This is a genomic window from Nocardia sp. NPDC050408 (genome assembly GCF_044458905.1).
Lineage (GTDB): Bacteria > Actinomycetota > Actinomycetes > Mycobacteriales > Mycobacteriaceae > Nocardia.
In genome coordinates, this window is record NZ_JBITIL010000001.1 from 778,844 (window position 1) to 833,752 (window position 54,909).

The following is a 54,909-nucleotide window of genomic DNA, read 5'->3' on the forward strand; positions in this document are numbered from 1 at the left end:
GCGCCCCCTGGGGGCCGGGCGCCCGCGCGTTCGAGCCGCGCGCTGGCGCCGCTGGCGCTTCGACGGCTCGGACGCGAGACGGGCCGCGAACTCCTCGCTCGTAAGACTCGCTCCGTTGTGGTTGGGGATGGCGGGACGTTCGGCACCTGATACACGCGTCCCCGAAGGTCAAGTGCCCCGTCTGCGGGCGCATGCGCTACGACGGCTCGGACGCGAGACGGGCCGCGAACTCCTCGCTCGTAAGACTCGCTCCGTTGTGGTTGGGGATGGCAGGGGCGTTCGGTACCTCGTGCACGCGTCCCGGAAGGTCAAGTGTCGCGCCTGCGGGTGCGTGCGCTGCGACGGCTCGGACGCGAGACGGGCCGCGAACTCCTCGCTCGTAAGACTCGCTCCGTTGTGGTCGTGTCGGCGATGCGAGTTGGGGCCGAAAAGTGAACCTGCGGTGGGTGGATGGGGACATGTCCTATATCGGGTATGAGGAATTCGGTCGGCGCTTTCTGGAATACGCGGCCTCGGAGCAGCGCATCTCGGGTGCATTCGACCAGTTGACCGGTGCCGCCTTCGATTTCGGCCCGATCGGTGTCGGGCCGGCCAAGTTGGCGAAGGTCGCCGCGCAGGTGCAACTCGGGGAGCCGAAGCTGCAACGGTTCGTCGACGAGGTCATCGCCTTCGAACTGGTCATCCCGCTCGAGGTCGATCTGCTGCTCGATCTCGCCGTCGACCGGCATCGCTTCCACATCGACGGCAATATCCACCTGCACTTGACCGTGCGCACCGCCGAGCCGCTGCGCGTCATCATCGATATCGCCGAACCGCGTCCGAGCGATGTCCGCATCAATGTGGCCACCGCCACCAAACGCGGACAGCTGCTGCGCATCCTGGCCAGCGTCGATCACGAGATCCGGCGCTTCGTGGCGCGCTATCTCGCCACCGAAATCCGCAAACCGCATATCGCCGCGGTGCGCGATATCGATGTCGCCGCCCGGCTGGATGCGGCCTGGAAGCTGTGACCGTTTCGAGCTGACCGTTTCGAGCGACCTGCAAGCAGTCGCTACCGGCCTGCAAGCAGTCGCTACGGCTAAAGCTTGCGCAACCGCAGCCGGTTGATGCTGTGGTCGGCGTCCTTGCGCAGCACCAGCGTCGCGCGCGGACGGGTGGGCAGAATGTTGTCCACCAGATTGGGCCGGTTGGTGGAGTTCCAGATCTCCTTCGCGGCGGCCGTCGCCTGGTCGTCGGTGAAGCCCGCGTAATGGTGGAAATGCGCGTTCGGATCGGCGAAGGCTGTCTCGCGCAGTGTGAGAAACCGTTGCACGTACCAGTTCTCGATGTCCTCGATGCGCGCGTCGACGTAGATCGAGAAGTCGAACAGATCCGAGACCATCAACCGCGGACCGGTCTGCAGCACATTGAGACCCTCCACGATGAGAATGTCGGGTTGAGTCACGCAGTGGAACTTGCCCGGCACGATGTCATAGGAGATATGTGAATACATCGGCGCACATACTTCGGCCGCACCGGATTTCACCTCGGTGACGAAGCGTAGAAGTTTGCGGCGGTCATAACTTTCCGGAAAACCCTTGCGGTGCATGATGCCGCGCCGGGTCAGTTCCGCGGTGGGATATAGGAATCCGTCGGTTGTGACCAAATCCACACGCGGATGGTGATCCCACCGCGCGAGCAGGGCCTGTAGTACGCGAGCGGTGGTTGATTTTCCGACCGCGACACTGCCCGCGACACCGATCACGAATGGCACCTGCTGATCGGGATGGGTCTCCCCGAGAAAGGTGGCAGTCGCGGCGAACAGCCGCTGACGTGCGGCGACCTGCAGGTGGATGAGGCGAGCGAGCGGGAGGTAGACCTCGGCGACCTCTTCCAGATCGATCTGTTCGCCGAGGCCGCGAAGACCGATCAGTTCTTCCTCGGTGAGCACCAAGGGAGTCGATTTACGCAGGGTCCGCCACTGTTTTCGGTCGAATTCCACATAGGGACTCGGCTCGCTCATTCGTGCCACTTACCCGACACTCCGTTCAGACAAACACGCATACGTCGCGCGCCGACTGTATGAGATTCGGTCCAGCTCTCGCATAGCCGAATTCTGCTCTGCGTCAACATCGTGTGAAACGCGGGGTGCCGATACCGGTGGTATCCGGTCGATGACATGGCCCTCAGCGGCTAATGTCGGCGGTCATGGAAGCGCATCCCCTCGTGACCGAGTACCTGCGACTCGGCTTGGCATTCGACCGACTCGAGGAAGGTTTCGTCGACGCCTATACCGGTGATCCGGGGTTGCGTCGCGAGGTGGAGAACGCGCCCGCTCCCGAGCCGCGCGAGTTAGCGCGGCGGGCGGCGGCCTTGCGTGCGGAACTTCCCGCGGCCGGATTGCCGCGGCAGCGGACCGAATTCCTCGATGTGCACCTGCGCGCGTTGGAATGCTCCGGTCGCAAGTTCGCCGGGGACGATATCGGGTTCGTCGACGAGGTGCGCGCGTACTTCGATGTCGATATCGCACCCGGCGACGTCGAGGACTACCGCGACGCGCACCGCCAGATGGACGAGGTGCTGCCCGGTGACGGTCCGCTCGCCGAGCGGGTGACCGCATTCCGCAAGGCCGATGAGGTTCCGCCGGAGCGGTTGAGCGTGTGCGTCGAGGCGTTCTCGAGTGCATTGCGGGAACGGGTGCGCGAGCGTTATCCGCTGCCCGACCACGAGCACGTCACCTATGAGGTGGTGGGGGATAAGCCATGGTCCGGCTTCAATTACTACCTGGGGAACTACCACTCCCGGGTGGCGATCAATTCCGATCTCCAGCAACATATGGCGCATCTGCCCGGTCTCATCGCGCACGAGGCCTATCCGGGGCATCACACCGAGCATTGCCGCAAGGAGGCCGGTCTGGTCGCCAACGGCCAGGCCGAGCAGACGCTGTTCCTGGTGAATACCCCCCAGTGCCTGATGGCGGAGGGGCTGGCGGATCTGGCGCTGCGCTCGATCGTCGGACCTGGTTGGGGGAAGTGGGCGCAGGAAATCTACGCCGATCTGGGGTTGCGTTTCGAAGGTGAACGCGCCGAACAGCTTTCGAACGCCTCGGCGAAATTGCTCGGGGTCAGGCAGGACGCCGCACTGCTGCTGCACGACCGGCGCCGCGACGCCGACGAGGTCGCCGAATTCCTGCGGCGCTGGGGCCTGACCACACAGGAACGCGCCCGCCAATCGCTGCGTTTCCTGTCCTCGCCGCTCTGGCGCGCCTACATCAGCACCTACGTCGAGGGCTACCGCCTGCTCGGCAGCTGGCTGGACAGCGCCGTCGACGCCGATGACCGCGCCGACCGCTTCCGTCGCCTGCTCGACGAACCCCTCACCCCTGGCGCCCTTCGCGCCATGTGATTACTGGTGACTGCGCGGCCGCCTGGTCCGTGATCCATCCGGTGAGCGCGAGACACATCCTCAGGCGGCGGTGAAGGTGACGCGCACCGAGATGGGGTCGGATTCCAGTGCCTTGATCGTCCATGCCGTGGCCGATTCGGCGGCGTGGCTCTTGGCGAAGGTGCGGGCGCGGGCGGTCACATCGTCATCGGGGACGAAGGCCGCGGTCCCGGTGTACCAGCGCTTACCCTGGCGCAGCCGGACCTGCGGATTCGCGGCGATATTGCGGGCCCAGCCCGCGCGATGGCCGTGCTGGGAGATCAGCCATGCGCCCTCGTCATCGATGGAGACGGTGACCGGCACGCGGCGCGGCTGACCGGATTTGGCGCCGATGGTCTCCAGTTCGGCGAGCATCGTGGAGCGGATGCCGATCCGATCCAGCAGTCCGACAGCGGGATTGACGAGATAGTGCCCGATGAACCGTTCTCGACGGAACTTGCGCACGGCTGCTGCTGTGCTGCGTTCAGTCATAGCTGTGCTCCTTTCAGCGGAATATGACGCAGGTCGTGGTGCCGTGCGCGACCAACTTGCCCTGGTCGTCCACGACGCGACCCTCAGCGGTCGCGGTGGTGCGGCCGACGTGGATGGTGGTGCCGGTCGCGATCAGGGGACGGCCGTCGGTGGGTACCGCGCGGATGTAGTTGATCTTCAGTTCCAGCGTGGTGTAGCCGACGCCGGCATCGAGGGTGGTGTGCACCGCACAGCCCATCACCGAATCGAGCAGGGTGGCGCAGATGCCGCCGTGCGTGGTGCCGAGCGGGTTGGCGAAATCGGGCCGGGTCCGCAGCCCGAAGACCGCCTTGCCGAACTCGAGTTCCTGGACCTCCAGGCCGAGCAGGTCGCCGATGAACGGGGGCCGGGAGTCGGTCGTCATCGCGGTGCGCAGTAGTTCGAGTCCCGGCAGCTGCGACAGATCGGTCGGTGCGGTCATAACCGCACCTCGCTGGCGCTCGGCTCCGTCACGACCGCACAGGCGGCTGTGTTGATTCTTCGCTCGCTCATGAACCCCGTCCTTTCGATGAACCGATCGGTCCATATCTGTCATAATTGCAGCATGGACCGATCGGTTCACGCAAGCATGGGCAAGGAGGATGGCGATGACCTTGGGTCCGCGCGACCGGCTTATCGAGGGAGCCATCGAGCTGGTGCGCGAACAGGGCGTGCACGCTGCCGGGCTCGCCACTCTGCTCGAACGCAGCCGTGCCTCCCGCAACTCGCTCTACCAGCACTTTCCATCCGGTAAGAGCGAGCTGGTCGAGGTCGCGACCAGGACGGCGGGTGCGCGTCTCGCCGCGGTAACCGACAAGATCACCGGATCCGGAACCGCTGAGCAATGGATCGCCGCGCTCGTCGGCTGGTGGCGGCACACGCTCGAAAAGTCCGCGTTCACCACGGGCTGTCCGATCGTCGGCGCCGCACTCGCCGAAGCCGAACCGCGGGTGCAGGCCGCCGCGGGCACCGTTTTCTCCGACTGGACCGACCAACTCGCGAACGGCTTGCGCGACAAGGGTTTATCGGCCGAGCAGGCGCGGTCGCTGGCCGGATTCGTCATCAGTGCGCTGGAAGGGGCCATCATCCAATCGCGGGCGCTGAAATCCACCCGGCCGCTCGACGACGCGCAAGTGCACCTCACCGCCTTGTTGCGGTCCGCCGTACCCGGGGCTTGACGGGTCTCGGTCCCCGACCCACCGATAAGATGATTGGACCGCGACTGGCGCACTCGAGGTGGAAGCAACCACCGGGAAGCACCCTCGCCCCGCACCGCGCGCCTGGGTGCCGGGCTCATGGCCTCGGGGTGCGCACTCCGGGGCACCCGGACCACGGAGGTTGCGATGCATACCGAGACACAGAACCCCCTGATCGGCGCGGCGCGGACGGCCAATAGACTCGGCCAGGTGACGCAGACGACCGCCTCTGTCAATACCCAATCCCTCGGTGAGCTCGATCCCGAGCTCGCTGCCGCGATGGCAGGCGAACTCGCCCGCGAACGCGACACCCTCGAGATGATCGCCTCGGAGAACTTCGTGCCGCGCGCGGTGCTGCAGGCGCAGGGCAGCGTGCTCACCAATAAGTACGCCGAGGGCTACCCGGGCCGTCGCTACTACGGTGGCTGCGAGCACGTCGACGTCGTCGAGACCCTCGCCCGCGACCGCGCCAAGGAACTCTTCGGCGCCGAATTCGCCAATGTGCAGCCGCATTCCGGCGCACAGGCCAATGCGGCGGTGCTGATGGCACTGATGGAGCCGGGCGACCGGCTGCTCGGCCTGGACCTCGCGCACGGCGGTCACCTCACCCACGGCATGCGGCTGAACTTCTCCGGCAAGCTCTACGAGGTGCACTCCTACGGGGTCAGCAAGGAAGACCACCGCATCGATATGGAGGAGTTGCGCAAGACCGCGCTCAGCTCGCGCCCGAAGGTGATCGTCGCCGGCTGGTCGGCATACCCGCGGCATCAGGACTTCGCGGCGTTCCGGGAGATCGCCGATGAGGTCGGTGCGAAGCTGTGGGTCGATATGGCGCACTTCGCCGGTCTGGTCGCGGCCGGTCTGCATCCCTCGCCGGTGCCCTACGCCGATGTTGTGTCCTCCACCGTGCACAAGACCCTGGGCGGTCCGCGCTCCGGTCTGATCCTGGCCAAGCAGGAGTACGCCAAGAAGCTCAACAGCTCGGTGTTCCCTGGTCAGCAGGGTGGCCCGCTCATGCATGTGATCGCCGCCAAGGCCGTCGCGTTCAAGATCGCGGCGAGTGCCGAATTCAAGGAGCGCCAGGAGCGCACCCTGTCCGGCGCGAAGATTCTGGCCGAGCGGCTCGGCGGCGCGGATGTCAAGGACAAGGGCATCAGCGTCCTCACCGGCGGCACCGATGTGCACCTGGTGCTCGTCGACCTGCGCAACTCCGAGATCGACGGTCAGCAGGGTGAGGATCTGCTGCACGAAATCGGAATCACGGTGAACCGCAACGCCGTTCCGTTCGACCCGCGCCCGCCGATGGTCACCTCCGGTCTGCGCATCGGCACCGCCGCCCTGGCCACCCGCGGCTTCGGCGATGCCGAATTCACCGAGGTCGCCGACATCATCGCCACCGCACTGGCTGGGGGCTCCGATGTCGACACCTTGCGTGCCCGCGTTACCAAACTGGCCCGGGACCTGCCGCTCTACAACGGCCTCGAGGACTGGCACCTGCTCGGCTGAGCCTGTCTTATTCGCCTGGGAATCCGGCTGCGTATCAACGGTATTTGTTTGGGTGCGGGGGTTCCCAGGCGAATTCTTTCGGGGCACAACCGAAAGCGCTCCTCCTCGGCCGAACGCTATCCTGGTCCTGCTCCGCGGCGGACCCCTCGGGTGAGATCAGTCCGGCGTCACCCGCTTCGACGGCATCGGATGCGCGATGGTTCAGGAGGGGGTAGCGGATTGCCGGGTTCGAGGATGTGGACGGTGGTGTCCGGGGCCAGGCCTGCGGTTTGCTATGCGCGGCCGCTGCCCTCCGCGCACGTATCCGCACGTGCTGTCGCAGGCCGCTCTAGTCCGTGAGTCCGTGACTGTACGCGTTCGGCCCTGCCTCGGCCTGCGAGTACTACTGGTCGACGCGGGCCTTGGCTCGGACGATCGAGTCATCGAGGTAGCGGGTGATGTCGGTGCTGGTGGCGGGGCGGATCATGAGGGCGCGGTTGGCGGGGACTTCGCAGTAGCGGCCGGCATTGGTGTCGATCCAGCGGAGTTTTCCGGTGCGAAGGGGCTCGGCATTGCGGGGGCCGACCAGGACGGTGACGGTGCCGCTGGTCGCGCACGGTTGGCGCCAGAAGCGGCGGTAGCGGTCCTGGACGGCGCGGGAAGGTGAGTTGCCGAAGGGGTCGGGGCGGTCGTCGTTGAGATCGTCGAGGAGATAACTCTTTTCGGCTGCGGTGCCGGGTGGTGGGTCGGGGAGCAGGCGGATCAGTTCGGCGGCTAGTTGGTCGACGCGGACGCGCCGCAGCCGAACCTTGCCGCCATCCGGTGCGGGCGCCTGCTGTGCGATGACGCCCGGTCCGGTGCGGGTGGCGCAGCCGATGGCGCGCAGTTCGATCGCGCCGCGGGAGTTATCGACGCCGAACAGTTCGATACGCCACTCGGGTTTGGCGAGCACACCGATGGCGCGCTGCAGCGAAGCATTGTCGTCATGGGCCAGTTCCGCACGGAATTGGCGCTGGTAGGCACGATATTCGTGGAGTCCGGGAAAGCGGCTGGTGAAGCGAAACGGAAAGGGCATGCGATCCAGGCCGGTGCCGAACCAGGCCGCCGCGAATTGCTCGGCGGACAAGGTCCACTGCGTCATCATTGCGCTCCGAGTACGGGCGGCACGGTCTTCTCCACTTCGCCGATCAACTCCTCGCCGTGCTCCTCGGTGCGCAGGTACTTAGCCGACTTGTGTTCACCGTCCTCACCCCGTCCGGGCCGCGCGCCCGGCGGAAGCATCCCGGAGTATCCGGCGGTACCCGTCGCGCCCACCCGACTCGGCGTATTGGTGGTGGGCTGAGTCGCCGTCGCTCCCGGTGTAGTACCGGGCACCGACTTGCCAGGACTCGGAGTCTCGCCGGTGCCGGGTACACCACCGGGATTGGGTGCACTACCGGGACTAGGCGCACCACCGGGACTCGGGGAAGTACCCGTCGAGGTCGAGGTACCCGGTGTGATCCCAGCGGAGGTGACGGTGCTCGGTGAAATCTGTGTACCGGCCGCCGAGGGGATCGTCGAGGTCGGGGATGTATGCATAGCGGAGGCGGGCATTGTCGACGAGTCACCGTTCTGAGCTGACGAAATAGTTTGTGGGGCAGCAGCTTCAGCCTGACCCGGCCGCTCCGTCTTGCCTGTGTCTCCGCTCCCGTTCGGATCCCCGGCCTTACTGGTGTCCGCTGGCTTACCCGTGTTCCCGGCCCCGCTGGTCTCTTCCGCCTCGGCTGTATCCCCGGCCCCGCTGGTCCCGTCTGCCTTGCCGGTATTTTCGGCCCCGTTGGTGTCCTCCGCCTTGGCTGTATCTCCAGCGATCCCGTCTGCCTTGCCGGAATTCCCACCCTTGCCGGTGCCTTCCGCTGGGCTCGTATCCGCTGCCCACCCGGAATCCCCACCCGGCAAAGCCCCCAGCACCCCTGACACCCCAGAAATCGGATCAACCGGCGCCGGCAACGTAGGAAGCAACGGCGCCGTACATCCATAAGGCCGGATATAAAAGGTACTCATATCATCTCGAGCCTGCTCCTCCTGCGAATTCCGCAGCTCCGGCCCAGAGCTGTCCACCACCGACGGCACCGCCACCTTGAACCGCCCCGCCGCACTCGCCGCCGCCGACAGCGGCGTCGACTGCTGATCCAGCGACTCGCCCAGCTCACCGACCCGCGCGGCATACTCCCGAATGCCGCGCACCGCCCGGTCGGCTGCCGCACCCTCCCAATGTTGGTCCACCGCTTGCTGAATCGCGGTTTCGAACTGCTGTCCAGCCTTGGTCACCGCTGCCGCGATGGCCGCCCAGGCATCGAACGCGCCGTCGAGTCCGCCCGGATTCATCTGGTCGGCCGCCTGTTTGATCTCCGCGTGCGAGAAATTCTGCGCGTTCTCGGGATTGGTGATCGCGCGGCCGTCCATCTGTGCTGTCATGGCCGAGCCAGCCCCTTCCGTCAGTGCCGTCTGACCTTATAGACGCACTCGGCCCCGCCCCGGTTCCATCGAAACACAGCCGATCTCGCCACGCCAGACCATCCGGTCGGCCGCTCAGTGCGCATCCGCGGCGCTGACCAGCGCCGGATAGTCCTTCAGGTCCACGGTCTTGGCATTCTCGGACATCTTTTCCATCATGGCCATCCCCTTCGAACCGAGGAACCAGTTGCGGAACCTGATGCCGCGCGCGGTCTTCGGGCACAGGAACCGACCGGCGTCCGCCGAGTCCGCGAGTTTGGTGTACTTGCGCATGATCTCGTTGTAGCGGCCGTAGGCCACCGTGTGATCGCCCTCGGCGATGGCGAGTTCACCCGCGAGCACGTACGCGCCGACCACTGCCGCGCCGGTGCCGAAGCCCGCCAGTGTATTTCCGTATCCGGCATCGCCGACCAGTGCGATCCGCCCGCAGGCGTAGCTCTTCATCGGCCGCACCATGGCGATCGCATCGAGGTAGAAATCGTCGAATTCCTCCACTTCCGACAGCATCCGCGGCACCTGCCAGCCCATACCGGCGAAGGCGTCCCGCACGATCCGCCGCTGAGCCGCGACATCGTCACGGGCGTAGTCGAGTTCGGGAGCGACGAACATGTACAGCTGCTGTGCCTTCGGCCCGCCGGTGATGACCAGCCGACCCGGAGCGTTGTGGCCGAATGCGGTCGCGCGCTCGGGTTCGCCTTCGGGTCTGGTGGCCCACGGGCTCGCACCCGCGACGCAGTAGTAGTGCCCCTTGTGCTGGACGAAGTCCTTCTCCGGCCCGAATGCCAAACGCCGCACCCGCGAATGGATTCCGTCCGCCCCGAGCACCAGATCGAAGCTGCGCGGCGCGCCCTTCTCGAATTCGACCCACACGCCCGAATCGGTCTCGGTCAGCGCGCTGATCGAATCCCCGAAGACGTATTCGCAGCTCTGATAGGTCTTTTCGTACATGATTCGAGCCAGATCGCCGCGCAGGATCTCCACATCGCCGCCGGTGAAATCACCGGACATGAAGGCCAGCTGCTCGCCGTTGTCGTCGACGAACACGGTGTCGGTGGTGCCGGTCCGGTGTGCGTAGACCTCCTCGAGGATGCCCATCCGTTGCAGCAGATCCCGGTGCGTTTCGCCCTTGAAGTCGACGGCCTGGCCGCCGGGTCGCAGCTGCGGTGCGCGCTCGACCACCGTGACGGCGAATCCGTAGCGGGACAGCCAGTAGGCGAGTGCGGGGCCGGCGATGCTCGCGCCGGAGATGAGAACGGTCTTGCTGCGCATGATGTCTCCTGAGGTCGATATCTGCGTCCGACGGAATCTGTATCCGCTAGACACGAATTAGAGTATGATGGACACAGTTACTTGTCAACACGCAATGCGTAAGGATGTGGAAATGCCTGCACCGACCACCGTCGAATTGCTCTGGGGGACCCAGCAGCGGCCCAAGCGCGGACCCAAGCCCGCGCTGTCACTGGAGGGGATCGTCGCGGAGGCCATCGCTCTCGCCGATGCCGAAGGACTGGCGAACCTGTCTATGCAGCGTCTGGCCGAACGTCTCGGCTTCACCAAGATGTCGCTGTACCGGTATGTACCCGGCAAGGAACAGCTCACCGCGCTGATGGTGGATGCCGCGATGGGGGATCCGCCGGATGTCGTTGCGGCGCAACAGAATTCTAGCGAGGAGCGGTGGCGGGCCGGACTGCGCCGCTGGGCCGAGACGATCTTCGAGCGCTACAGTGCACACCCCTGGTCGATCACTCTGACCATCGGTGTGCGCGCGATCGGCCCCAATGAAATGGGCTGGGTGAACGCCGCGCTGACCGCACTCGACGGCACCGGGTTGACCGGGCCGGAGCGGCTGGACACCATCGTGCTGCTCAATGGGCACGTCCGCGGCCTCGTGCAGCAGGTGACGACCGCGGGTCGGCAGGAGACGGCGCAGCAGATCGCGGGCCAGTTCGCGGAGATAATGGTCGCCGCCGGTGACCGTTTTCCCCTGGTCGCGGCCGCTTTCGCCGAGGAGGCCGCCGCCACCGGCGCATCACCCACGACCGGCGGCCCGGGCGATGCGTTGAGCTTCGGCATCGACCGAATTCTCGATGGTCTGGGTGTCCTCATCGCGGAGCGTGGCCGACCGTAGCGGCACAATCGGGCGCAGCCGGACGAAGTCCGTCATTAGTCTGTTGCGCTTGGGCGAGCGAATGCGAGGCCACCGCTTACGCTCAGGGCATGACCGACGAACTGGAACTGAAACAGGACGCGATCACCACGGTGCGGGAGTTCTTCGCCGCACTCGAGATCGGTGCCGTCGACGAGGCGCTGGACCTCCTGCACCCCGATGTCGTCTGGAAAAACACCTCACTGCCGACGGTCGGCGGGGGCCTCACGCGCAAGATACTGCGCGGACTGAACCGCGACACCATCGGCTTCGCCGCTGAAATGCATCACATCGCCGCCGACGGCGACTTCGTGCTGACCGACCGCACGGACATCCTGCGCGTGGGCCCGCTTCGGATCGCGTTCTGGGTCTGCGGCACCTTCGAACTGCGCGATGGCCGAATCATCCTGTGGGATGACCACTTCAGCTGGGAGAACTTCCTGCGCGGCACTGCCGTCGGACTTGTCCGCGCCGCATTGCCCCGCAGCTGATCCAGCACACTCGGATGCTGCTTCCGACGGTTGTCGAATGGTGGCTCCGGGCCGCCGCGCCAGCCGTCATTCGACTGTCGTCGGCGATTTCGCCGAGAACCGGGTGTGGAGTCAGGTGTGTTTGGTGAGGTAGTCGAGGTAGTAGGGGCGCAGGATCTCGGCGATCTTGCCGTCGCCCGCGTGGATGTAGTCGTCGATCATCGGCAGCACGTACTTGATGTCGGCCTCGCTCTCGCCGAGATCACCCGCGGCGGCTTCGGCGGCCGGAATCGACTTCAGTAGCCGCCACAGATATTTGATGTCGCCGCGCCGCGCCGCGAGCCGGACCGCACGGTCGTGCAGCTCCTTGGACGACAGCTTCTCCAACTCCTCGTTACCGGCCATACCTGCGACTCTATCTCGCACACGAAGCAGGGGTTAACGACAAATTCACGGACACGCCTACCAGTGCCCGAGCGGAGACCGGGCAGTCGGCGGTAGCGTCGTTGGTGCGGGCCGCGTCGTTGTGGCTCGTTCGGGAGGTCCTGAACCGTGACTGAGCTACTCAGTACGAGGGGGCCGGCACCCGGCCCTCGTGGCATCTGACGCAAGTCGGATCCCATCAGGACGGACCGGTCCAGCGAGATCGTTCGTGCGGGTGCCGCGCGAACATAAAGGAGCCCACCGTGACTGCTGCACGCTCCGTTCCCGCTCCCTCGGCGCACTCCAGCTCCGCGAAAGGCGAAGCCGCCGCGAAGGGGGCCCGCCCCTCGCATTCCCAGAATTCCGGTGTGAAATCCTTCGTTATCGACACCTCGGTTCTACTGTCGGACCCCTGGGCTTTCACCAGGTTCGGCGAAAACGATGTCGTATTACCGCTGGTCGTGATCAGCGAACTCGAAGGTAAGCGCCACCATCACGAACTGGGCTGGTTCGCGCGGGAAGCCCTGCGCAACCTCGACGATCTGCGCCTGCAGCACGGCAGGCTGGATCAGCAGGTGCCGATCGGCACCGAGGGCGCAACGCTGCAGGTGGAACTCAACCACACCGACCCCGCGGTACTTCCGGTCGGATTCCGCACCGACACCAATGACTCCCGCATCCTGGCCTGTGCGCTCAACCTGGCGGCCGAGGGCCGTCAAGTGGTGCTGGTGTCCAAGGACATTCCCTTGCGTGTCAAGGCGAGTGCGGTGGGTTTGCACGCCGACGAATACCACGCCCAGGACGTGGTGACCTCCGGCTGGTCCGGAATGGTGGAGGTGGATGTCTCCAAATCGCAGGTCGATCAGCTCTACGCCGAGACTGTGATCGATCTGGACGAGGCGCGGGAACTGCCGTGCCACACCGGAATCCGGTTGCTCGGCGCAAGCTCCAGCGCCCTGGGCCGGGTCACGCCGGACAAGCGGGTGCAGTTGGTGCGTGAACGTGAGGCCTTCGGACTGCACGGCCGCTCGGCCGAACAGCGCATCGCGCTGGATCTGCTGTTGGACGAGAGCGTCGGCATCGTCTCGCTCGGCGGGCGGGCCGGTACCGGCAAGTCGGCGCTGGCCTTGACGGCCGGTCTGGAGGCGGTACTCGAGCGTCGCACACAACGCAAGGTGGTGGTGTTCCGTCCGCTGTACGCGGTCGGTGGGCAGGATCTCGGCTATCTGCCCGGATCGGAGAGCGAGAAGATGGGCCCGTGGGCGCAGGCCGTCTTCGACACGCTCGACGGGTTGGCCAGTCGTGAGGTGATGGAGGAGGTGCTCAGCCGCGACATGTTGGAAGTCTTGCCGCTCACCCACATTCGCGGTCGCTCGCTACACGATTCGTTCGTGATCGTGGACGAGGCGCAGTCGCTCGAGCGCAATGTCCTGCTGACGGTGCTCAGCCGACTGGGCACTGGATCGCGCGTCGTGCTCACCCATGATGTGGCTCAGCGCGACAATCTGCGGGTCGGTCGGCACGACGGTGTCGCCGCGGTGATCGAAAAGCTCAAGGGGCACCCGCTTTTCGCGCACATCACGCTGACCCGTAGCGAACGGTCGCCGATCGCGGCGCTGGTGACCGAGATGTTGGAGGAGTACGGCCCGAGTGCATAGCGGGTAACAGCAACTATCCAGGGTGTGTTTCTCCTCACAATTGGACGGGTAATATCCGCGTGATACCTGTTCAGCGGCGGCCCGGCGAGTCTTGGAAGGATTCGCCGGGCCGTTGCCGGACATCGGCCTAGGCTACGCGCGATGTCACCGCCTCCGCGGTGGCATCGATAGAGCCACCTTTCGAGAGGATGGAAATGCACCACTTCGCTCGACGAACGGCTGGATTCACCGCGGTCTCCGCGGCTGCGGCACTGCTGCTGGCCACCGGCTGCAGCAAAGACGACAACAAGGACAACAACTCCGCCGCGGCCATGACGACCACCTCGGCGGCCGCGCACGGCGAGGGGCATATGTCCGGTGCGGCGGAAGAGACAAAGATCGCCACCCAGGGCGGCGATATCACCGTCTCCGGCATCATCTTCGACAAGTATGTGCAGTCCGGCGGTCCGACCGGCCCGCTCGGCGCGCCGCTGAAGGCACAGGAGGATGCTCCAAACGACGGCAAGTGGCAGGACTTCACCGGCGGCGCGATCGTCTGGAGCAACGACAACGGCGCACACATCGTATGGGGCGAGATCCGCAAGGCGTGGGAGGACAACGGCGGACCCGGCGGCAATATCGGCTACCCGGCGAGTGACGAGAAGGACATCCCCGGCGGCAAGGAGAGCGATTTCGTCGGCGGCACCATCACCTGGGTGGACGGCAATACGACCGTCACACCGAAGTCCTGATCCGCGCCGGCGTCCGGGCGCTCACGTGCCATTATTGGTCAGTGCTCGCGGTTCGCTCGAAAGAGCTGGTGCTTGTACGCTCGGACGCCGGTACCGATTCCCTATTCGTAGATCCCCGCATCGCGGGGCCCAGCCGCTAGGTTGTGCTAGTGCAAACTCTCTTGACCGATCGCGAACTGCTCGCGTCCCTCGCCGATGAGGTGGAGCTGAATCTGCGCCGCCACATCTCCGCCGCCGACGGCTGGCAGCCGCACGACTATGTGCCGTGGGACGACGGCCGAAACTTCGGCTTCCTCGGCGGAATCGATTGGGAGCCGGAGCAATCCGAGTTGAGCGAGACCGCCAAGCTGGCGCTGACGGTCAGCGTGCTCATCGCCGACAACCTGCCCTCCTACCACCGTGAGGTCGGTAAGTACCTGCGCACCGGGTCGTGGTGGCGCTGGGTCGGCCGGTGGACGGCCGAGGAGAACCGGCACGAGATCATGATCCGCAACTACCTCATGGTCACCCGGTCGGTCGACCCGGTGCAGTTGGAGCGGTTGCGGATGGACCACATGACCAAGGGCTTCCGGCGTCCCGCGCTGCACCTGCTCGATGTGCTCGCCACCTGTGCATTCGAAGAGGCGGCCGCCGCCATCCGGCATCGCAACACCGCGGCGCTCGGGGCGAACAAGATGGTCACCGCCATCGCCGAGCGCATCGCGGCCGACGACGAGCTGCAGTCGATCTTCTTCGCCAACTTGGTCAGCGCGGCGTTCGGCGTCGCACCGGATCAGACCATGCGCGCCATTGCCGACAGCGTGACGCGTTTCCAGGTGCCGTCGGTGACGCTGTCCGATGGGCGCAGCAGCGACGATGTGCTCGCCGAAGCGGGCATCTACGACCGTGCCAGGGAGGGTGAATTGGTTTTCGGCCCGCTGCTGGAGCGGTGGCAGTTCTTCACCCGCACCGATATCGGTGAAGACGGTGAGAAGGCGCGCGCGGAACTCGCGCATCTGCGGGCCGGATCGCTGGCCTGATTCTCGCGGTCACGTCCAGAAAATGAGTCGGTCGGCGCACAGTTTTGTGCGTCGGCCGGTTTCTTTGCGCACCGCGTCGCTTTTCTCGCGGCTCTCGGCATCGTTCCGTGACGACCAGCGCGGGCAGCCGCGGTACCTGCGCGTATGCGCGTCACGTTGGATCGGGCGTGAAGTGTCCAACGTGACGCTCGACCGCGTTTTCTGATTCCGACTACTTTGCGTCTTCGACCCTGGCCATCGACAGCACATCCAAGCGGCGATCGAGTTCTTCGAGGGTCAGCTTCTCGTCGAGCAAACCGCGATCGATCACGGCCTGACGGATGGTCTTCTTCTCCTTCAGCGCCTCTTTCGCGACCGCGGCCGCCTCTTCGTATCCGATGGCCGAATTCAGCGGCGTCACGATCGACGGCGACGATTCGGCGAGGGTGCGCAGATGATCCTCGTTGGCGATCAGACCGCGAACGCACTTGTCGGCGAACAGCCGGGACACATTGGCCAGCAGCCGAATCGATTCGAGCAGATTGCGCGCCATCACCGGGATGTAGACGTTCAACTCGAACGCGCCGCTCGCACCGGAGAACGCGACCGCCGCGTCATTGCCGATCACCTGCGCGGCGACCTGCGTAACCGCCTCGGGCAGTACCGGATTCACCTTCCCGGGCATGATCGAACTGCCGGGCTGCAGATCGGGCAGCCGGAGTTCGCCGAGACCGGTCAGCGGCCCCGAACCCATCCAGCGAATGTCGTTGGCGATCTTGGTGAGGCTGACCGCGATGGTGCGCAGTGCGCCGGACGCTTCCACCAGACCGTCGCGGGCGGCCTGCGCCTCGAAGTGATCCTGTGCCTCGGACAGGGCGTCGATATCGGTCGACAGCACCAGTTCGGCAACGACTTTCGCGCCGAAACCCGCGGGCGCGTTGAGGCCCGTGCCGACCGCGGTGCCGCCGATGGGCAGCTCACCGAGCCGGGGCAGCGCCGCCATCATGCGCTCGATACCCGCCGCGACCTGGCGGGTGTAGCCGCCGAACTCCTGGCCGAGGGTCACCGGCACAGCGTCCATGAGATGGGTGCGCCCGGACTTCACCACGGTGCGCCATTCGGTCGACTTGTCCTGCAGCGCCAGCCGCAGGTGGTCCAGCGCCGGGATCAGATCCTTGATCGCGGCCTCGGTGGCGGCGAGATGGGTCGCGGTGGGGAAGGTGTCGTTCGATGACTGCGACATGTTGACGTCGTCGTTCGGATGCACGGTCACGCCGTTGGCCTTCGTGATCGAGGCGATCACCTCGTTGGCGTTCATATTCGAGCTGGTGCCCGAGCCGGTCTGGAAGACGTCGATCGGGAACTGGTCGTCGTGCAGGCCGTCGGCGATCTCATTCGCGGCGGCGATAATGGCATCCGCCTTGGCCGGATCGAGCAGCCCGAGATCCTTGTTCACCTTGGCGCACGCGGCCTTGAGCAGCCCGAGCGCCCGGATCTGCGCCCGCTCCAACCCGCGCCCGCTGATCGGAAAGTTCTCCACGGCCCGCTGGGTCTGCGCCCGCCACAACGCGTGCACGGGAACCCGAACCTCCCCCATGGTGTCGTGTTCGATGCGGTACTGCGTCTCCTCGCTCGTCATATTCCCGACCCTATGCCGCGGACGCACGCCATGGGGCTGCCACGCCTGAGGCGATTCGCACACCAGTCACCGGAATACCGCAATCCCCGCACCCCGGGCGAACCTACATATTTCACGGCCGTTCGTAGAATCCATCGATCCGGCCACAGGCGACTGCCTTTGCGGCGGAGAAGACGTCGCGTGGTTTCGCTTTCGCTGCGGGCTTGCCGCCAACGGTGGTGATCAGCTCGGTCAGGGCGAAGAGTTGGAATGCGTAGCGGTGTGGTCCGTGGCCTTTGATCGGGGCCGGACCTTGGTAGCCGCGGCCGAAGCCGGAGCGCAGGATACTGACGCCCGGTGCGGGATCATCGGCGCGCAGCGCGTCCCGGGGCAGTTCAACGAGCGTCGGTTCCAACAGGGCTACGCAATGCACGAATGGCAATCCTGTTGGTGCGTCCGGATCTTCGATGACCAGCAGCAGTTGGGCCGCACCGTCGGGTGCGGTCCACGCCAGCGCGGGGGATACGTCACGGCCGCCGATCCGCTTGGACGCGTGCACCTCGGGCAGTGGCGACTCATGGGTGAAATCCGGGCTGTTGACCTCGAAGGTCGCCCCCGCCGCGAGGTTCGGCAGATGCCAGGCGAGGCCATGGTCTCCGGCGCGCCGATTCTTCAACAGTTTCCCGAGGATCGCCATCGGAACTCCTTGGTCTGTAGGGGATTCCGGAGCTTACCGATGTCATCGCGGATCGCGCACAGCGCGGAAAATGTGTCGAGCCCGATCCGAATCGGACCGGGCTCGACACATTCGAGAAGATCAGGGCATCGGCGGCACCGCATCTTCGTCGCCGACGAAATCGACCGAGGAGTATTCGCGGAGCTTGGTGAGCCGGTGGTAGGCGTCGATCATGCGGACGGTGCCGGACTTGGAGCGCATGACAATGGACTCGGTGGAGGCGCCGCCGGGGAAGTAGCGGACGCCGCGTAGTAGGTCGCCGTCGGTGACGCCGGTGGCGCAGAAGAAGACATTGTCGCCCGCGACCAGGTCATTGGTGGTGAGGATGCGGCCGAGGTCGTGGCCGGCGTCGATCGCCTTCTGCCGCTCCTCGTCGTCCTTCGGGGCGAGCATGCCCTGGAGCTCGCCACCCATACAGCGCATGGCCGCGGCGGCGATGATGCCCTCGGGGGTGCCGCCGATGCCGACCAGGATGTCGGTGCCGGAGTCGGGGCGAGCGCAGGCGATGGCACCGGCGACGTCACCGTCGGAGATCAAGCGGATGCGGGCGCCCGCGTCGCGGACCTCCTGGATCAGTTCCGCATGGCGCGGGCGGTCCAGGATGCAGACGGTGAGATCGGACTTCGACAGGCTCTTGGCCTTGGCCACCCGGCTGATGTTCTCGCCGATCGGGGCGGAGATATCGATCACGCCCGCCGCATCGGGACCGACCGCGATCTTGTGCATATAGAAAACCGCGGACGGGTCGAACATCGCGCCGCGCTCGGCGACCGCGAGCACCGCGATGGCGCCCGGCGAACCCTTCGACATCAGGGTGGTGCCGTCGATCGGGTCGACTGCGAAGTCGACTTCGGGACCGGTGCCGTCGCCGACCAGCTCACCGTTGTAGAGCATGGGCGCTTCATCCTTCTCGCCCTCACCGATGACCACGATGCCGCGCATGGAAACGGAGCTGACCAGCTGCCGCATGGCGTCGACGGCCGCACCGTCGCCGCCTTCCTTATCACCACGGCCGACCCAGCGGCCCGCGGCCATCGCACCGGCCTCGGTGACCCGGACCAGTTCGAGCGCGAGGTTGCGGTCCGGTGCCTCGCGGCGGCTGGGTGCGGGCGAAGATGCCGTCATTACGGTGTGCCTCCTACGGTCGTTGCTACCGCTGATTCTCTCAGAAGCGTGACCGTTCCCGATCAGGTACTACCCGTAGCGATTGCTTGCAGGTCGCTCGAAAAGGTCGGCTCCAGATCTCCGACCACCTCTACGGGAGCGGACCCGAACGGATGTGGATACTGGGAGCGTGTCGTACCAAAAACCGCGAATCCTGCACGACTACCGGGATCTGTTCTGGTCACTGATCCCGTTGGTGCTGATCGCCGTGGTCTTCGCCGGGCTCGCCAGCCAGTGCAGCTTCGCGGCGAAGGGGCCGACGCAGGGCCATATTCCGAACTTCGACGTGACGGCCGCGCTGGCTAACGATGCGAAGACGATGTCCTTCCCGATCCGCAATCCGAGCCTGCCCGAACACTGGACCCCGAACTCCGGCAGCCGCGACACGATCACCAGCACCGGCGGCGGGCCGGTCAGCACTGTTGGTTTCATCACACCGCAGGGCACCTACCTGCGGATGAGCCAGAGCAGCGCGACCGAGGAGGCGCTATCGCGCTTCGTACTCGGCTCCCGCTACGGCACCGGTACCGAGCAGGTCGGCGACCAGAAATGGGTCGTCTACGCCGAGCAGGGTTCCGAGACGGCGTGGATCGCCGACTTCGGCCAGTCCCGAGTGCTGATCACCGGCGCGGCCAATCACGCCGGGTTCACCACGCTGGCGGCCGCCATCGGCGCCGCCCAGCCGCTGGCGCGGTAGTCGGAGCGGCGCTAGGCACCGAGCTGTGTGATGCGAGAGTTCGCGCATGGGGATTGCGGTCATGAGTCCCACCGTGAGCGAATTTGTGCCACGAGAGGAAGTGGCTGCCTGTGCTGCCTGCTCAGCGGTGGCTGACTACGTTGACGATGGTGCCGCTGGGGTCGCGGACGAAAAAGCGGCGCACACCCCACTGTTCGTCGCGGAGGGGATAGACGATTTCGGCGCGCGCGGCGACCACGTCCGCGTATACAGCGTCGACATCCTCGACCTCGACGCTCATATCCGGTTGCGGCTGCTCGGCTTCCGGGCCGACCAGCAGGACCTGCGCGGTCGGGTTGGTCGGGGATGCCATCGTCACCACCCAGCCGAGGTCCATGGCCTCTTCGAAGCCGAGCCGCCGGTAGAACTCGCGGCTGGCCGCCATGTCCTCGGTGCGGATATCTGGGGTCGCGCGGCGGATGGTCATTCGTCGCCTTCGAGGTCGGTGCGCGAGAGCGCGTTCTCGACCCGCTGCCGCGCACCTGCCAAATGTTGCTCGCAGCGGGTGGCCAGCGCTTCGCCGCGCTCCCACAGTGCGAGGGATTCGTCCAGGTCGAGGCCGCCCTGTTCGAGCATTTTGACGACGTTGACCAGTTCGTCGCGGGCACGCTCGTAGCCGAAGGTGGAGATCTCGGCCAGTTCGTCGTCCTTGCCGGGATCGGCCAAGGTCAGTTCCTCCCTGTATCGGTCTTGCCCAATGCTCGGGTACCGAGCGCGGCGGCGGTAATGGCACCGTCGGCGACCCGGATCCGCAGCTGACTACCTGCGGGTGCGTCCTCGATCGAGCGGACCACATGCCGCTCCTTACCGCTGACGCGCTGCACGACAGCGTAGCCACGGGCCAGCGTCGCGGCCGGGCCCACCGCGGTGAGTTTCTCGCGCAGGTGCCGGGTTGCGGTGGTTTCGGTGCTGATCAGATGTTCGGCGGTGCGGCGGGCGGCGGTGCGCAGGCGTTCGATCTCGTCGTAGCGGCGGTCGAGTTCGCGCAGCGGATCGGCCAGTACCGGCCGGGAACGCAGCTGGGCCAATGCCCTGGTCTCGCGGTCTACCCAGCCGCGCAGTGCGGCGGCGGCGCGGTCGCGCATATCGCGGACTCCGGCCAGCTCGGCGGCCGCGTCGGGGACGATGCGTTTGGCGGCGTCGGTGGGCGTGGCAGCGCGCAGGTCGGCGACCAGATCGCACAGCGGGTTATCGGGTTCGTGCCCGATCGCGCTGACGATCGGTGTGGTCGCCGCGACGATCGCGCGGCACAGCGTCTCATCGGAGAACGGCAGCAGATCCTCAACGCTGCCACCACCGCGTGCCAGCACGATGACCTCGACGGCCGGATCGCGATCGAGTCCGGCCAGCGCCTGCACCATCTGCGGCACCGCGGTCGCCCCCTGCACCGCCGTATTTCGGATCTCGAAACGGACTGCGGGCCAACGGTTTCGGGCAACGGTCAGTACATCGCGCTCGGCGGCGCTGGCTCGACCGGTGATCAGGCCGATTGTCTTGGGCAGGAACGGGATCGGCCGCTTCAGCCGGGGATCGAAGAGTCCCTCCGCGGCGAGCAATGCCTTCAACCGTTCGATGCGGGCCAGTAGTTCCCCGATACCGACCGGGCGAATCTCCATGGCGCGCAACGAAATCGTGCCGCGACCGGTGAAGAACGCCAGCTTGCCGTAGGCCACAACCCGACTGCCCTCTTGCAGCGGGACCTCGGAGCGGCGGATGAGATCCGGATGACAGGTCACCGACAGCGACATATCGGCGGCGGTATCACGCAACACCAGGAATGCGGTGCTGGTGCCGGGACGCAGATTGATCTGGGTGATCTGGCCCTCCACCCAGATGCTGCCCAGCCGATCGATCCACTGTGCGACCTTGATGGCGACCGAACGCACCGGCCACGGGTGTTCGGCGGAGTTGGCGGGAGCCGCTCGGTCGGGTTGGCCGGCGGATTCCCGGCCAACCGTCGACGAAGACGCGGCTGGTTCGGGCGCACCCGCCTCCCGGCCACCGACCCCCGTCGAATCGCTCCGCGATGCTGGACTCATTGAGCCCGCACGGTGGCGATCCGGTTCGTCAGCATGGTCACGAACGGCGCCCTGGCACGCGTCTGCTGTTCGTACTCGAGCAGCGCGTTCAGATCCTCGACGGTCAGCATGCGCAGGCGTGCGCGCAGTTGGGCCAGAGTCATATTGGCGTAGTCGTAGCGGGTGGCCACCTCGGGCTCGACGATCTCGGGCTCGGGCTCGGGTGCCTCGGAAACCTCGGGCTCCGGCTGGGGTTCGGGCGCCTCGGAAACCTCGGTTTCCGGCACGGCGATGGTCTGTACCGGAGCGGCATGACCATTGGTCTCACCGACGCGGGCGGCATCGGCGGCGAAGTCGGTCGGTTCGTCCTCGGCGTAAAGGTCGAAACGGCTGGTGCGGGCGGGAGCGGTGAACTCCGGCTCGCTGTCCTCGTCGAAGGTGGCCCAGTCGGGCTGCTCGACCGGGGTGTTCGTGAGACGGTCGAATACGCCGTCGCCCTTGAGGGCGAGGCTGGTCACGAACTGCTGGACGTGCATGGTGGTCTGCAGCATCTGGCTGATCGCGGTGATCGGGAAATTCATTGCGGCAGTTGGTAGCCGACGGGTTTCTTCGATGGCGTATGCGGCGGCGCCGGCGGCGACCCGGGCCAGGAACGGTGGTCGAAACATGCTCCTAGCCTGCCCGATACGGGATGTTCTGCAAAGCACTAGTGTCACAGACACATTGTTCTGCACCATTAGGCCGCAATTTCGCGCGGTATGAGTGTGTCGAGAACGACCTGACCGGGCGGCCCGCCATCCATCGGCCGCACGTAAGCTGAGGGGCATGTCTTCGGCCATCCCTTTGAACGTCGGAATCGCCCGCTCGGCCGGTTCCGGATCCGTCGATGCCGATGGTGGTAAGCGCGTGCTGCTAGCCGAACCACGCGGCTACTGCGCGGGTGTTGACCGTGCGGTCGAGACGGTGGAGAAGGCGCTCGAGAAGCACGGCGCGCCGATCTACGTGCGCAAGGAGATCGTGCACAACCGCCACGTGGTGGATACGCTGCGTGAGCAGGGTGTGATCTTCGTCGACGAGACCGACCAGGTGCCCGAGGGTGCGCTGGTCGTGTTCTCCGCGCACGGTGTCTCACCCGCGGTGCACGAGTCGGCGGCGTCGCGCAATCTGCGCACGATCGATGCGACCTGCCCGCTGGTGACCAAGGTGCATCAGGAGGCCAAGCGCTTCGCCCGCGACGACTACGACATTCTGCTGATCGGTCACGAGGGGCACGAGGAGGTCGAGGGCACCGCCGGGGAGGCACCCGAGCACGTGCAGCTCGTCGACGGTCCGGATGCGGTCGACCGGGTCACCGTGCGCGACGAGTCCAAGGTGATCTGGCTCTCCCAGACCACGCTCAGCGTCGACGAGACCATGGAGACGGTGCAGCGGCTGCGGCAGCGTTTCCCGACACTGCAGGATCCGCCGAGCGATGACATCTGCTACGCCACCTCGAACCGCCAGGTGGCGGTGAAGGCGATGGCACCCGAGTGCGATCTGGTGATCGTGGTCGGCTCGCGTAACTCGTCCAACTCGGTGCGGCTGGTCGAGGTTGCACTCGGTGCGGGCGCCAAGGCTGCCTACCTGGTCGACTTCGCCCGCGAGGTGGACCTGGCGTGGCTGGACGGGGTGCGCACGATCGGCGTCACCTCCGGTGCTTCGGTGCCCGACATCCTGGTGCGCGGTGTGCTGGATCTGCTCGCCGAGCATGGATTCGGGGATGTGCAGCCGGTCACGACGGCCAATGAGACGCTTGTCTTCGCACTGCCCAGGGAATTGCGCACTTCGCGTCGTTGAACTGTCCCAGCGATTCCACATAGTGCTGGCATTCGGGCTGGCCCCGAGAGCTGCGTGCCCGTGTATCACCGGGGCGCTGCAACGATTGTCAACCCTGCACGCAACGTTCGTATCCAGTGCTGCACTGGGGCCGTGCGATTTGTCTCGCTGAGCTGTGCCAATGGCTTTCACACAGCACTGGCATCCGCATTGTCCGGGGCTGTGCGCTTCGAACTATCGGCCTGTGCCAGCGGGATTCGGGCTGTCGTGAGCCATCGTTTTCGGGCCGAGATCCGACGCCTCATGGAGGCAGCTGCGGATGAGAAACCCTCCGGTTAGAGGCTTTCCGGCCGCCGTCGCTCGGTCCGGCTCGAATCGCGTTCGCGATAGCGCACATTGGGCTGGGGATGGGGCGGCGGCACCTCGCCGCGCCGTCTTGTCGGCGCGGCGCGGCTCGCATCGGCCTCGGCCCGAGGGGCTGCCGCTGCTCGTGCGGCTCGTGTCGTGTCGCCTTCGCCCCGAGCGGTTGCCGCCGGTCGTGCGTCTCGGGGCGATTCGACCGCGCCCCGGCTCGCCGCGGCGCGGGTGCTCGAACGGCGCTCGCGGCTCGGGCGCTCGTCACCCCGGGCGCTCTTTGCGGCGCTGCCGACGCGCGGTGGGGTGTCTGCTACTTCCGAACTCCCGCGCCGGCTCGGGCGCGGCAGATGCAGATCGGTATCGAGGTCGGAGGTGTCGACCTGGGAACGGCGGGTGCGGCGGCGCGCGGCATTGGCGAGCGAACCGCCGTCGGCGCGCTCCGACCTGGGGCGTTTGGCAGCATTGCTGCGGCCCCAGCTGGTGCCGCGACGGGATTCGTCGGCGCGTCCCGTGGCTTCCTCGCGCCTGTGTAGCAGGATCCGCCCACCGGCGATGGCCAGCACCAGCACAGTGGCCAGCGCCATGATCGGGAAGCGATTGACCAGCGGGATCGCCAGATTCAGCAGGATGTCCTTGAGGCCGGTCGAGGCATGACCGATCAGCTGCTGATAAGCCAGCGGCACCGCGACGAACAGCAACAGCGGTGGCAGCACCATCGTCGTGAAGAGTCCGCGATAGCGAACGGCGAGCACAGCCGCGACGCAGCCCAGGACGTACAACGTGTTGAACGTCCCGGTCAGCTCGTTATTCTCGCCGTGGGCATCGATCAGGAACCCCAAAAACGCGCACGCCACCGCGATCAGAACCGCCGCCCCGGCCGGAATACCCGGCACCGAGGGCAGGATCGAACGATGCGGCGCGGGCACCCGGGTTCGGACACGTTGGGAAGCAGCCACACCATGACACTAACCGCCGCCGCGCTCGGTGGCGTTACGGCACGGCCGTCGCAGGGCTAATCGTCGGCGTCGGCGAAGCCGACCGCCCGCGGCAATGAATCCACCCGATGGATTGCGGGCACCTCCTGTTCGGCTATTTCAAGATCGTGCAGTTTGCGCGCGGTGACCATCACCCGCGACTCCACCGAGGCGACGGTGTAGTTGAAAGCGTCTACGGCCTTACCGAGTTGCGCGCCGAGGCGGTCCAGATGTCGTCCGGTCATGCCGAGCCGGTTGTAGAGCTCGCGACCCAATTGCTGAACAGTTGCCATATCGCGGGACAGCGCCTCCTGCCGCCATCCGAAGGCGACCGTACGCAGCAACGCGATCAAAGTCGTCGGAGTAGCGAGGATCACGTTGCGGCCGAACGCGTACTCGAGCAAGCCGGAATCGGTGGTCAGTGCGGCATCGAGGAACGGATCGCCCGGTACGAACAGCACCACGAACTCCGGCGCGGGATCGAAGGCCAGCCAATAGGCCTTATCCGCCAGCTGATCGATATGGGCACGCAGATGTTTGGCATGGCGGCCGAGTAGTTCGGCGCGCTCGTCCGGGTCGTCGGTCATGGTGGCGTCGAGATAGGCGGTGAACGGCACCTTGGCGTCCACCACGATCTGCCTGCTGCCCGCGAGATTGACCACGAGGTCCGGCCGCACCATGCCGGTGCGTTCGGTCGCGCCGTCGCTGCGCGCGGCCCGGCTCACCTGGGTGTCGAAATCGCAGTGCCTGGTCATGCCCGCCAGCTCCACCACCCGCTCCAACTGAATCTCACCCCAGCGCCCACGCACCTGCGGCGCGCGCAGCGCGGCCACCAGCTGACCGGTCTGGCTTGTGAGTTGATGTGACGTGCGCTGCATCCCCGCGACCTGTTCACGCAGACTCGAATAGGCATTGATTCGATGATGTTCGACCTGCTGAATGTGCTGGTTCAGCGCGCCGACGGCCTCGCGCAGCGGATCTACCATCGCGCCGATGGCATGCGAATGTCGGCGTGCCGCATCCTCATTCGCCGCGGTGAGCGATTGCCGCAGTAGCCGCTCGTTATCGGTGGTGGCGGCCAGTCTCGCCTCCGCGGCCGTCGCGCGCTGCCCGGCGCGCGCGGCATGTCCGAGCCAGCCCAGCCCTACCCCCGCGGCGAACACCAGCATCAGTGCGACGAGCATCGGTGCGGTCATAGTGCCGATAGTGCCGCATGACTCCGACAAGTTCGAAACCCGTGAGCAATCGGGCAGCAGCGCATCGACGAAAGGCCACGAGCCGCGGTTTCGAACTGATCGGTCGGTCATCGACGGAACGCAGCAACACCGATTGCGTGCTCTATTGCGAGGTCGGGTTCCTGCTCAGTTGACCACGACGGAGCGAGTCTTACGAGCGAGGAGTTCGCGGCCCGTCTCGCGTCCGCGCCGAAGGCGCGGCCATTCAACAGAGCCGAGTCGTCGAAGCGCATGCGACGCAGTCGCGAGTCTCGACGGCCTTCGCTAGCGACTGCTTGCAGGTCGCTCGAAAGGGTCGGACGCGAGACACCAGGGGCCGCGAACACGCCGCGCCCGCGCGGCAGAATTATTGAACTCTGTCGGTGCGATCGCCTACGGTTTCGCGACATGCGGATGCTGCACACCTCGGACTGGCACATCGGGCGCACATTCCATGGGGTCGATCTGCTCGTCGATCAGGCCGCCGGGCTCGCGGCCATTGCCGAATTGGTGTCGGCGGAATCCGTTGACGTCGTGGTACTGCCGGGGGACGTGTACGACCGATCGATTCCGAGCGCCGACGCGATCGCAGTGTGTATCCAGGGATTCGAAGCCATCCGCGCGGCGGGGGCACAGATCGTCGCGACCTCCGGCAATCACGATTCGCCGACACGTCTCGGTGCGGGTGCGAGTTTCGCGGCGGCGGGTGGGCTGCATCTGCGGACTACCGTCGCCGCCGCCGATCAGCCGGTGCTGTTGTCCGACGAGCACGGTGCGATCGCCTTTTACGGCATCCCGTATCTGGAGCCGGAGATCACCCGCGCCGAACTCGGTGTACCGCAAGCACGTTCGCACGCGGAGATTCTGGACGCGGTGATGAGCCGGATCCGCGCCGATATCGCCGAGCGTCCCGGCACCCGCACCGTGGTGCTGGCCCACGCCTTCGTTGTCGGTGGCGAGTCGACCGGATCCGAGCGTTCGATTTCGGTCGGCGGCGTGGAGACGGTGCCGCTGTCGGCATTCGACGGCATCGACTATGTGGCGCTCGGGCATCTGCATTCGCCGCAGACGCTCTCGGAATCGGTGCGCTATTCCGGTTCCCCGCTGCCCTATTCGTTCGCCGAGACCTCGCACCGGAAGGCGGTATGGCTCGTCGATCTGAACGCTTCCGGCCTGTATTCGGTGCAGCGCCGCGATCTTCCGCTCGTGCGGGGTTTGAGTCGTCTCACGGGTACCCTCGACGAATTACTCGGTGATGCAGCCTATTCCGACGCTGAGGAGCACTACGTCTCGGCGACGCTCACCGACTACGCCCGTCCCGTCGACGCGATGCGCAAACTGCGCGAGCGCTTCCCGCATGCGGTGCACGTGGAATGGTCGCGCCCGGAGGGCAACCCGGAATTGCGCTACCGTGAGCGCGTGCACGGCCGCCGCGATACCGAAGTAGCGCAGAGCTTCCTCACTGACGTCCGCGGGGAACCCACACCGGGTGAAATGGCCTGGCTGGAACGTGCGCTCGCCGCGGCGGTCGCCGAACCGGACCGGGCGGTGGCGGTACTGGACACGCTGGCCGGGGAACTCTCCGCGTGAGCGGCCCTCGGTTGACGTGTGGCCCGCTCAGACCGGTCACCAGTGGACATCGCTACGGCGAAGCCCTGGCGCGCATGCCGAAAACCCTTCGCGGCATTGGTTATCGCAACAGCTTTGCCTCGGGCGTAGGTTCCGGCAGCGGGCTTGCGCGAGGCGTCCGCGCGCTGAATGGGTTCCACGAGGACGAGGCCGACCCAGGACGTTTACTGGTGCTGCCCGCGACGTCGACCGCGTTCGACGGGGGCGCTGAATGAGGCTGCATCGGCTGGAGATGACCGCATTCGGCCCGTTCGCCGAAACTACGGTTGTCGACTTCGACACGCTCGGAGCGGATGGGCTGTTCCTGCTGCACGGGCAGACCGGGGCCGGAAAGACGACGGTGCTGGATGCTATCGCCTTCGCGTTGTACGGCAGCGTGCCGGGCGCACGCGGCGAGAGTAAGCGGCTGCATTCCGATCATGCCGACGAGCAGACGCCGCCCCGGGTCGTGCTGGAGGCAACGCTGGGTGGCCGACGAGTGCGGTTGACGCGCACGCCAGAATTCCAGCGGCCGAGCAAGCGAGCCAAAAGCGGTTGGGTCAAGGAGAATGCCGCCGCGACGCTGGAATGGTTGGACGGGCGCGGCGCGAACCTCGCTCGCCTGACCGATATCGGCGACGAAATCATCCGGCTGCTCGGCATGAGCGCGGACCAGTTCTTCCAAGTCGTGCTGCTGCCCCAGGGTGATTTCGCGCGATTTCTGCGTGCGGAGAACGAGGAGCGTGAGAAGCTGCTCGAAAAGCTTTTCGACACAGAGCGTTTCGGTAGTGCCGAACAGTGGTTGGCCGACAAACGTCGCGCCTCGGCAGCTGACGTGGAGTCGCGCAAGCAGGGCATCGATCGGTTGATCGCACAGGTCGCGGTGGCAGCGGGGGAGACGGCGGCCGAATCCGTCGGGCCATTGGAAGCGGTCGGCTGGTCGCAAGATCTGCTCGCGACCGCGCGTGCTGCGCTCACCATGACTGCGGCGGAAGCCGAACGGTGCCAACAGGAATCGGCGCGCATCAGGTCTCGTGCCGAGGAGCAACGCCGCTTGCACGAACTGCGTCGCCGCATGATCGCGGCCCGCGAGCGGCTCGACGAATACGCCGCCGCCGCCGGCCACCGCGCTGACCTGCAGGCCGAACTCGAATCGGCCCGCCGTGCCGCACCGGTCGCCGAGGCCATCGCTGAGGCGCGCGCCGCGGTAATGCACGCCAGGCGCAAATCGGACGAAACCCATCGCATCGCAGCACGATTGGCCGTACTGCTCGCCGATCCTGCTGGCTCGGACGTCGCCGGCAATGAGCTGATCACGGTCCAGTCCGGCCCGGACGGTACGCCGATTGTCGTCGCGGACACGGATGTCGATGCGGCGATTCGACGGTGGAGCGCCCAGATGGGCGCGCTCGACGAGGTCAGCGCCGATGCGACCACCGCGACCCGGCTTACTTCCGAACTGGCCACGCTGCGCGACGAGGACACCGCTCTCACCGGCCGCGTGGACAAACTGACCCGGATACGTCAGCAGCTGCCCGAATCGATCGCCACAATCGAGGCCCGGCTGCGCGAAACCACCGAGGCCGCAGCCAAACTGCCCACCCTGACCGCCGAATGCGAAAGCCTGCAGACCGCGGCACTGGCGGCGGTCGAACTCGCCGGTCGCAGAACAACTCTCGACCACGCACGGATCGAATTGGAGTCGACCCGCGCCGCACACCTCGACGCCAAGGAACGCGTACTCGACTTGCGCGAACGCAGGCTGGCCGGGATGGCTGCCGAACTCGCCGGTCAGTTGACCGACGGGGAGCCGTGCACGGTCTGCGGCTCCGCCGACCATCCCGCACCGGCTCGCGCTGCGGCCAGCGCGGTATCCAAGGACGCCGAAGACGCGGCGGCCGCCGCGGAGCGCGCGGCCGAGGACGCACGCGACCGAGTGCTGGCCCGAATCACCGATCTGGAACGCGAAATCGACGCGCTCATCGCCCGCGGTGGCGATGCCGACCGCGTCGAATTGGCCGCCGCCCTGCGCGCCGCCACTGATCGCTACGAAGACGTGTCCGAACTCGCCGCCCTCTCCGACAGCCTCACGGCCGAACTGACCCGCCTGCGCACCGACGAATCGCGCCTGCACGACGAACTCCGCGAATCCGATACCCGCCGCGGCATCGTCACCACCCGCATCGCCGCCGCCGCCGCGCGCCTCACCGAACTCACCGACCGCCTGCGCACCGCCGCAGGCGCCGACGAAACTATCGACCGCCGCCGCACCCGCCTCGACACCCTGATCGGCGACGCTACCGCCCTCCGCGACGCCCGCAACGACGAGTCGGCCGCAATCGAGCAGGTCACCATGATCGCTGACCGAGTTGAAAGCCTCGCGCTGGCAGCAGGTTTCATCATCGAGCGAGCAGCGGACTCCGTCGCGAGCGGTGCGACGCCCGGTCGGGCGGCTGGTCCGGATGCGTCGCCGGGCACCGCTCCTGAGGGCGCAGGCAGTGGTGATGCGGTCATCGACGCCGATGGTGCTGGTGCGGTCGCCGATTCGGCCGAGGCGAGTGTCGACCATCGGGGAGCCGTCGGTTCGGCGGTCGTCGAAGCCGACGCCCGGCCACGCGATGACGTGGCCTTGTTGAAGGCATACGCGCGAGTGGTCACCGCGGCCTCGCGAACTGCCCAGCGGCAGAGTCAGATCGAAGCGGAGCTGGTCGCCGCCGATCGGGCTCGTGCGCATGCCGAGGCAGTCCTGGCCGAGCCGGAGATCCAGGCCGCGGCGTCAACCGAACCCGGCGATCTCGAGGAGTTGGAGTCTGCCGTGGCCGCCGCGCAGACCCAGCTGAATGCCGCGGTCGCCGCGCATGCGGAGGCCGCTCGACGGGTGAACCTGCTGGAGGATTTGGGCGGTCAGCTGTGGGCCGCGGTCGATCGGATCGCCCCGGTGCAGCGCGCCCATGATGAACTTGCCGCGCTCGCCGAGGTTGTTGCGGGTCGAGGCGCGAACAATCGCCGAATGTCGTTGCGCTCCTATGTACTTGCCGCCCGGCTGGAAGAGGTGGCATTGGCGGGTTCGGTTCGCCTGCGCCGAATGTCGGGCGGTCGCTACGAATTCGTGCACTCCGACAAGGCGGGCCCGCGTGGCCGTCGCGGTGGCCTCGGCCTCGATATCCGCGACGACTACACCGGCGCCGTCCGCCCCGCCAAGACCCTTTCCGGCGGCGAATCATTCATGGCCGCGCTGTCATTGGCTCTCGGCCTCGCCGATACCGTGGCAGCCGAATCCGGCGGCGTGGTGCTCGACACCATCTTCATCGACGAGGGTTTCGGCGGACTCGATGCCGACACCCTCGACGCGGTCATGGGAGTTCTGGACGAACTCCGTGCGGGCGGGCGCGTGGTCGGCGTGGTCAGCCACGTCGACGAGATGCGCCAGCGAATTCCGAGCCGCCTGCACGTCATACGCGGGCGAGCGGGTTCCCAACTCCGCACCACCGTCGCCTGAGTAAACGTTTACGGGTCCCCGCGGCCGCTGGCTCGTCCAAGCCCGCCGTGGCGGTAATGGCGGATTTCCGCTAGCGTTCGGTGCGGGTTGCTGCAATTGTGGATTGGGTGACGATCACGGCTTTGGATTTCGAACGCTGCTATCGGGCGGTGTCGACCCGGGACTCCCGATTCGACGGCCAGTTCTTCACCGCCGTGCGAACTACCGGAATCTATTGCCGCCCTTCATGTCCGGCGATTACGCCGAAACCGACCAACGTGACGTTCCTGCCGACGGCCGCCGCCGCGCAGCAGGCCGGATACCGGGCCTGCCGCCGCTGCCTGCCCGATGCCGCACCCGGATCGCCGCTGTGGAATACCCGCGCAGATCTGGCCGCGCGGGCGATGCGACTCATCGGCGACGGCGTCATCGAGCGCGGCGGCGTGCCCGCACTGGCCGCCACGCTGGGCTATTCGCAGCGCCAGCTCACTCGGGTGCTGACCACCGAACTGGGGGCCGGTCCATTGGCGCTGGCCAGGGCGCATCGGGCGCACACCGCGCGGCTGCTGATCCAGACCACGAATATGCCGATGTCCGATATCGCCTTCGCGGCCGGATTCGCCAGTATTCGCCAGTTCAACGACACCGTCCGCGAGGTATTCGCGGTCAGTCCGACGACCATGCGCACCGAGGCGCAGCGGGTGACGCGCTCCAACAGCCACTTGGTGCCCGCCACCAACGGCTCGCTGACGCTGCGGCTGCCTTTCCGCGAGCCGCTGGACCGCGGCTGGCTCGAATGGTTCCTCTCCTCGCACGTCGTGGCGGGCATGGAGCTATGGGAGGACCGCGCATACACCAGGAGCCTGCGCACCCCACACGGATATGCGACGACGCGGCTGAGTTTCCAGCGTGACCACGTGCGCGCCGAACTGTCGCTGCACGATATGCGCGATCTCGCACCGACCGTCGCACGCTTGCGGCATCTGCTGGACCTGGATGCGGACCCGGTAGGAATCGATGAGGCGCTCGGCGTGGTGCCCGCCGACACCGACGTTATCGAGACATCCGGGCGAGATCTCCCGGACGTCGGTGCGGCACCGGCCGACCATCCCTTCAATGTCGGTGTGGCCGCTCGCCGTAGCCGAGCCCGCCCACCGTTCACTCCCGGCATCCGGGTGCCCGGCTCCCTAGATGGTCCGGAGTTATTGCTGCGCACCATGATCGGTCAGCAGATTTCGGTGTCCGCCGCCGCGACGCACACTGCTCGTCTGGTCGAGGCGCTCGGCGAACCGATCGACGGACCGGTCGCGCGCTTGTTCCCGACTCCGGCCGCGATCGCCGACCGCGGAGCCGAGGTATTGACGGGTCCGGCGCGGCGGACCCGCTCGATTATCGGCGTGGCCTCGGCTCTCGCCTCCGGCGATCTGGTGCTGCACCAGGGCCGCCCCGCCACCGACCTCCGCCGCGACCTGTTGGCTCTGGAGGGCGTCGGACCGTGGACCGCCGATTACGTGACCATGCGACTGCTGGCCGATCCCGACATCCTGCTCGACACCGATCTCGTTGTCCGCCAGGGCGCTACCCTCCTCGGCGTCGATCTCACCGATACCGCGCGCTGGGCGCCGTGGCGTTCATATCTATCCATGCACCTGTGGAAGGCCGCGCTCGCCGGTCGCAAGGCAGTACCACCGAAAGCATCTCCGACGAAAGTGAAGACCCGATCGTGACAACCGATTTCGCGACATCCGACACCCCGATCGGGCCGTTCACCGCACTGGTCGACGTCGATGGTGCCGTACTCGCCTCCGGCTGGACCGCCGACGCCGAGAACTTGCGGCAGTTGATCCACCCGAGTCTGCGGCCCAGCGAGCTTCGCAGGCGTGCTGACCTCGGCGAGGTGACCCGCGCGATCACCGCCTACCACCGCGGCGAACTGGCCGCGATCGACGCGATCGAGGTGCGCCAGCAATCCGGTGAATTCCTGGTGCACGCATGGGAAGTGCTGCGCAAGATCCCGGCGGGCGATCCGGTCACCTACACCGAATACGCCGCCATCTCCGGCCGTCCCGACGCCACCCGCGCCGCGGCCAATGCCTGCGCCCGCAATGCCGCGGCATTGTTCGTGCCCTGCCACCGAGTGCTGCGCATCGGCGGCGCGCTCGGTGGCTTCCGCTGGGGGCTGCCGGTGAAACGCTGGCTGTTGGACCACGAAGGCGGCACGTCCGACGTCCAGTTGCGCATGGCGTAGACCGACACGTTCTACACCGAGGTGCGCCTCGAATCATCTTGCGCTGGGAGCCGGTTTCGGCCCACTCGGGGCGACGGACTCAACGTATCGGCAGCTCGATCACGCCGAATAGCGAGCTCAACAGCAGCGATTCTGTGGATTGCTATCCGCGTCGGCATGCCGTCGACGCCAATACTCCCGCTCGGACGGAATTTCACATCCGGGGTGATTGCGCTGCAGATGGTCCACATAGCGCTGGTAATCCTGCCCGCCCAGCACCGCATTGAACCACGAAACGAATGCGCGACCCCTTGTGGCACAGGCACTTGCGGCCAGTCGCAGACGCCGAATGACGGCCGGTCGAGGTGACCGGCCGTCATTCGGCTGAGCTGCTGCGGTCAATGTGCTGGGGTTTCCGCCGTCGTGCCCTTGGTATGTGCGGCGCCCGGTGCTCGGACCTGCCCCGATTCGATCAGGGCATCCCATTCCTTCTGCACCGCCTTCTCTTCCGCGGTGGCGATGAAGCCGCGCGGTGCGAAGATCTTCGACGGTTCATCCGGCGTTTCACTGCTCGGTCCGCCGCCCGCCCGCCAGGCACGGAAGCAGACCACCACACCGACCACCGCGACGACCAGCACCAACACCGCGAAGATGATCGACAACGTGCCCTGGATGAACGTATTGCGCACGACCTTGTCCATATCGTCGGCAGTCTTCGCCGGTGCCAACAACTTTCCGGCATCACGGGCGGCACTGTAGTTATCGTGCTGCTTCCAGTAGCCGATCTTCGGATCGGTGGAGAAGATCTTCTGCCAAGAGGCCGTCATCGTCACGATCAGATCCCAGATCAGCGGCAGCGCGGGAATCCACGCCCACTTCACCAGGCCCTTCTTGATCAGAATGGTCAGCACGACGGTGAGTGCGATCGCGGCCAGCAGCTGGTTGGAGATGCCGAACAGCGGATAGAGCGTGTAGATGCCGCCGAGCGGATCGGTGACACCCATCAGCAGCACCGAACCCCAGGCCGCCACCACGATGGCCGAGCACACCCATGCGCCTGGCCGCCACGACGGATCCTTGAACTTCTTCGCCGGGCCACCAAGGTTGCCGAGTGAGTCCGAGAGCATGAAGCGCGCGACACGGGTACCGGCGTCGATGGTGGTGAGGATGAACAGCGCCTCGAACATGATCGCGAAGTGGTACCAGAACGCCTTCATCCCGGAGCCGCCGAGGAATCCGGACATCACCTGGGACATGCCGACCGCCAGCGTCGGCGCGCCACCGGTGCGCGAGATGATGCTGGTCTCTCCGACATCCTTGGCCGTCTGGGTCAGCTCACCCGCGGTGACCGGATCACCGCTCAGACCAAGGGTATTGGTGTAGGCGGCGGCCTTCTCGGCGGTTCCGCCGGTGAGACCCGCGCCCGCGTTCATGGCGAAGTACAGGTGCTGGTCGATGATGCTCGCGGTGATCATCGCCATGATCGCGACGAACGACTCCATCAGCATGCCGCCGTAGCCGATCATGCGCGCATGCGATTGCTTCTCCAGCAGTTTGGGCGTGGTGCCGGAGGAGACCAGGGCGTGGAATCCGGACAGCGCGCCACAGGCGATGGTGATGAACAGGAACGGGAACAGGCTGCCCGCGAAGGACGGACCGTTGCTGTTGTGCGCGAACTGCGACACCGCGGGCGCTTTCAGCACCGGCATGGTGAACACGATGCCGAGCGCGAGCAGGCCGATGGTGCCGATCTTCATGAACGTCGACAGGTAATCGCGCGGTGCGAGCAGTAGCCACACCGGCAGTACCGAGGCGATGAAACCGTAGACGATCAGCAGCCAGGCGATCGTTGTGCCGGACAGCGTGAACAGGTCACGGCCCCAACCGGACTCGGAAACCCAACGGCCGGAGATGATCACGAACAGCAGCAGCGCGAAGCCGACGATCGATACCTCGCCGACCCGGCCCGGCCGCACGAAGCGCAGGTACAGGCCCATGAACAGGGCGATCGGGATGGTCATGCCGATGGAGAACACACCCCATGGGCTGCCGCCGTGCAGCGCGCCGTCCGGACCCTTGACCGCGGCCAGCGCCTGCACGACCACGATGCCGAGCACCGCGAGCAGGATCATCATGATCACCAGTACCGCGACGATCGCGGCGACACCGCCGATCGGACCGAGTTCGTCACGGGCCATCTGCCCGAGGCTGCGCCCACGCCGCTTCGACGAGGCCCACAGCACCAGGTAGTCCTGCACCGCGCCGGCGAGGACGACGCCGACGATGATCCAGATGGTGCCCGGCAGATAACCCATCTGCGCGGCCAGCACCGGTCCGACCAGTGGACCGGCGCCCGCGATGGCGGCGAAGTGATGCCCGAAGAGCACCCGCCGATCCATCGGCATGTAGTCCTTGCCGTTCTCCAATTCCTCGGCGGGCGTGGCCACATCGTCGCGCGGCTTGGTGATCCGGTATTCGATCAGCCTGGCGTAGAACTGGTAGGCGGTCACATAGGTGCAGACCGCCGCGATCACGATCCACACCGCGTTCACGTTCTCCCCGCGGGAGATGGCGAGGACGGCCCAGGCTATCGCTCCGACGACTGCGATCGCCCCGAAGATCGCCTTCTTCCGTGGCGTGATCGTGGAGTGATCGACCACCCCGACGGGCGGCAGATCGGGATCCGTCCGCAAATATTCGATTGTCGCCATCCGCTTACTCTCCTGAAAAACGCGCAGGATCCTGCTCAAACATCTGACAACGTATCCGATTGGTGATGTCGATCGGGCTCGTTTCCGATCGGCTTTGGACAACGTTAAGTTTTGTTCGTGTGTCGGCCATCACCTCGGTGTTGCCGAACGTATGCTGCCATGCGATTCCGCCAAACTCCACACCCGCCTGGAGGAGGGCCTCGTTGCGCAGGCGCACGCTGCTCGGCTCGATGCTGACCGCGCCGCTGCTCGCCGGCACCGGCTGTGGATCCGATGACGACGCGCTGACTTTCTTCTTCCAGGCGAGGCCGGAGGAGGCGCGGGTTCGGCTGAAGATCATCGACGAGTTCCAGCAGCGGCATCCGGAGATCCGGATTCGCACCATCATGTCCGGGCCGGATCCGCTGCAGCAGATGTTGACCTACTGCGCGGGTGGCAAATGTCCCGACGTCATGATGGCGTGGGAGTTGCTTTATGCCGGACTCGCCGAGCGCGGGGTGCTGCTGGATCTGCGTACGCTGCTCGGTCGGGAGCCCGAATACGCTGCCGCACTGCGTGCCGACAGTTATCCGGCGCTCTATGACACCTTCACCTATGGCGGCGGGCAATATGCGCTGCCGGAACAGTGGTCGGGGGTGTTTCTGTACTACAACCGGAAGCTTTTCGCCGAAGCCGGAGTGACCGCGCCGACGCGGTGGCGCGATGCCTGGTCTTTCGCCGAATTCCTCGATGCTGCAAGGGCACTCACGCGGCGAGAGTCATCCGAGCGGAACCGGCAGTGGGGTTTCGCCGATGCCTGGGTGCCGTACTTCTCGGCCGCCTGTTTCGGTATGAACAATGGGGCGGAGTGGTTCTCGCCGTCGGTGGATCCGACCAGGACCAATCTCGGCGATCCGCGGTTCGCCGAGGGGTTCCAGTTCTATGCTGATCTCGCGGTTCGCCATCGGGTCGCGCCGAAAGTCGCCGATCAGCAGTCGGTTTCGGCTCCCGATCTGTTCCGTCGAGGACGGGCGGCAATGGCGATGGGTGGGCATTGGCTGTATTCCGAGTTCGCCGGACAGGATGATTTGCCCATCGATGTCACGGTGCTGCCGGCCGGCCCGCATGGCGGGCCTGGGGCGATTACCGATGTGGGGAGTACCGGGTTGTCGATCGCCGCCGATAGTCCGCGCATCGAACAAGCTTGGGAATTCGTCAAATTCGCGACCGGGCCGGTGGGGCAAGCGATTATCGCCTCCTCCGGTCTGTTCGTGCCGGTGTTGAAATCCGCAATGGACTCTACTGGATTCGCGAATGCGCATCGCGAGATACGCAATCTTCAAGTGCTCACGGAGGGGCCGGAGAATTCGCGACCGCTGCCGGTTACCCCGGTTTGGGGCAAGGTTTCCGCGCTGCTCGAACGCGGTGGCAATCGGGTGCTACGCGGAGCTGCCACCGCGGAGTCCGTAAGTGCGTCCCTGACTGCCGATATCAATACCCTTCTGGAACCCTCATGAAACTGATTCGAGCGCGGCTGGCGCGGCGGCGTGAGCGGGCGGGCTGGATGTTCGTGGCACCGAATCTAGCTGCGGTGCTGGTGTTCTTGCTGGTTCCGCTCGCGGTATCGCTGTATCTGAGTCTGCACTCGTGGGACTTGTTCAGTGCACCACGGTTCGTGGGGATTGCGAACTATCGGCGGTTGTTCGCATCGGATCCGTTGTTCCTCATCGCATTACGCAATACCGCGGTGTTCACCGTGTTGACACTGGTGCCGACGGTGGTGATCGGGCTCGCGGTAGCGGCGGTGCTCAATCGAAAGCTGGCCGGTATCAGCATCTTTCGAACCATCGCGTTCCTGCCGCTGGTCGCCTCGACCGTGGCCATGGCCGTGGTGTGGCGCTTCATCTTCACCACCGATGACGGTCTGCTCAACATTATGCTCGGCTGGGTCGGCTTCGATCCGGTTCCGTGGCTCACCGACCCGGATTGGGCGCTGATTTCGCTGAGCATCGTGACCGTGTGGAAGAGCGTGCCTTTCGCAACGGTCATCCTGCTGGCGGCTATGCAGGGCGTGCCCGCGACGCTGTACGAGGCAGCGCGAATCGACGGCGCGGGGGCGCTGCGGCGGTTCTGGTCGGTGACACTGCCGTTGATTCGTGGGCCGCTGTCTTTTGTTTTCGTCATCACCATCATCAACTCGGTGCAGGCCTTCGATCAGGCCTATGCCTTGACCGGCGGTAATGGCGGGCCGGAGACCGGGACATACCTGCTCGGAATCATGTTGTTCCAGAACGCCTTCGGATTCTACGAGATCGGCTATGCGGCAGCGCTGGCCTGGGTGATCTTCGCGATCCTGCTGGTGCTGACGCTCTTACAACTGCGGTTCGCGCGCCGGTCGGAGGTCGAGTTGTGAATGCGCACGAGGTGGTTCGGTCGCTTCCGGTGCGGATCGTTGTGCGGGCGCGCAGTACCAGCCGGGTGGAGCGGGCCATTCTGCGCCGGACGGTGCGCGGCATCCTGATTTACGTGGCGCTCGTTGGTGTCGCCTGGTGTGCGTTGTTTCCGATCCTGTGGGCATTGTCGGGTTCGTTGAAGCGCGATGGCGAAATCACCGAGCCGACACTGATTCCCGCGCGTCCGCAGTGGTCCAACTACGGGAAGGTCTTCGACCTACTGCCGCTCGGGCGGATGCTGCTCAATACCGCGTGCTATGCGTTATGTGTCACGGCCGGGCAGGTATTCTTCTGCTCGCTGGCTGGATATGCATTCGCGCGCTTGCGATTTCGTGGTCGCGACGTACTTTTTCTCGCCTACCTCGGCACGCTTATGGTGCCTTTGACGGTTACGGTGATCCCGCAATTCCTGATCATGCGTGCCTTCGGCTGGGTGGACACGCCGTGGGCAATGATTGTTCCCGGCCTGTTCGGCAGCGCATTCGGCACCTATCTGATGCGCCAGTTCTTCCGAACGTTGCCTGCCGAGCTCGAGGAAGCGGCGATCGTCGACGGGTGCACGACCTGGCAGGTGTTCTGGCGAGTCTTGTTGCCGCACACCCGTCCTGGGCTCATGGTCCTCGGTGTGCTGACCTGGATCACCGTTTGGAACGACTTTCTGTGGCCGCTGATCATGATCCAGCGCAATGACATCGCCACCGCCACATTAGGTCTGGTCCGGCTGCAAGGCCAATACCATACGCAATGGCCGATTCTGATGGCCGCCGCCGTGGTCATTCTGCTGCCACTGGTGGTCGTCTACGCGATCGCGCAACGGGCGTTCGTGCGCGGCATCGCGGCATCGGGTCTCGGCGGGCGTTGACGGCCGCGCTGTCGGCGGCCGTCGTTATTACTCGCCCCAGTAGGTGCCGAAGCTCCAGAGGTTGCCCTCCGGATCACGGACGGTGAAGCCGCGCGAGCCGTAGTCCTCATCGCGCAGACCGCGCACCACCTCCGCGCCCGCGGCGACCGCACGATCGTGCAGGGCATCGGGTTCCTCGCAGACGAGGTAGATCGAGTCGGTGCCCGGTCCCCGTTCACAGAACGGGTTATCGCCCTTGCCGATGGAACTGAACATGATTCCGCCGCCGAGCGGCCAGCGCAGTTGGCCGTGCTCGATGAACGATGCGTCGTCCTCCCTGGCGAACAGCGCGACTTCTTCGAAGCCGAATGCACTGGTCAGGAAGGCCACTGCCGCACGAGCGTCGGTGAAATTGAGGCACGGCCATACGGCGGTGCGGGTTGTTGTCTGTGCTGAACCTGTTGGTGTTGTCATGGATCCAGCCTCACGTGCGGGACCCCTCCGGGTCTTGGACGGATGGAATCTCCTCCGCGAGCCATGCGGTGGGGCTGCAACCGGCCAGTTCCGCGAAGTCGCGGTTGAGGTGGGCCTGATCGTAATATCCGCAGGTCGCGGCCACCTGCGCGATCGTCACATAGGACGGTGTGTGCCCGATCATCCGCCTCGCGCGTTCGAAACGGGCGATCCGAGCGGCGAGCTTCGGGCTGAGCCCGAACTCCGCACCGAAGCGTCGCGCCAGATGCTGGCGGCTCCAACCGATCTCCTCGGCGAGCGGGCCGATCTGGGCCGCACCGTCGGATTGGACCAAAGTGCGCCAAGCCCAAGTCAATTCGGGTGTCACCAGGCGATCGTGACAGGCCAGCGCGGTCAAAACCCGATCACAGGCGGCGAACCGCTCCGGCCAGGACGGCAACTCCTGCAATTGCTCCCACAGCTGCCGCCCGACCGGTCCCGCCACCTCGGCGCATTCCACCGAGGTGTTCCACAGCGCACTCGCGGGCATCCCGAACAGGGCTCGGCTCCCGAGCGGCGTCAACTCGATCCCGATCCCCTCCTGATAGCCATTGTGCGAAATAACCGCCGAACTGGCCTGCAACCCGCTCAGCACGCACCGGTAGTCCTGCGGCGACTGCAGCGAATCCGTCTGCGCCACAACGTCGATACTCGGCCCGATCGACACGATGAACGTCATATGCCGAGACGGCAGTCCCCGATGCAACCCGGACGCAAACCCGCTCAGTCGATACCCGACGTACCCATCGATGTACGCCGCGAGCGCAGGTGCCGGGCGCGCCGTCACCACTTCGGTGGTCGGCTCCATACCGGCCAACGCTACGCCGCCGGTCGGCTAGCGCGAGGTGAGTCAGCCGGCAACGTTGATGTGGTGGTGGATCGACTGCGGGTCCGCCGCCAGCTCGAGCAGGCACGCGGCCAGGTCCTCGCGGCTGATCCGGATGCCGAATGTCACGTTGCGGTCGACCGCGGTTTTGTAGGAACCCTTCGCTGGATGGTCATTGAGCTGCGGTGCTCGCACGATCGTCCAATCCAGTTCGGTATCGCGCGTCGCCTGTTCGGCCGCGGCCATATCGTCGAGGCTGTGCCGCAGCAGCGGACGCAGAATGAGCGGCTTCACTACGAAGCGGGTGAACCAATCGTCGCCCGGTCCAGCGATTCTCGCGCTATTACTGATCAGGATCAGCCGCCGTGCACCCACCGATGCCATGGCCTTGGTGATGGCGAGTGTTGCGTCGGTGGCGACCGTCGTCGGGCCTTTGTCCCGTGATCCGATGGTGTCGAGCACCGCGTCGGCGCCCCGGACGGCCATAGCGATGTCGTCGGGATTCATGATGTCGGCCGTGATCGCGCGCAGTTGTGGATGATCTGTCATGGCGTGCTGGCCGCGGACGACAGCGGTCACCTCGTGGCCGGCCGTGAGTGCCTGTCGCACGAGATGTCCGCCGGTGCGTCCGGTAGCTCCGAAGATCGTGAGTCGCATGTTGAGTCCTTCAGGTTGGTGAGTATTTACTAACCTAGGATGGGTGAGTACTTACTAACCTGTCAACCGGGAGGCCGCATGGGCACGCGCGACCAGATCCTCGACGCCGCGGCGCAGATCATGCGCAACCGCGGCGTGGTGGAGGCCACGACCAAGGAGATCGCCAAGGCGGCGGGCTACTCCGAAGCCGCGCTCTACAAGCACTTCAGCGATAAAGAGGACCTGATTCTGAACGTCCTCCAACACCGTATGCCCGGCCCCGCCGCGACCCGACCCGAACCGGGATCCGCCACGGTCGAAGCCAATCTCGCCGCACTCGCCCGCGCCGCCCTGGCCTTCTATCAGCAGTCCCTACCCCTGCTCGGCGGACTACTCGCACAACCCAAACGCATGGCGGCGCATCGCGATTCGATGCGTCGGCACGGCGCGGGCCCCGGCCACGCCATCGCCGGAATCGCCGCTTACCTGCGTGCCGAACAGCAACTCGGCCGAGTCGACCCCGAAGTCGACGTCGACACCGCAGCAGCACTCCTCGACGGCACCTGTTTCCACCAGGCCTTTCTGCGCTTCTACGAGGAGGGCCCGGATGCCACCCCCGCCCCGGACGAACTTGCCGAGGACCTGGCGCAGACGCTCGTACGTGGGCTCGGATCGTAGTGCCGCTCACCCTGCGGCCGCGGCGGTGAGATTTCGCACTCGGCGCGGTAAGTGGATGAGGGTTATCGCAGCGCCGGGCTACCTTTACCTCTCCTAAGGATTTTTGGAGGTGTGATGCGGCGGGTGCAATACCAGCACAGCGGTGGCCCGGAGGTACTCGAGGTGGTGTCGGCCGATGTGCCGACGCCGGGCCCCGGGGAACTGCTGGTCCGGGTCGAGGCGGTTGGTGTGACGCTGCCGGTCGTTCGTAAGGTGCGTGAGCCGCGGGAGCCGATCGCGCTGGGCGGCGAGGTCGCGGGCGAGGTGGTCGCTGTTGGTGAGGGCGTGACCACATGTATGCCCGGCTATCGCGTCACCGGTCTGGTCTTCGGCCACGGCTATGCCGACTACGCGCTGCTATCCGCCGCGATGGCATCGCCGGTTCCCGACGGCGCCTCGGCCGTCGACGCGGTCGCGCTGGTCCGCAGCGGTTTGGTCGCACTCGGTGCGCTCGATGCCGCGAATGCCAAGCCGGAGGAGTCCGCCCTGATCACGGCCGCCGCCAGTGGTGTCGGGCATCTCGCCCTGCAGCTCGCGCGGGTGCGCGGGGCCGCACGAGTGGTGGCGGCGGTCTCCGACCTCGCCAAGACCGACTTCCTGCGCGGCCTCGGCGCCGACGAAGTCGTCGCGTACGACCAGGAATCATGGGGCGAACCCGTCGATTACGTCCTCGACGCTGTCGGGGGCGACCTTCTCACCCCGGCAATCGCGGCAGTGGCCCCAGGCGGCCGACTCGTCGCCTACAGCTCCGGCGGCGGCACCATCCAGGCCTACGACCTGCTAGTCGGCGCGAAATCGGTAATCGGCTTCCAAATGGCCCGCATCGCCCGCAACTCCCCGGATCGCTACGAACATTGGCGCCAAGAACTCTGGCAATACTTCGCCTCCGGCCTCCTGCGCCCGGTCGTCCACGCGGAATTCCCCTTGGCAGACGCCGCCGAGGCCCACGCCGTCATCGAGAACCGCTCGAACCTCGGCAAGGTCATCCTGATTCCCTGACGAAGTCAGCGTGCGTCCGGGTGCGTCACGGGCGAGAGCGTCACCAGATCCTCGAGTCCTACGAAGTCCGCCGGGTTGACGGTGTACAGCGCCAGTCCATGCGCGGACGCTATCGCGGCGACCAGCAGATCGATCCGGCGCGGCTTCGGATTCCGCCCCGCTGCGAGCACCGCCGCGACGACATGGCCATAACGGCGTGCTACGCGCGTATCGAACGGCAGCGGCTCGAACAATGCCTCTGCGTTTTGGACTCGTTCGATTCGGCGGGCGCGCTCGCCGGGGTCGGTCGTGAAGTGCGGCCCTGCGGCGAGTTCGGCCATTGTGATCGAGCTGATGACAATTTCGGCAGGCAGTTCGTCCGGGTCGACGGCGTCGATGAGGATCAAGACATTGGTATCGACCAAGCCTCGCTCGCGGACGGCAGTCATGAATCGCTTCCGGGCGCGAATTCCCCACGGCGGTAGGCGCGGTCATAGGGGTCGTACAACGAGTCATCGACGAAGTCTTGGTCGTCGCTGCCCGACAGCCCTGCGAACGCGGCGATCGTCTCGTCACGAGGCACCGCCGTACGCCGCCGCGCGGGGCGGTGCGGCACCAGATCGGCAACCGCCGCGCCATCGACGGTGACGGTGTACGACTGTCCGGCTCGGACCTCGCGCAGAATTCGGCTGGCCTCGTTGCGGAGTTCACGCTGCGGGATCTCAGGCAGCTCGGCGGGTATGCCCATGTACCCACCATATCGGCAATGCCTACGGTCATGCTACGGATGCGCTACGGCAATGTGGGCGGCTCGCTCGGCCGCTGCCGAAGCTCTACTTCTTGCCGCGTAGACTCTCTCTCTCGTGAGTCTCACCCTCGGAATCGTCGGCCTGCCCAACGTCGGAAAGTCGACGCTGTTCAATGCGCTGACCAAGAACGACGTGCTTGCCGCGAACTATCCGTTCGCGACCATCGAGCCGAACGTCGGGGTGGTTGCGCTGCCCGACCCGCGACTGGACAAGCTGGCCGAGATCTTCGGCTCCCAGCGCATCCTGCCCGCCACGGTGTCGTTCGTCGACATCGCGGGCATCGTGAAGGGCGCTTCCGAGGGCGCCGGACTCGGCAACAAATTCCTTGCCAACATCCGTGAAGCCGATGCCATCTGCCAGGTGGTGCGAGTCTTCGCCGACGATGATGTGGTGCACGTCGACGGGCGCGTCGATCCGCTAGCCGATATCGAGGTGATCGAAACCGAGCTGATCATCGCCGATATGCAGACGCTGGAAAAGGCGATCCCGCGGCTGGAGAAGGAAGCCAAGGTCAAAAAGGACCGCAAGCCGCTGCTCGACGCGGCCAAGGCCGCCCAGGAAGTTCTCGACAGCGGCAAAACCCTCTTCTCCGCCCGCACCCAACTGGATGGCGAACTGCTGAAAGAACTTTCGCTGCTCACCACCAAGCCGTTCCTCTACGTGTTCAACGCCGACGAGTCCGTGCTCACCGACGAGGCCAAGGTCGCCGAACTGAAAGCCGCTGTCGCACCGGCGGATTCGGTCTTCCTCGATGCCAAAGTGGAAGCCGAACTCCTCGAACTCGACGACGAATCCGCCCTGGAACTGCTCGAATCCATCGGCCAATCCGAGCCCGGCCTGCACGCCTTGGCCCGCACCGGCTTCCACACCCTGGGCCTGCAGACTTACCTCACCGCAGGTCCAAAAGAGGCCCGCGCCTGGACAATCCACCAAGGCGACACCGCCCCCAAGGCCGCCGGCGTAATCCACACCGACTTCGAACGAGGCTTCATCAAGGCCGAAGTAGTCGCCTACGACGACCTCATCGCCGCCGGCTCCATGGCCGCCGCCAAGGCCGCAGGCAGGGTCCGCATGGAAGGTAAGGACTACGTCATGACCGACGGCGACGTAGTCGAGTTCCGTTTCAACGTATAGCGTTTCAGCTTCTGTGAAGAAGTAGGGCGGCGCGTGTATCGCTGCTGCTGGTAGAGACTCTGCTGAGCCCCCATCCGGTGTCGGGGTGGGGGCTCAGTCGTTTCTCTGGCACCGCACGCTGGGCGGTTCGGTCGTCGCGGTATGCGGCTATGAGCGGATGTTGGGTAGAAACCCGGCCGGACGCCCGACGGCGTCTCACCCGACACTTCCGAACATTTGCGCTCAGAGCTGTAGCGACTGGGTGCCGAGGACGGCGGCGAGCGCCAGGCGGTCGGCGTCCTCGGTGCCGGGCTCGGCGGTGTAGACGCTGATACGCAGGTCGTCCAAGGCAACGAGCAGTGTGTCGCAGTCGAGGGTGATCCGGCCGACCGCCGGGTGGTCGATGGTCTTGCGCCGGGATGGGGCGGCCAGGGACGGCGGGGCTTCGACTTCCCAGAGTTCGGCGAACCGCGCGCTACCGCCGGCCAGGTCGGCGACCAGGCGCCGCAGCGCGCGGTCGGCGGGGTAGCGCGACGCGGTCAGGCGCAGGTCGGCCACGAGCCGGGCTTCGTGTTCGGCCTGTTCGCGCGGGGTGTGCACGACCCGCGAGGGCAGCCGGGTGAGGTTGCGCCAGACGGCGTTGCGTTCCAGCCCGCGCCAGGTGGTCGTGTCGCCCATGAGCGCGTGGTACGGCGCATTGGCAAGCACGAGCGTCCAAGTGGCGTCGTAGACCACCACCGGCGTGTGCGACAGCCGGTCGAGCAGCCGCTGCACACTGGGGGTGACCCGCGACGGCACGACGTCCGGGCCGGGCGCGGCGTACCCGGCCAGCCGGTATAGCAGGTCACGTTCGGTGTCGGCCAGGCGCAGCGCGCGGGCCAGCGACTCCACGACCTGCGTCGACGGCGCGGTCGCGCGTCCCTGCTCGAGGCGGGTCAGGTAGTCGGCCGAGATGCCGGCGAGCGCGGCCAGTTCTTCGCGGCGCAACCCGTTGGCCCGGCGCCGCCGGCCTGCCGAGACACCGACGGCCTCGGGTGCCACCCGGTCGCGCCAGCGACGCACCGTCCGGCCGAACTCCCACGCTTCCACGCGGTCCATTCTGGACGAGTCTGCACCGGTTGTCCTGGTCCTGACGGTCCTACGAAAACCGGACGACTGGCTGCGACCCGCTCGCGCTCGCAGGCTGGAGCCATGACCGAACCCGGAACCGTCCTCATCACCGGCCCCACGCGCAACCTGGGCCGCCACGCCGTGCTGGCCATGGCCGACCGCCCGGACGGGCAGCGACCCGACCTGCTGCTCGTCGGCCGCGCCGGGCGTGACCTGACCGCGGTCGCCGACGAGGCTCGTGCCCTTGGGGCGCGCGTCCACGAGATCGGCTGCGACCTGGCGAGCTTGGCGGAGGTCCGTGCCGCCGCGGCTACCGCTCACGGCCTCCTCGCCCACGGCGCCGTCCGTCCGCTGCGCGCGCTGGTTGCCAACGCCGGCACCATGTCGGCCGACACCCGGCGGGTCTCGGCCGACGGCTACGAGCTGACTTTCGCCGTCAACCACCTCGCCCACGCACAGCTCATCGGCGACCTGCTCATCTCGTTCACCGCCCCGGCGCGGGTCGTGCTGGTCGGCTCGAACACCTACCACGCCAACTTCTGGCGCAAGCTGCTACACGTGGCCGAGGCCGAGTGGACCGACCCCGTCGAGCTCGCCCGCCCGGCCGGTGGTGAGCGAACCCCGGGCATGGAGGCCTCCGGCATCGCCTACTCCAACGCCAAGCTCGCGATCCTCTATTACGCCCACGAGTTGCAGCGTCAGGCCGGCCCGGGGATCAACGTGTCCGTGTTCGAGCCGGGCTGGATGCCCGGCACCGCGCTGGGTCGCGGCGCCCCCGCGGCGTTCCAGGCGATGAGCCGCGCCCTGGGGCGGATTCCCGGGGTCTCGACGCCGCAGCGCTCGGGGCCGCTGCTGGCCGCGATGGCCCTCGACAAGCGGTGGGCACACCTGCGTGACGGCGCGTTCGTCGTGAAGACCAAGCTGACCGAGGTTCAGCCAGTGGCCCACGACCGCGGCCGGGAGCGGCGCCTGTGGGAGGCGACCGCCGAGCTGTTGGAACGCGCAGGCACGTCGCCTACCCCGGACACAAAGATATGACCGGCGAGCCCGACACACGATCAGCGGCATAGAAAGACGTTCTGTGCGTCAGTTGCCCCCTTGAACTCGGCGGAAGAGGATGTGTTGGGGCGCAGTCGGTTTCGCTGTCGGCCGCGCCCATGCTGGCCGGTTCGGTCAGCGCGGTATGCGGTTACGAGGGTGTGTTGACCACCGATAGAATCGGTCCGGGACGATACCGGCCTTATCCGCTGCCGATGCCTAGAACTCGCAGTACATGACGTGCGGGCCGACTCTCCCCAGCGTGGGGTGGCGAAACGCATCAGGCACGGTTCCCGTGATCTCGAACCCCAGACGCTGGTAGAGGTCAACCGCTCGGTGGTTGCGCTCTGCCACCGCGTTGAACTGTATGCCTGCGAACCGGTGTTCCTTCGCCCGCCCGATCACAAATCGGCACAAGGCGGCCGAGGAACCACGGTGTCGCAGCGGTGTCGGCTAGAGACGTATCGCGGTGCGGACGAGGTCGGCGACGGCTTTGGATCTGCTGTGTGGTGGCCAGGCGATGACGGTCGTGACCGCTGGTGCGTCCGGCACCGGCACGATCGCGTGATCGTCGCGTAGCTGGGTTCGGACCGACTCGGGCATGATTGCGCAGGTTCGTCCGAGCGCGATCAGTTGGGCCAGTTGGGTGTGGTTGCGAACCTGCGGGCCAGGGCCGTCGGGATAGCTCCCGTCCCGTCGGGGCCAGCGCGGCAGGGGCAGATCCGTCAGGGCGGAGACCTCGGCTAACGACATGTGGGGCCGGTAGGCGAGGGGGTGGCCCGCGGGCAGGACCAGGACCTGCTGTTCGGTGTGCAGATCCTCGGTGTCGAATCCTGCGGTCGTGTCGAAGGGCCGGTGGAGCAGGGCGACGTCGGCACGGCCGTCGCGCAGCAGTCCCTCCTGCTCGCCGGGCCCACACAGCATCACCTCGACGGTGACAGCGCCCGGTTCGGCAGCGTAGGCGTCCAGCAGCTTCGATAGCAGTTCGCTGGACGCTCCGGCCTTCGTGGCCAGCACCACACCGGGCCGATCGGCGGCGCGGCGGGTGCGCCGCTCCGCGGCTTCGACCGCGTCGAGCGCGGCGCGGGCCTCCCGCAAAAGCACCGACCCGGCCTCGGTCAGGGCGATTGAGCGAGTGGTGCGGTGCAGCAGAACCACGCCAAGCCGCCGCTCGAGCTGTTGGATCGCCCGTGATAGCGGTGGTTGCGCCATGGCGAGTCGCTGTGCCGCTCGCCCGAAATGCAACTCCTCCGCGACGGCGACGAAGTATCGCAACTCCCGCGTCTCCACCATGTCATCGTATCCGGCGCTCACCGCCACCAATACCCGTGCGGTATGAGCGGCCACCCAGCTGGTGTTGGACGCACCACCCGAGACCGAACCAGGATCGACGGTATGAGTGAACAGACAATCGCGCTGGTGACCGGTGCGAACAAGGGAATCGGATACGAGATCGCGGCGGGTCTAGGCGCCCTCGGCTGGCGAATCGGTGTGGGCGCGCGCGATGGACAACGCCGCGACACGGCGGTGGAGAAATTACGCGCGGCTGGAACCGATGCATTCGGCGTTCCGCTCGATGTGACCGACGACGCGAGCGTGGCCGCCGCGGCCGATCTGATCGCCGACCGCGCCGGAGGGCTCGACGTCCTGGTCAACAACGCCGCGATCACCGGCGGCATGCCACAGGAACCCACCTTGGTCGATGCCGCGACCGTGCGAGCTGCCGTGGAAACCAACGTGATCGGGGTCATCCGTGTCACCAACGCGATGCTGCCCATGTTGCGCGGTTCGGCAGCACCGAGGATCGTGAACATGTCCAGCAGCGTCGGCTCTCTCACGCTGCAGACCACCCCCGGCACCGACACGGGCCCGATTTCCGCTGCGTACGCGGCATCGAAGACCTTCCTGAACGCAGTCACCGTCCAATACGTCAAGGAACTGGGCGACACCAACATCCTGATCAACGCCGGCTGCCCCGGTTTCACCGCCACCGACCTCAACGGCTTCCGCGGCGTCCGAACCCCCCAACAGGGCGCGGCGATCGCGATTCACCTCGCCACCTTGCCCGACGACGGACCGACCGGCGGATTCTTTTCCGACGCTGGAACAGTGCCCTGGTGACAGACTCACAGGAGGACCCCGTGCCACTGCGAGTGAACCCCGCATACCGCACGTCCGGGTTCACCTCACCAACCGCCCCAGGTTTTCGGCGAGAGCGGCGGCGAGTCCGATCTCGTGGGCGATGATGTGATCGGCATGCCATTCGGAGTCGGCTCCGTACATGATCACGTCGTCGCTTTCCCGGGCAATCCACAGGCCACTTCCGGTGCCGCATCCGTTGCCCGAGAGTGCGCCGATGTCGATCGGGCACAACGTGATCGGCCGTCCCCGGTACTCTGCCACCCGCGCGATGTATTCCGTTATGTCCCATGGGTGGGGGATCGGTACCAGGCGACCCAGCTCCTCGAATCGCGCGGCGAGATCCTCCATTACGCCTTCCCTCGTTGATCACGTCACCCATGCCGATATTGCGGTGAGCGTAGTCGCCTACGGAGCATTGCCGCGGAAGTGGCCTGTCGCGCAAGCATTCTGGCCACCGCACCGAACGAGGATGCAGCTGGCGCGAATACGGAGCATCGAGGCTGCGCGGCTGCGCCTGGTGCAGCGCCATCATGCTGGCGCTGCGGGCGGCCATTCCTGCGGCTCGACATTTGCCGGCTTCACCGCGACGTCCTGATCCCAGTCGAATTCCGGGCCGATAGCGTTCACCCTGCCTGGCATTGCTCGATTGTGACCGACTTCGGCACTGCGCCGCACAGTAGGGGGTCAGTCGTGCGCGGTGCGGGGTTGGAGTATGACGACCGGGATTTCGCGTTCGGTCCATGCTTGGTAGGTGTCGAAGTCGGCGTAGGCGTCGACCAGCTTCGGCCATAGGCGCGCGCGTTGGTCCGAGTCGGCGGTTACTGCGCGCACAGCATGGCGTTCGCGGCCGATCTGGATGTGGGTCTCGGGGGCGGCACAAAGGTTGTGGTACCACTGCGGGTGTTTGGCGAGGCCGCCCTGGGACGCGACGATAACCGTGTCGGCGCGATCGGTGATGTAGAGCAGCGGCGTGGTGTATGTGCTCCCGGATTTCCGGCCTCGATGTTCGAGCAGCAGAGTCGGGACCGGCTTGCGGAATCCGGCACCGATGCGCCATTTTCCGCCGACGCGTCCACCGGTGCGTTGGTAGACCCAAACTTGGGCTTTACCTGTGTATTTGAAGATCTTCGGCAATACGGGGGAGTCGAGTTGTTTGGGGCGTGGAGGGGTCATAGTTTTCCTTCGATCCGGCCGAGGTAGCTTGACAATACATCTAGTCCTATGTGTATGGTCAAGCGATCGCGATGACCTCGGCGCGTCCGCGGCGCGGAACTTCGCACTTACCTCAGCACCCGGGGTGCCCCAGCACTCAGCTCCGCGGGGTAGCGCGGTAGTCAGTTGACGCCGAGCGGTGGCCGGTGCAGGACGAGTTCGGTGGTGTGGGTCCGGTACGCGGCGGGGGCGTCGTCCCGGTCGGCGACCAACCCGACACCGACGGCGAACCCCGTCGCGCCGCTTCCGACCACGGTCTTATGACCGACTGAATTTTGGAGCATGGGATATGTGCGGTGGCGTTCGTATGTGTGAGCGATTGGGAGTGCCGGAGTAGGATCGACCTGGTCGGGGACGGATTTTGTTCGATGCGAAATGTCGAGGATCGGACGGTCTGAATTGTAGAGTGCGTGCGCGATTCGTCATGGTTCGGAGGATTGATCATGTTTCGTATTTCGCTATTTATTGCTGCTGCAGCTGCGGTGCTGTTTCCGGTGAGTGCGCAGGCTGATCCGGATGATCCTGGGATGCCTTGTGGGGATCAGATGGTCATGAATACGCATCGGGAGTGCGTTCAGATCGGCAGCTTTTGTACGTTGTCGGATGGGATGATCATCGGGAATATTGGGCCCGACGGGCGGTGCGTGATTCCCGGTACGAATATTTGATTGTAAATCCGCTGTTGCACCTGATTCGAGTCAGGTGCAGGGGGTTTCGTGTCGGTGCGGGCGAAAGGTGATGGGGTCAGCGGCCTCTGGGGTATTTGGTTACTACGGTGCCGTCGGTGTTGGCGGCTAGGTAGGCGCCGCCGTAGTCGTCGGTCAGGTAGACCATGACGGTTGGCTGGTCGTTGTTGAAGGTCCAGGCTGGGTCGACGATTACGTAGCGCAGGGTGGGGGTGGGTATACCGAGGCTTTCGTCGGCGGTCCGGAATAGGTCGGGGAGGATGTCCCAGTTGATCGAGCTCAGCTTTACGGTGGCCTTGTCCGAGAGCGGGCCGCCCGCGCCCTTTCGGGTGGCTGTTCCGTCGCGATAGACGAACAGGTCGTAGAGGTCGGGTTTGTTTTTGACCGGTGCGCCGACGTTGGCATAGGTCGGATAGAACGTTGCTTCGTTGAATTCTTGGCTGCCGGAGACCTTTTCGAGCGCGGCTATGGCCTGCCGGATGCCGGTCGGGGTCAGGAGGTCGACGGCTTTGCCGGTTACGGGTGCTCCGGACGTCGGGAATGCGGCTCGGCTTGTGGCGGGGAATTCACCGGTCGTGGGGGGATTGCTCGGATTGGCCTGGTTGCCGGTCGAATCGGGGCGCAGGACCACTATCGTGATCGTGGCGACGACGGCAACGATGACTGCGGCGGCCGCGAAGCCGGCGACGATCCCGCGTGAGAGTGGTTTGCGTGCAGGGGGATTCGTGAAGCCATGGGGGTACGTGGCGGGTGCCATGCCGCTGGGGCCGTGCAACTCGTCAACTGAGCCGGGCGAATTGAAGGCACCGGGGGCATTGCCCGCGCCTCGCGAATTGAATCCGCCCGGTGCATAGGGTGTGTCGGCCGCTCCGCGTGCGCTGAATGCGCCTGATGCGTTGCCCGCGTCTGGCGTGCTGAATCCGCCAGGCGTGTTGGGCGCGCTTGGCGTTTCGAATCCGCCGCGCGCATTTCCCGCACCGGGGGTGTCGAATGCGCTGGGAGTGCTGAAGCCGCCAGGGCCATAGGCTGGTGGGCTGACGGCGGCATGGGCCGCGCCTAGGGGGTTGGATCCGGCCGGCGCGCCGGCCGCACTCTGCCCGCCAAACCCACTCTGCCCGGCAAAAGCCTGCGGGCCACTGCCCGCCCCCGGTCCATCAATAGCCCCTGGACCCCTGCCTGCATCGGGTTCACCAAGAACTCCCGGCCCACTCCTCGCACCCGCCCCACCGAACACCCCCGGCGCACCGCCGAACCCAATCGCCTGCGCAAGCATCAGATCCACCTGCTCGGCACTCGGCCGACGATCCGGATCAGGCACCAACAGTGCCGTCAAAACCGCGGTCAACACCCCAGCCCGCTGCGGCGGCGGCACCTCCCCTCTGATGACGGCAGCAAGTGTGGCCACTGTGGACTCCCGCCGCATCGGGTGAAACCCCTCCACCGCGAAGTACAGCAGCAAACCGAACGACCAAAGGTCGGAGGCGGTGTGTCCCTCCTGGCCGCTGAGCCGTTCCGGCGCAACATAATCCAGCGAGCCGACCACGCTGCCGGTGGAGGTCAAACCGTTCATGCCGTTGATGGCGGCGATACCGAAATCGGTCAGGACCGGTGAACCGTCTTCGCGCAGTAGCACATTCGCGGGTTTGATGTCGCGGTGCAGTACACCGACTTGATGTGCGGCACGGAGGGCGGCGAGGATGCCACGGCCGAGGAGCACCGCTTGCAACGGCGGCATCGGCCCACCTGCCAGGTGATCGGCGAGACTTTGTCCGCGAACCAGTTCCATGACGATCCACGGATGTGCGACTTCGGGCGAATCCACGATGTGGTGGATGGCGACGACATTCGGATGACCGATCCGGGCCAGCGCCCTGGCCTCCCGCAACACCCGCTCGCGGTGCACGCCGGGCGAGCCTGCGCCATCCGTCTCAGCCCGCACTTCTTTGAGCGCGACCTCGCGATGCAGCGCGAGGTCATATGCGCGCCACACCGTCCCCATACCGCCGCTGCCGAGCGGCTCGAGCAACTCGAAACGCCCGTCGACCACTGCACGCTCGGAAATCACGGCGCAAGCCTATGGTATTGCCGCGCCCATGCGACATAGGTGTTTCACATCCATCATCCAGTGGAGATGAGACGGTCCAGTCCGGCGAGGATGTTGTCGCGCAGATTGGGCCAGGCGGTGTCGCGCGCCCGGGCTGACGCCCGCGATTTCGGCAACGCCGCGGGTGGTGGTCGCGGCGCAGCCACGGGTGATCGGGCTCTTTCCCGAGTCGGCGCACGCTGACGCCGTTGGCCCACAACCGATTCCGATACGAGAAGATTCCGGGCTCGATACAAGAGCCTGCAGCTGAACTCCTCCGCTGCCTCGGCCTGAACCGCGCTACTTCCCGCTGCCGACCAACTGGTCGAAGAAGGCGCGGTAGCTGCGCAGCGCCAGTCGCAGATCCTCGGTGTCGCCGTCCTCCTCGCGCGACCACAGCCGTTCCAGCGACTGCTTGCGCTCGGCCAGTGTGGCGGACAACTGCTGAACCGTCGCCATGACCAGATCGTCGGCCTGCGTCACCGCATCGTGGGGGTTGTCCACGAAACTGCCCTGCACCTGCCGCCATGCGGTGCGCAAGCGCTCAACATCGGCAGCATCGATGAGCGGCTGATCGCCGATCTCCTGTGGCCCTGTGGCAGCGCTCCCGCCTGCTGCCGCGCGTTGGTCTGCCGCTGTGCGTTGCTCTGCGGCCGTGCTCCTGCCCGCGGCTTCGCGCTGGTCTGTGGCCGCGTCTGTGCCTGCCGCGGTGCTCCCACCCGCGCCCGTGTGCTGGTCTGTGGTGGTGCCCCTGTCTGTGGCGGTGCCCTCACCTGTGGCCGTGCGCTCGTTCGTGGCCGCGCTTTCGCCCGCCGGCGTGCGCTCGCTTGCGGCCGCGCCCTCACCCGCCGCCGCGCCCTTGCCCTCAGCCCCGCTGACCGCCGAGGTATCGCCGCCCCCACTCGCCTCAGCTTCCGATATCGGTGCCGGCCCATACGACGCAGCCGAATCGGTCTCGGTGCCAGTCCGTGTCGCGGTAGGCGAAACCCCCTCCGGTACTTCGGCTTCCAGATTCCGCCGCCGCTCCTGCTCCGTGCTCATCGCTTTGCATCCTTCCTGTCCTCCGGCGCGCCGCCGAGCAGGTCCTCGAACAACTCGCGGTACTGCACCACCGCGAAACGCATGTCCTCGGTGGAGATTCGGGTATCGGAGCGCCGGACCGCGATCTCGTGTGCGGCGCGATAGTGGCCCACCGTCGCCGCGTGCTCGACGGACAGGTCGGCCAGCTGCTGGTCATACCCTTCGGTGGGATAGCCGCGCTCGGCCATGATGTCGGCGACAAGCACATCGGCCGCCGTTACCGCATCCGCCGGAGCGTCGACGAAGCGTTCCTGCATCTGCGCCCACTCGGTGCGATACCGCTGTTTTTCCTGCTCGGACAGCTCCCGTATATCGAGTTCGGCGTGGCGCCGCTCCCGTCCGCTCAGCTCACGGTCAGTGGCCTTACGGCTGTCCAGCTCTTGCATGGTCCGGTCGTATTCGGGCCCGAACTTCTTGCGCAGTCGCCTTTGCCGCAGCATCGGCCAAGCCGCGACCACCAACCCGGCCGCGACCAGCACCACCACCACGACGACCACTATTGCTATTACTGCAGAAGACACC

The 54,909-nt window shown here is 66.1% G+C and carries 57 protein-coding genes; 25 read left to right on the forward strand and 32 right to left on the reverse strand.

Annotated features, from left to right (window positions below; genetic code table 11):
• The first annotated feature begins 458 nt into the window (after positions 1-458).
• Positions 459-1,010 carry a hypothetical protein gene (locus tag ACIBJI_RS03370; RefSeq protein ID WP_364358061.1) on the forward strand — a complete coding sequence of 184 codons (552 nt, stop codon included), beginning with the start codon at positions 459-461 and terminating at the stop codon, positions 1,008-1,010.
• 68 nt (positions 1,011-1,078) lie between these two features.
• Here the strand turns inward: ACIBJI_RS03370 and coaA are convergent, their stop codons facing one another.
• A complete protein-coding gene (coaA, locus tag ACIBJI_RS03375) occupies positions 1,079-2,011 on the reverse strand; it encodes a type I pantothenate kinase (protein WP_364358058.1) in 933 nt (310 codons plus the stop codon).
• 176 nt (positions 2,012-2,187) lie between these two features.
• Between coaA and ACIBJI_RS03380 the strand changes: the two genes are divergently transcribed.
• The gene (locus ACIBJI_RS03380; protein ID WP_396957240.1) at positions 2,188-3,384 is read left to right on the forward strand and encodes a DUF885 domain-containing protein; all 1,197 of its coding nucleotides are present in this window, start codon (positions 2,188-2,190) and stop codon (positions 3,382-3,384) included.
• A 60-nt stretch (positions 3,385-3,444) separates the two neighbouring features.
• On the opposite strand, the gene ACIBJI_RS03385 is transcribed toward ACIBJI_RS03380, so the two are convergent.
• Entirely contained in the window at positions 3,445-3,894 is a 450-nt protein-coding gene (locus ACIBJI_RS03385) for a nitroreductase family deazaflavin-dependent oxidoreductase (RefSeq protein WP_364358052.1), read from the reverse strand.
• A 13-nt stretch (positions 3,895-3,907) separates the two neighbouring features.
• Entirely contained in the window at positions 3,908-4,354 is a 447-nt protein-coding gene (locus ACIBJI_RS03390; RefSeq protein ID WP_364358049.1) for a PaaI family thioesterase, read from the reverse strand.
• A 166-nt stretch (positions 4,355-4,520) separates the two neighbouring features.
• On the opposite strand from ACIBJI_RS03390, the gene ACIBJI_RS03395 reads away from it, so the two are divergent.
• Both ACIBJI_RS03395 and glyA read left to right on the forward strand, forming a co-directional pair.
• Positions 4,521-5,090, forward strand: coding sequence for a TetR/AcrR family transcriptional regulator (locus ACIBJI_RS03395; RefSeq protein WP_397082869.1), 570 nt, complete (start codon positions 4,521-4,523; stop codon positions 5,088-5,090).
• A 228-nt stretch (positions 5,091-5,318) separates the two neighbouring features.
• Positions 5,319-6,614, forward strand: coding sequence for a serine hydroxymethyltransferase (glyA, locus tag ACIBJI_RS03400; protein WP_396957360.1), 1,296 nt, complete (start codon positions 5,319-5,321; stop codon positions 6,612-6,614).
• Between the two features lie 382 nt (positions 6,615-6,996).
• On the opposite strand, the gene ACIBJI_RS03405 is transcribed toward glyA, so the two are convergent.
• From ACIBJI_RS03405 to ACIBJI_RS03415, 3 genes are all read right to left on the reverse strand, one after another.
• Positions 6,997-7,734 carry an ESX secretion-associated protein EspG gene (locus tag ACIBJI_RS03405; protein WP_364358043.1) on the reverse strand — a complete coding sequence of 246 codons (738 nt, stop codon included), beginning with the start codon at positions 7,732-7,734 and terminating at the stop codon, positions 6,997-6,999.
• A complete protein-coding gene (locus tag ACIBJI_RS03410) occupies positions 7,734-9,050 on the reverse strand; it encodes a hypothetical protein (protein WP_397082871.1) in 1,317 nt (438 codons plus the stop codon). The genes ACIBJI_RS03405 and ACIBJI_RS03410 overlap by 1 nt, the downstream gene beginning before the upstream one ends.
• Before the next feature lie 114 nt (positions 9,051-9,164).
• Positions 9,165-10,358, reverse strand: coding sequence for an FAD-dependent monooxygenase (locus tag ACIBJI_RS03415; RefSeq protein ID WP_396957237.1), 1,194 nt, complete (start codon positions 10,356-10,358; stop codon positions 9,165-9,167).
• Positions 10,359-10,470: 112 nt separating this feature from the next.
• Here ACIBJI_RS03415 and ACIBJI_RS03420 point away from each other — a divergent pair, with 112 nt between their 5' ends.
• Complete coding sequence (locus tag ACIBJI_RS03420; RefSeq protein WP_396957236.1) at positions 10,471-11,217, forward strand: TetR/AcrR family transcriptional regulator; 747 nt, start codon at positions 10,471-10,473, stop codon at positions 11,215-11,217.
• Between the two features lie 89 nt (positions 11,218-11,306).
• Positions 11,307-11,726: a limonene-1,2-epoxide hydrolase family protein gene (locus tag ACIBJI_RS03425; RefSeq protein WP_364358031.1), complete on the forward strand. Its 420-nt coding sequence runs from the start codon at positions 11,307-11,309 to the stop codon at positions 11,724-11,726.
• Between the two features lie 111 nt (positions 11,727-11,837).
• Here ACIBJI_RS03425 and ACIBJI_RS03430 read toward each other — a convergent pair whose 3' ends face one another.
• Positions 11,838-12,110, reverse strand: coding sequence for a hypothetical protein (locus ACIBJI_RS03430; protein WP_364358028.1), 273 nt, complete (start codon positions 12,108-12,110; stop codon positions 11,838-11,840).
• Positions 12,111-12,391: 281 nt separating this feature from the next.
• Here ACIBJI_RS03430 and ACIBJI_RS03435 point away from each other — a divergent pair, with 281 nt between their 5' ends.
• The 3 genes from ACIBJI_RS03435 to ACIBJI_RS03445 all read left to right on the forward strand — a co-directional run bounded on the left by ACIBJI_RS03435 (position 12,392) and on the right by ACIBJI_RS03445 (position 15,536).
• Positions 12,392-13,786: a PhoH family protein gene (locus ACIBJI_RS03435; protein WP_364358025.1), complete on the forward strand. Its 1,395-nt coding sequence runs from the start codon at positions 12,392-12,394 to the stop codon at positions 13,784-13,786.
• Positions 13,787-13,980: 194 nt separating this feature from the next.
• The gene (locus tag ACIBJI_RS03440; protein ID WP_364358022.1) at positions 13,981-14,517 is read left to right on the forward strand and encodes an esterase; all 537 of its coding nucleotides are present in this window, start codon (positions 13,981-13,983) and stop codon (positions 14,515-14,517) included.
• 149 nt (positions 14,518-14,666) lie between these two features.
• Entirely contained in the window at positions 14,667-15,536 is an 870-nt protein-coding gene (locus ACIBJI_RS03445) for an acyl-ACP desaturase (protein WP_364358019.1), read from the forward strand.
• A 211-nt stretch (positions 15,537-15,747) separates the two neighbouring features.
• Here the strand turns inward: ACIBJI_RS03445 and ACIBJI_RS03450 are convergent, their stop codons facing one another.
• The 3 genes from ACIBJI_RS03450 to glpX all read right to left on the reverse strand — a co-directional run bounded on the left by ACIBJI_RS03450 (position 15,748) and on the right by glpX (position 18,994).
• Positions 15,748-17,154: a class II fumarate hydratase gene (locus tag ACIBJI_RS03450; protein WP_364358016.1), complete on the reverse strand. Its 1,407-nt coding sequence runs from the start codon at positions 17,152-17,154 to the stop codon at positions 15,748-15,750.
• A gap of 112 nt (positions 17,155-17,266) precedes the next feature.
• Positions 17,267-17,830: a YbhB/YbcL family Raf kinase inhibitor-like protein gene (locus ACIBJI_RS03455; RefSeq protein ID WP_397082873.1), complete on the reverse strand. Its 564-nt coding sequence runs from the start codon at positions 17,828-17,830 to the stop codon at positions 17,267-17,269.
• Positions 17,831-17,950: 120 nt separating this feature from the next.
• Entirely contained in the window at positions 17,951-18,994 is a 1,044-nt protein-coding gene (gene glpX / locus ACIBJI_RS03460; protein ID WP_364358010.1) for a class II fructose-bisphosphatase, read from the reverse strand.
• Between the two features lie 169 nt (positions 18,995-19,163).
• Between glpX and ACIBJI_RS03465 the strand changes: the two genes are divergently transcribed.
• Positions 19,164-19,730, forward strand: coding sequence for a DUF4245 domain-containing protein (locus tag ACIBJI_RS03465; RefSeq protein ID WP_364358007.1), 567 nt, complete (start codon positions 19,164-19,166; stop codon positions 19,728-19,730).
• Between the two features lie 121 nt (positions 19,731-19,851).
• Here ACIBJI_RS03465 and ACIBJI_RS03470 read toward each other — a convergent pair whose 3' ends face one another.
• The 4 genes from ACIBJI_RS03470 to ACIBJI_RS03485 are packed head-to-tail and all read right to left on the reverse strand — an operon-like array spanning position 19,852 to position 22,455.
• Positions 19,852-20,196, reverse strand: coding sequence for a VOC family protein (locus tag ACIBJI_RS03470; protein WP_364358004.1), 345 nt, complete (start codon positions 20,194-20,196; stop codon positions 19,852-19,854).
• Positions 20,193-20,435, reverse strand: a complete 243-nt coding sequence (locus ACIBJI_RS03475; RefSeq protein ID WP_364358001.1) for an exodeoxyribonuclease VII small subunit — start codon at positions 20,433-20,435, stop codon at positions 20,193-20,195. The genes ACIBJI_RS03470 and ACIBJI_RS03475 overlap by 4 nt, the downstream gene beginning before the upstream one ends.
• 2 nt (positions 20,436-20,437) lie before the next feature.
• Entirely contained in the window at positions 20,438-21,808 is a 1,371-nt protein-coding gene (xseA, locus tag ACIBJI_RS03480) for an exodeoxyribonuclease VII large subunit (protein WP_364357998.1), read from the reverse strand.
• A complete protein-coding gene (locus ACIBJI_RS03485; protein WP_364357994.1) occupies positions 21,805-22,455 on the reverse strand; it encodes a lipid droplet-associated protein in 651 nt (216 codons plus the stop codon). The genes xseA and ACIBJI_RS03485 overlap by 4 nt, the downstream gene beginning before the upstream one ends.
• A gap of 157 nt (positions 22,456-22,612) precedes the next feature.
• On the opposite strand from ACIBJI_RS03485, the gene ACIBJI_RS03490 reads away from it, so the two are divergent.
• A complete protein-coding gene (locus ACIBJI_RS03490; protein WP_396957232.1) occupies positions 22,613-23,623 on the forward strand; it encodes a 4-hydroxy-3-methylbut-2-enyl diphosphate reductase in 1,011 nt (336 codons plus the stop codon).
• Between the two features lie 314 nt (positions 23,624-23,937).
• Here the strand turns inward: ACIBJI_RS03490 and ACIBJI_RS03495 are convergent, their stop codons facing one another.
• On the reverse strand, positions 23,938-24,915 hold the full coding sequence (locus ACIBJI_RS03495) for a DUF6542 domain-containing protein (RefSeq protein WP_364357988.1): 978 nt from the start codon (positions 24,913-24,915) through the stop codon (positions 23,938-23,940).
• Positions 24,916-24,971: 56 nt separating this feature from the next.
• Positions 24,972-26,129 (reverse strand): DNA recombination protein RmuC, encoded by a 1,158-nt coding sequence (locus ACIBJI_RS03500; RefSeq protein ID WP_397082876.1) that lies wholly within the window; start codon positions 26,127-26,129, stop codon positions 24,972-24,974.
• Between the two features lie 426 nt (positions 26,130-26,555).
• Between ACIBJI_RS03500 and ACIBJI_RS03505 the strand changes: the two genes are divergently transcribed.
• From ACIBJI_RS03505 to ACIBJI_RS03525, 5 genes are all read left to right on the forward strand, one after another.
• Positions 26,556-27,737 carry an exonuclease SbcCD subunit D gene (locus ACIBJI_RS03505; RefSeq protein WP_397082878.1) on the forward strand — a complete coding sequence of 394 codons (1,182 nt, stop codon included), beginning with the start codon at positions 26,556-26,558 and terminating at the stop codon, positions 27,735-27,737.
• A gap of 74 nt (positions 27,738-27,811) precedes the next feature.
• Positions 27,812-27,991 carry a hypothetical protein gene (locus ACIBJI_RS03510; protein WP_364357979.1) on the forward strand — a complete coding sequence of 60 codons (180 nt, stop codon included), beginning with the start codon at positions 27,812-27,814 and terminating at the stop codon, positions 27,989-27,991.
• Positions 27,988-31,254 (forward strand): AAA family ATPase, encoded by a 3,267-nt coding sequence (locus ACIBJI_RS03515; RefSeq protein WP_397082880.1) that lies wholly within the window; start codon positions 27,988-27,990, stop codon positions 31,252-31,254. The genes ACIBJI_RS03510 and ACIBJI_RS03515 overlap by 4 nt, the downstream gene beginning before the upstream one ends.
• A gap of 98 nt (positions 31,255-31,352) precedes the next feature.
• Complete coding sequence (locus tag ACIBJI_RS03520; RefSeq protein WP_397083053.1) at positions 31,353-32,960, forward strand: DNA-3-methyladenine glycosylase 2 family protein; 1,608 nt, start codon at positions 31,353-31,355, stop codon at positions 32,958-32,960.
• The gene (locus ACIBJI_RS03525) at positions 32,957-33,481 is read left to right on the forward strand and encodes a methylated-DNA--[protein]-cysteine S-methyltransferase (protein WP_364357973.1); all 525 of its coding nucleotides are present in this window, start codon (positions 32,957-32,959) and stop codon (positions 33,479-33,481) included. Before ACIBJI_RS03520 ends, ACIBJI_RS03525 begins: the two co-directional genes overlap by 4 nt.
• 117 nt (positions 33,482-33,598) lie before the next feature.
• On the opposite strand, the gene ACIBJI_RS03530 is transcribed toward ACIBJI_RS03525, so the two are convergent.
• Both ACIBJI_RS03530 and ACIBJI_RS03535 read right to left on the reverse strand, forming a co-directional pair.
• Entirely contained in the window at positions 33,599-33,946 is a 348-nt protein-coding gene (locus ACIBJI_RS03530; RefSeq protein ID WP_364357970.1) for a YbdD/YjiX family protein, read from the reverse strand.
• A complete protein-coding gene (locus ACIBJI_RS03535) occupies positions 33,859-36,171 on the reverse strand; it encodes a carbon starvation CstA family protein (protein ID WP_397082883.1) in 2,313 nt (770 codons plus the stop codon). The genes ACIBJI_RS03530 and ACIBJI_RS03535 overlap by 88 nt, the downstream gene beginning before the upstream one ends.
• 230 nt (positions 36,172-36,401) lie before the next feature.
• On the opposite strand from ACIBJI_RS03535, the gene ACIBJI_RS03540 reads away from it, so the two are divergent.
• From ACIBJI_RS03540 to ACIBJI_RS03550, 3 genes are all read left to right on the forward strand, one after another.
• Positions 36,402-37,667 (forward strand): ABC transporter substrate-binding protein, encoded by a 1,266-nt coding sequence (locus ACIBJI_RS03540; RefSeq protein ID WP_397083055.1) that lies wholly within the window; start codon positions 36,402-36,404, stop codon positions 37,665-37,667.
• Between the two features lie 17 nt (positions 37,668-37,684).
• On the forward strand, positions 37,685-38,563 hold the full coding sequence (locus ACIBJI_RS03545; RefSeq protein WP_397083057.1) for a carbohydrate ABC transporter permease: 879 nt from the start codon (positions 37,685-37,687) through the stop codon (positions 38,561-38,563).
• 65 nt (positions 38,564-38,628) lie between these two features.
• Positions 38,629-39,465, forward strand: a complete 837-nt coding sequence (locus tag ACIBJI_RS03550; RefSeq protein ID WP_364358067.1) for a carbohydrate ABC transporter permease — start codon at positions 38,629-38,631, stop codon at positions 39,463-39,465.
• A gap of 27 nt (positions 39,466-39,492) precedes the next feature.
• Here ACIBJI_RS03550 and ACIBJI_RS03555 read toward each other — a convergent pair whose 3' ends face one another.
• Genes ACIBJI_RS03555 through ACIBJI_RS03565 form a run of 3 tightly spaced genes read right to left on the reverse strand, consistent with a single transcriptional unit; the run spans position 39,493 to position 41,440 of the window.
• The gene (locus ACIBJI_RS03555; RefSeq protein ID WP_364357957.1) at positions 39,493-39,918 is read right to left on the reverse strand and encodes a VOC family protein; all 426 of its coding nucleotides are present in this window, start codon (positions 39,916-39,918) and stop codon (positions 39,493-39,495) included.
• Between the two features lie 10 nt (positions 39,919-39,928).
• Entirely contained in the window at positions 39,929-40,765 is an 837-nt protein-coding gene (locus ACIBJI_RS03560; protein ID WP_364357954.1) for a helix-turn-helix domain-containing protein, read from the reverse strand.
• Positions 40,766-40,807: 42 nt separating this feature from the next.
• The gene (locus tag ACIBJI_RS03565) at positions 40,808-41,440 is read right to left on the reverse strand and encodes an NAD(P)-dependent oxidoreductase (protein ID WP_397082885.1); all 633 of its coding nucleotides are present in this window, start codon (positions 41,438-41,440) and stop codon (positions 40,808-40,810) included.
• 78 nt (positions 41,441-41,518) lie between these two features.
• On the opposite strand from ACIBJI_RS03565, the gene ACIBJI_RS03570 reads away from it, so the two are divergent.
• Entirely contained in the window at positions 41,519-42,097 is a 579-nt protein-coding gene (locus ACIBJI_RS03570; protein ID WP_364357948.1) for a TetR/AcrR family transcriptional regulator, read from the forward strand.
• A gap of 114 nt (positions 42,098-42,211) precedes the next feature.
• Positions 42,212-43,135 (forward strand): zinc-binding alcohol dehydrogenase family protein, encoded by a 924-nt coding sequence (locus ACIBJI_RS03575; protein ID WP_397082887.1) that lies wholly within the window; start codon positions 42,212-42,214, stop codon positions 43,133-43,135.
• 5 nt (positions 43,136-43,140) lie between these two features.
• Here the strand turns inward: ACIBJI_RS03575 and ACIBJI_RS03580 are convergent, their stop codons facing one another.
• Together ACIBJI_RS03580 and ACIBJI_RS03585 are read right to left on the reverse strand one after the other, a co-directional pair.
• Positions 43,141-43,563 (reverse strand): type II toxin-antitoxin system VapC family toxin, encoded by a 423-nt coding sequence (locus ACIBJI_RS03580; protein ID WP_397082889.1) that lies wholly within the window; start codon positions 43,561-43,563, stop codon positions 43,141-43,143.
• Positions 43,560-43,862, reverse strand: coding sequence for a type II toxin-antitoxin system prevent-host-death family antitoxin (locus ACIBJI_RS03585; RefSeq protein WP_364357939.1), 303 nt, complete (start codon positions 43,860-43,862; stop codon positions 43,560-43,562). Before ACIBJI_RS03585 ends, ACIBJI_RS03580 begins: the two co-directional genes overlap by 4 nt.
• A 115-nt stretch (positions 43,863-43,977) precedes the next feature.
• Here ACIBJI_RS03585 and ychF point away from each other — a divergent pair, with 115 nt between their 5' ends.
• Positions 43,978-45,057: a redox-regulated ATPase YchF gene (gene ychF, locus ACIBJI_RS03590; RefSeq protein ID WP_397082891.1), complete on the forward strand. Its 1,080-nt coding sequence runs from the start codon at positions 43,978-43,980 to the stop codon at positions 45,055-45,057.
• Between the two features lie 222 nt (positions 45,058-45,279).
• On the opposite strand, the gene ACIBJI_RS03595 is transcribed toward ychF, so the two are convergent.
• Positions 45,280-46,134 (reverse strand): helix-turn-helix transcriptional regulator, encoded by an 855-nt coding sequence (locus ACIBJI_RS03595; protein ID WP_364357932.1) that lies wholly within the window; start codon positions 46,132-46,134, stop codon positions 45,280-45,282.
• Between the two features lie 93 nt (positions 46,135-46,227).
• Between ACIBJI_RS03595 and ACIBJI_RS03600 the strand changes: the two genes are divergently transcribed.
• On the forward strand, positions 46,228-47,184 hold the full coding sequence (locus tag ACIBJI_RS03600) for an SDR family NAD(P)-dependent oxidoreductase (RefSeq protein WP_364357929.1): 957 nt from the start codon (positions 46,228-46,230) through the stop codon (positions 47,182-47,184).
• Positions 47,185-47,403: 219 nt separating this feature from the next.
• Here the strand turns inward: ACIBJI_RS03600 and ACIBJI_RS03605 are convergent, their stop codons facing one another.
• Positions 47,404-47,628, reverse strand: a complete 225-nt coding sequence (locus ACIBJI_RS03605) for a GNAT family N-acetyltransferase (protein WP_364358064.1) — start codon at positions 47,626-47,628, stop codon at positions 47,404-47,406.
• A 9-nt stretch (positions 47,629-47,637) separates the two neighbouring features.
• Positions 47,638-48,531 (reverse strand): LysR family transcriptional regulator, encoded by an 894-nt coding sequence (locus ACIBJI_RS03610; protein WP_364357927.1) that lies wholly within the window; start codon positions 48,529-48,531, stop codon positions 47,638-47,640.
• Between the two features lie 48 nt (positions 48,532-48,579).
• On the opposite strand from ACIBJI_RS03610, the gene ACIBJI_RS03615 reads away from it, so the two are divergent.
• Complete coding sequence (locus ACIBJI_RS03615) at positions 48,580-49,305, forward strand: SDR family NAD(P)-dependent oxidoreductase (protein WP_364357924.1); 726 nt, start codon at positions 48,580-48,582, stop codon at positions 49,303-49,305.
• 60 nt (positions 49,306-49,365) lie between these two features.
• Here ACIBJI_RS03615 and ACIBJI_RS03620 read toward each other — a convergent pair whose 3' ends face one another.
• The 3 genes from ACIBJI_RS03620 to ACIBJI_RS03630 form a co-directional block, all read right to left on the reverse strand.
• Positions 49,366-49,674, reverse strand: a complete 309-nt coding sequence (locus tag ACIBJI_RS03620) for a hypothetical protein (RefSeq protein WP_396957223.1) — start codon at positions 49,672-49,674, stop codon at positions 49,366-49,368.
• Between the two features lie 336 nt (positions 49,675-50,010).
• Complete coding sequence (locus ACIBJI_RS03625) at positions 50,011-50,499, reverse strand: nitroreductase family deazaflavin-dependent oxidoreductase (protein ID WP_364344550.1); 489 nt, start codon at positions 50,497-50,499, stop codon at positions 50,011-50,013.
• A gap of 161 nt (positions 50,500-50,660) precedes the next feature.
• Entirely contained in the window at positions 50,661-50,822 is a 162-nt protein-coding gene (locus tag ACIBJI_RS03630; RefSeq protein ID WP_397082896.1) for a hypothetical protein, read from the reverse strand.
• Between the two features lie 159 nt (positions 50,823-50,981).
• Here ACIBJI_RS03630 and ACIBJI_RS03635 point away from each other — a divergent pair, with 159 nt between their 5' ends.
• Positions 50,982-51,206, forward strand: a complete 225-nt coding sequence (locus ACIBJI_RS03635; RefSeq protein WP_364344544.1) for a hypothetical protein — start codon at positions 50,982-50,984, stop codon at positions 51,204-51,206.
• A 76-nt stretch (positions 51,207-51,282) separates the two neighbouring features.
• Here the strand turns inward: ACIBJI_RS03635 and ACIBJI_RS03640 are convergent, their stop codons facing one another.
• From ACIBJI_RS03640 to ACIBJI_RS03650, 3 genes are all read right to left on the reverse strand, one after another.
• The gene (locus tag ACIBJI_RS03640; protein WP_397082898.1) at positions 51,283-53,289 is read right to left on the reverse strand and encodes a protein kinase; all 2,007 of its coding nucleotides are present in this window, start codon (positions 53,287-53,289) and stop codon (positions 51,283-51,285) included.
• 318 nt (positions 53,290-53,607) lie between these two features.
• Positions 53,608-54,348 (reverse strand): hypothetical protein, encoded by a 741-nt coding sequence (locus ACIBJI_RS03645; RefSeq protein WP_397082900.1) that lies wholly within the window; start codon positions 54,346-54,348, stop codon positions 53,608-53,610.
• Complete coding sequence (locus ACIBJI_RS03650; protein WP_364344535.1) at positions 54,345-54,908, reverse strand: hypothetical protein; 564 nt, start codon at positions 54,906-54,908, stop codon at positions 54,345-54,347. Before ACIBJI_RS03650 ends, ACIBJI_RS03645 begins: the two co-directional genes overlap by 4 nt.
• Position 54,909: the final 1 nt, after the last annotated feature.

Excerpts from the sequence above, each read along its gene's own strand:
- ACIBJI_RS03560 (WP_364357954.1), bottom strand. The coding sequence starts at position 40,765 with ATGGAGCCGACCACCGAAGTGGTGACGGCGCGCCCGGCACCTGCGCTC.
- ACIBJI_RS03510 (WP_364357979.1), top strand. The coding sequence starts at position 27,812 with ATGCCGAAAACCCTTCGCGGCATTGGTTATCGCAACAGCTTTGCCTCG.
- ACIBJI_RS03430 (WP_364358028.1), bottom strand. The coding sequence starts at position 12,110 with ATGGCCGGTAACGAGGAGTTGGAGAAGCTGTCGTCCAAGGAGCTGCAC.
- ACIBJI_RS03455 (WP_397082873.1), bottom strand. The coding sequence starts at position 17,830 with ATGGCGATCCTCGGGAAACTGTTGAAGAATCGGCGCGCCGGAGACCAT.
- ACIBJI_RS03555 (WP_364357957.1), bottom strand. The coding sequence starts at position 39,918 with ATGACAACACCAACAGGTTCAGCACAGACAACAACCCGCACCGCCGTA.
- ACIBJI_RS03615 (WP_364357924.1), top strand. The coding sequence starts at position 48,580 with ATGAGTGAACAGACAATCGCGCTGGTGACCGGTGCGAACAAGGGAATC.
- ACIBJI_RS03585 (WP_364357939.1), bottom strand. The coding sequence starts at position 43,862 with ATGGGCATACCCGCCGAGCTGCCTGAGATCCCGCAGCGTGAACTCCGC.
- ACIBJI_RS03425 (WP_364358031.1), top strand. The coding sequence starts at position 11,307 with ATGACCGACGAACTGGAACTGAAACAGGACGCGATCACCACGGTGCGG.
- ACIBJI_RS03505 (WP_397082878.1), top strand. The coding sequence starts at position 26,556 with ATGCGGATGCTGCACACCTCGGACTGGCACATCGGGCGCACATTCCAT.
- ACIBJI_RS03540 (WP_397083055.1), top strand. The coding sequence starts at position 36,402 with ATGCTGACCGCGCCGCTGCTCGCCGGCACCGGCTGTGGATCCGATGAC.
- ACIBJI_RS03490 (WP_396957232.1), top strand. The coding sequence starts at position 22,613 with ATGTCTTCGGCCATCCCTTTGAACGTCGGAATCGCCCGCTCGGCCGGT.
- ACIBJI_RS03405 (WP_364358043.1), bottom strand. The coding sequence starts at position 7,734 with ATGACGCAGTGGACCTTGTCCGCCGAGCAATTCGCGGCGGCCTGGTTC.
- ACIBJI_RS03440 (WP_364358022.1), top strand. The coding sequence starts at position 13,981 with ATGCACCACTTCGCTCGACGAACGGCTGGATTCACCGCGGTCTCCGCG.
- ACIBJI_RS03600 (WP_364357929.1), top strand. The coding sequence starts at position 46,228 with ATGACCGAACCCGGAACCGTCCTCATCACCGGCCCCACGCGCAACCTG.
- ACIBJI_RS03630 (WP_397082896.1), bottom strand. The coding sequence starts at position 50,822 with ATGCTCCAAAATTCAGTCGGTCATAAGACCGTGGTCGGAAGCGGCGCG.
- ACIBJI_RS03595 (WP_364357932.1), bottom strand. The coding sequence starts at position 46,134 with ATGGACCGCGTGGAAGCGTGGGAGTTCGGCCGGACGGTGCGTCGCTGG.
- ACIBJI_RS03620 (WP_396957223.1), bottom strand. The coding sequence starts at position 49,674 with ATGGAGGATCTCGCCGCGCGATTCGAGGAGCTGGGTCGCCTGGTACCG.
- ACIBJI_RS03645 (WP_397082900.1), bottom strand. The coding sequence starts at position 54,348 with ATGAGCACGGAGCAGGAGCGGCGGCGGAATCTGGAAGCCGAAGTACCG.
- ACIBJI_RS03395 (WP_397082869.1), top strand. The coding sequence starts at position 4,521 with ATGACCTTGGGTCCGCGCGACCGGCTTATCGAGGGAGCCATCGAGCTG.
- ACIBJI_RS03635 (WP_364344544.1), top strand. The coding sequence starts at position 50,982 with ATGTTTCGTATTTCGCTATTTATTGCTGCTGCAGCTGCGGTGCTGTTT.
- ACIBJI_RS03500 (WP_397082876.1), bottom strand. The coding sequence starts at position 26,129 with ATGACCGCACCGATGCTCGTCGCACTGATGCTGGTGTTCGCCGCGGGG.
- ACIBJI_RS03450 (WP_364358016.1), bottom strand. The coding sequence starts at position 17,154 with ATGACGAGCGAGGAGACGCAGTACCGCATCGAACACGACACCATGGGG.
- ACIBJI_RS03485 (WP_364357994.1), bottom strand. The coding sequence starts at position 22,455 with ATGTTTCGACCACCGTTCCTGGCCCGGGTCGCCGCCGGCGCCGCCGCA.
- ACIBJI_RS03535 (WP_397082883.1), bottom strand. The coding sequence starts at position 36,171 with ATGGCGACAATCGAATATTTGCGGACGGATCCCGATCTGCCGCCCGTC.
- ACIBJI_RS03415 (WP_396957237.1), bottom strand. The coding sequence starts at position 10,358 with ATGCGCAGCAAGACCGTTCTCATCTCCGGCGCGAGCATCGCCGGCCCC.
- ACIBJI_RS03530 (WP_364357970.1), bottom strand. The coding sequence starts at position 33,946 with ATGGGATGCCCTGATCGAATCGGGGCAGGTCCGAGCACCGGGCGCCGC.
- xseA (WP_364357998.1), bottom strand. The coding sequence starts at position 21,808 with ATGAGTCCAGCATCGCGGAGCGATTCGACGGGGGTCGGTGGCCGGGAG.
- ACIBJI_RS03390 (WP_364358049.1), bottom strand. The coding sequence starts at position 4,354 with ATGACCGCACCGACCGATCTGTCGCAGCTGCCGGGACTCGAACTACTG.
- ACIBJI_RS03385 (WP_364358052.1), bottom strand. The coding sequence starts at position 3,894 with ATGACTGAACGCAGCACAGCAGCAGCCGTGCGCAAGTTCCGTCGAGAA.
- glpX (WP_364358010.1), bottom strand. The coding sequence starts at position 18,994 with ATGACGGCATCTTCGCCCGCACCCAGCCGCCGCGAGGCACCGGACCGC.
- ACIBJI_RS03570 (WP_364357948.1), top strand. The coding sequence starts at position 41,519 with ATGGGCACGCGCGACCAGATCCTCGACGCCGCGGCGCAGATCATGCGC.
- ACIBJI_RS03410 (WP_397082871.1), bottom strand. The coding sequence starts at position 9,050 with ATGACAGCACAGATGGACGGCCGCGCGATCACCAATCCCGAGAACGCG.
- ACIBJI_RS03575 (WP_397082887.1), top strand. The coding sequence starts at position 42,212 with ATGCGGCGGGTGCAATACCAGCACAGCGGTGGCCCGGAGGTACTCGAG.
- ACIBJI_RS03515 (WP_397082880.1), top strand. The coding sequence starts at position 27,988 with ATGAGGCTGCATCGGCTGGAGATGACCGCATTCGGCCCGTTCGCCGAA.
- ACIBJI_RS03565 (WP_397082885.1), bottom strand. The coding sequence starts at position 41,440 with ATGCGACTCACGATCTTCGGAGCTACCGGACGCACCGGCGGACATCTC.
- ACIBJI_RS03580 (WP_397082889.1), bottom strand. The coding sequence starts at position 43,563 with ATGACTGCCGTCCGCGAGCGAGGCTTGGTCGATACCAATGTCTTGATC.
- ACIBJI_RS03625 (WP_364344550.1), bottom strand. The coding sequence starts at position 50,499 with ATGACCCCTCCACGCCCCAAACAACTCGACTCCCCCGTATTGCCGAAG.
- ACIBJI_RS03470 (WP_364358004.1), bottom strand. The coding sequence starts at position 20,196 with ATGACCATCCGCCGCGCGACCCCAGATATCCGCACCGAGGACATGGCG.
- ACIBJI_RS03380 (WP_396957240.1), top strand. The coding sequence starts at position 2,188 with ATGGAAGCGCATCCCCTCGTGACCGAGTACCTGCGACTCGGCTTGGCA.
- ACIBJI_RS03420 (WP_396957236.1), top strand. The coding sequence starts at position 10,471 with ATGCCTGCACCGACCACCGTCGAATTGCTCTGGGGGACCCAGCAGCGG.
- ACIBJI_RS03370 (WP_364358061.1), top strand. The coding sequence starts at position 459 with ATGTCCTATATCGGGTATGAGGAATTCGGTCGGCGCTTTCTGGAATAC.